We start from the raw sequence: 55592 nt of genomic DNA, 5'->3' as shown, positions 1-55592 counted from the left end.
AGACGATGCACTTCGCCGGATCGTAGGTGAAGTACGGATTCGATTCATCCTTCTTGTCGTTCAGGTGATTCGCGCCGTCGAAACCGTAGCGCACTTCGCGCAGGCCGGTCACGCCCGCCATGTCCTGCAGTTCGCAGTCGCCGTTCGCGGGGCAGGTCAGGCAATCGAGCGGGTGATCGGAGATGTACAGCTCCATCACATTGCGGCGCAGCGATTGCAGACGGTCGGTTTGCGTGCGCACTTTCATGCCGGCTTCGACCGGCGTCGTGCACGAGGCCGGATAACCGCGCTTGCCTTCGATCTCGACGAGACACAAACGGCACGAGCCGAACGGTTCCAGCGAATCGGTTGCGCAAAGCTTCGGCACGTTCACGCCTGCTTCGACGGCGGCGCGCATCACCGATGTGCCGGCCGGCACCGTGACCGCCTGGCCGTCGATTTCAAGCGTCACGTCGACGTCCGCATGACGCGCGGGCGTGCCGAAATCGGTTTCGTCGAAGTACGAGCGCGGGGCTTGCGTTTGAGCCTGCGCTTGCGATTTGCACGCGCAGTTGCCGGATCCGCAGCCGCCCGCCGAGGGGACTTGCTTCGGGGCGCCGGCAGTAGAGTTGAGCATGTCTGACATAGTTGGGCTCCTCGTTCAGGCCGCAGCTTTCGGTGCATCGGCGCCAGCGCCGGCGAGGCCGAAGTCTTCAGGAAAATGGTCGAGCGCAGACATCACCGGATACGGCGTCATGCCGCCCATCGCGCAAAGCGATCCGGACACCATCGTGTCGCACAGATCGCGCAGCAACTGCACTTGCCGCGTCGACGTATCGCCGTTCCGCATGCGCGCGATCACCTCGACGCCGCGTGTCGAACCGATGCGGCACGGCGTGCACTTGCCGCACGATTCGATCGCGCAGAAGTGCATCGCGTATTGCGCGAGTTCGGCGAGATTCGACGTGTCGTCATGCACGACAAGGCCGCCGTGACCGACCACGGCGCCGACCGCCGCATACGCTTCGTAATCCATCGGAATGTCCCACTGGCTTTCCGGCAGATAGGTGCCGAGCGGGCCGCCCACTTGAACGGCGCGCGCCGGCCGGCCGCTTGCCGTGCCGCCGCCATAGTCGTAAATCAGTTCGCGCAGCGTCACGCCGAATGCAAGCTCCACGAGCCCGCCTTGCTTGACGTTGCCCGCGAGCTGAAACGGCAGAGTGCCGCGCGAGCGACCCATGCCGAAGTCTTTGTAGAACGCCGCGCCGCGCGCGAAGATGATCGGCACCGTTGCCAGCGTGATGACGTTGTTGATCACCGTCGGCTGACCGTAGAGGCCGACGAGCGCGGGCACCGGCGGCTTCGCGCGAACAATGCCGCGCTTGCCTTCGAGCGATTCGAGCAGCGCCGTTTCCTCGCCGCACACATACGAGCCCGCGCCTTTTGCGACGAACAGTTCGAAGCGATGCGCGGAGCCGAGCACGCTGTCGCCGAGCCAGCCGGCGGCGCGCGCCTTCGCGATTGCCGCTTCGAGCGTGGCGATCGAATGCGGATATTCGCTGCGCACGTAGATGTAGCCCGCCGTCGCGCCGGTCACGACGCCCGCGATGATCATGCCTTCGATCAGCACATACGGATCGCTTTCCATCACGAGGCGGTCGGAGAAGGTGCCGGAGTCGCCTTCGTCGGCATTGCAGACGATGTACTTCTGCGCGGCCTTCGCGGCGCGCACCGTGCGCCACTTGATGCCGGCCGGGAACGCGGCGCCGCCGCGTCCGCGCAGACCCGATTCGATCAGCGCTTCGCAGGCGGCGTCGCCGTCGGTCTGCAGCGCGTTGCGCAGACCTTCGAGGCCGCCGTGCGCGACGTAGTCGTCGGTGGAAAGCGGGTCGGTGATGCCGATGCGCGCGAACGTCAGGCGCTGCTGCTTCTTCAGATACGGAATCTCGTCGACCACGCCGACGCGGCGCGCATGCTCGCCACCGTCGATAAAGCCTGCGTCGAACAGCGCGGCCACGTCGCTTTCGTCGACGTTCGCGTAACCGATGCGTCCTGCGGCGGTTTGCACTTCGACGAGCGGTTCGAGCCACAACAAGCCGCGCGAGCCGTTGCGAACGAGTTCGATCGTGATGCCGCGGCGTGCCGCCTCGGCTTTGATCGCGTCGGCGAGCGCGTCCGCGCCCAGTGCGAGTGCCGACGAATCGCGGGGAACATAGATACGCGTCATGCCGTCACCTCCACGCATTTGCTGGCAGCCGCGAAAATCGCGTCGAATTTTTGCGGCGTGATTTTCGCGTGCAGCGTGCCGTTCACCATCATCGCGGGCGAAAGCGCGCATTGGCCGAGGCAGTACACCGACTCCAGTTCCACCGCGGCGCCGGCTTTGTGTTCGGCGTCGAAGCGGCAGCCCGTATGCGACTCGATGTGCTGCGCGAGCGCCTCGGTGCCCATGCTGCGGCAGGCTTCCGCGCGGCACAGTTGCACCGTGACGGGCGCGGCGGGCTGCGTGCGGAAATGGTGGTAGTACGTGATGACGCCGTGCACTTCCGCGCGCGACAGGTTCATCGTGCGTGCGAGAGGTGGAACGGCGGCGGGCGGCACGTAGCCGAGTTCGTCCTGAATCGCGTGCAGCACGGCCAGCAGCGACCTGCCAGGTTGTGCGTGGCGCGCTACCAGCTCTTCCGGCGCGATGGCGATGAGATCGTCCAAGTGGGGGCTCCTCCAAAGTCATATATGCACTTGTTATTCATAATGCGTGCACTTATGCTTCGTCTATTCGATATGGGATAGCCGAACGATAGGCGGGCGAAACGGCCGATGCAATAGGAAATACCTGCACATATATGATCAGAATCGAGTGCCACGCTCAACTAGTATTGAAGGGCCCGGATGGCCGGGAGGCAAGCCTGTCGGACGTCGTGCCGCTGCTCGCTCTCGTAGACGAATCCGGCAGCATCGCGCAGGCGGCGACGCTTAAGGGTTTGTCCTACCGTCATGCGTGGGGTTTGTTGCGCGCAATCGAGGAGCGTCTGGGCGGTCCGCTGATCGCGAAGGAGCGCGGCCGCGGCTCCGTGCTGTCCGAACTCGGTCAAGCCGTGCTGCGCGCGCAGCGTCTGTGCGGCGAACGGCTCGACGGCAACATGCAGGCGCTCGCGAGCGAAGTGGCGAGCGATCTGAACCGCTGGCTCGCGCCGCCCGTCGATCACGTGCGCATTCATGCGTCGCATGGTTACGCGGTGGCCGCGCTCGTCACCGCCTTGGTCGCGCAGGAGCTTCCGGTCGACATCAAGTACCGCGATGGCGCAGACGCCGTGAGCGCGCTCGCGCGCGGCGAGTGCGAGCTGGCCGGTTTTCACTTGCCGCTCGGCGAGTTTCGCGCGGCATGTGCGGACACGTACCGGCGCTGGCTCGATCCGCAGCGTCATGTGCTCGTGCATCTGACGCGGCGCAAGCAAGGGCTCTTTCTCGGCAAGGGCAATCCGAAACGGATTCTTGGCCTCTCAGATCTTTCTCGCGACGACATCCGCTTCGTCAATCGGCAGCATGGCTCCGGCACGCGCATGCTGCTCGATCTGGCGCTGCGCAAGCTGGGCATCGACCCGGATGGCGTGAACGGCTATGCGTCGGCGGAACTCACGCATTCGGCGATCGCGGCGTTCGTCGCGAGCGGCATGGCGGACGTGGGCTTCGGCGTGGAACCCGCGGCGCATCATTTCGGGCTCGACTTCATTCCCGCTGTCGACGAAGACTATTATTTCGCGTGTGACCGCGCTCGGCTCGAGCGCGCGCCGCTGTCGGCGGTCATCGAACTGCTGCGAAGCAGCGCGTTTCATGCGAGCGTCGATCGGCTGCAAGGCTACGATCCGCGTGACTGCGGCAAGCTCGTGGATCTCGAAGCGGGATTGAGCGGTGCGGGCGCGTAAGCGGTGGTAAACAACGCGCCGCGCATCTCACGCGCTCGCCGCTGCGGATGGCTTTCGTTTGCGATACTCTCTAAGCTTCCGTTTTTTGCCAACCGCGCGGGTCGCCGCGCTTTGAATCGATATGAAAGTTCTTCTACATGCATGTGCTGCGGCCGCGTCGGCCGGCTTGCTGCTCGCGACCGCCTCGGTCGCTGTCGCGCAGAACTCGCCGGGCGTGCCGGGCGGCATTCTGCAGGAGCAGTTCCGGCTTGCCGAACATCCGCAAATGCCGTTCGCCGCGTCGGCGCCGTCGGACAAGTATCAGTCCGGCAAGAAATCGGCGATGCGCAAGCGCGGCGACCTGGGCGATCCGAACGGCTGCAATCTGCAATGTCCGAAGGAATAGCAGGCTTAGCGGCCTGCTCGAAGTGCACGAATCTCGATGACGACGCCGGCAATTTGCCGGCGTTTTTTTATGGGCTCGCGGGTGTCGACGGTCAGGGCTTCGCGGTGTGCCACACGTCCTTGAACCCGTCTCCTTTGGTGTCGCCCGCCTGCTTGTCGGCCGCGTAGCGATAGAGCGGATGACCTTTGTATGCCCATTGCTGCTTGCCGTCCGCGGACGGGATCAGCGTCCAGTCTCCCGACGGCTTGTCCGACGGACTCGCGACCGCGGCCGGCCAATAGCTCGTGCAGCCGCCGGTGCACGCGCTCACGCCGGGCGTGGTGTCCTTGTCGAAGGTATAGAGCGTCATGCCGTCGGCGCTGACGAAGCGGCCGTCGACTACTTTCGGAGGCTCGGCGAAAGCGCTCTGTTGCAAGGCGAGCAGGGCGAGGCAGAAGAGGGTCTTGCGCATGATGTCGGCTCCTGTTTGTTGTGTGGATTCGCGCGCGACGCGGCGTGCGTCGGCGCGTGAGTATTAACGGATGGGGAGGTGGGTTTATTCCGTGGGTGTTTCGTGGGTGTTTCGTGCGCGCGCGGTGCTGGCCTGAAGGGCAGTTCTGGGCAGCGGGAGGCGGTTGGAGCAGGCAGGCAGCGGGAGGTGGGAGGCGCGGCTTATCCGCCGATGCATCGGCGATGCAAAACAAAAAACCCCGAAAGGCTCACGCCGTCGGGGTTCTAGTTTAAGCGGTGCGCAAAGCAGTGCGCTTTGCTGCAAGGTGTGTGGTGGAGGCGGCGGGAATCGAACCCGCGTCCAGAAGCACTCTACGACCAGTTCTACATGTTTAGTTCTGTCTTTTGATTTAACCGTAGTGACGCGGACGAACACGCTGCACTACGGCGATTCACTAGATTTTCGACCCGGACGTCGTGACTCCGTCAAGGCTTAACTGACGTATATGACCTCTGTCGGTATTGCTACCGGTCTTGCGACACTAGCCCGTCAGTGAACTAGGCAGAGGACGGCGGCCCTTAGGCTGCCAGTGCGAACGTATCGTCGTTTGCAGTTACGTTTTTCCCATTGATTAACGAGGTGACGGGTCCTCGACATGCCCTAGCCGCTTCGCAACCCCTGTCGAAACCAGGTCGCCCCCGCGGTTCGTTGCTCGGAACGTTGAGCCAAAGTAGATTTTACAATAATTTGACGGCCGTGTCTCGGCTTGCTTTCGACACGTTTCTGGGACGTTTCCGTGCGGTTCGAGCCGCGCGTAACGGCCACCCGCGCCGCACATCGATTGGGTTGTTAGCCGATATCGCGCAACAGCCGCTGCAACTCGGCCGGCGACTGCACAACGTGCTGCGCATGCCATTGCGTGGGCGGGATGTCGTCGCCGCAATAGCCGTATGCCGCGGCCACGGTCTTCATGCCGGCGGCAAAGCCCGCCTGCACGTCGCGCAAGTCGTCGCCGACGTAGACGATGCGCTCCGGCGCAATGTCGAGCGCCCTTGCCGCGTACAGCAGCGGCGCGGGGTGGGGCTTCGAGTGAGGCGTCGTGTCGCCGCTCACCACGCAGCCTGCGCGCTCCTCCAGACCGAGTTGTGCGACCAGCGGTTCCGTCAGCCGCGCGACCTTGTTCGTGACGATGCCCCAGCGCACGCCGCGCGCGTCGAGTTCGTCGAGCAATTCGGGAATGCCGGGAAACAGCGTGGTCTCGATGCACAGGTCGGCTTCGTAGTTGGCGAGAAACTCCTCGCGCATCGACGCAAACTCGTGGTCGTCCGGCCCAATGCCGAACCCGCCGCAGATCAGCCCGCGCGCGCCGGCCGACGCCAGCGGACGCAGCTTTTCGAGCGGCACCATTTCCAGTCCGCGATCGTGACGCATCTTGTTGACGGCGGCGGCCAGGTCGGGCGCCGTGTCAGCCAGCGTGCCATCGAGGTCGAACAGCACGGCTTGGCAAAGACCGAGCGAATCTTCGTTGTCTTCGCGCTGGGGCAGGGGCGTGGGATCGCTCATTGATTTTCTTGTCGGCAGTGGGGGATCACGCGTCGCGGCGGCAGGCGAGCATGTAGTTCACGCTCGTGTCGGCGGACAGTGCGAAGTGCTTGCTGAGCGGGTGGTACACGATACCCTTGATGTCCGCCGTACGCAGCCCCGCCGCGCGCACGAAACCGGCGAGCTCCGACGGGCGGATGAACCGCGCGTAGTCGTGCGTGCCCTTGGGCAGCATCCGCGCAATGTATTCGGCGCCGATCACGGCGAACAGGTACGACTTCACGTTGCGATTGAGCGTGGAGAAGAACACCCAGCCGCCCGGTTTGACGAGCGTCTTGCACGCTTCGACGATCGCCGACGGCTGCGGTACGTGCTCGAGCATTTCCATGCAGGTGACGACGTCGTAGGTGCCCGGCTCGCGGGCGGCCAACGCTTCGGCCGCGATTTCCTCGTAACTTACGGTTACACCACTTTCAAGGCTGTGAAGATCCGCGACACCGAGTGCCTCGCTCGACAGGTCAATGCCTTTGACGTGCGCGCCGAGGCCTGCCATGGATTCCGACAGGATGCCCCCGCCGCAGCCGATGTCCAGCACGTGCTTGCCGGCCAGATGCGCGTGGGCGTCGATCCAGTTCAGACGGACGGGGTTGAGTTCGTGCAACGGTTTGAATTCGGCGTTCGGGTCCCACCAACGATGTGCGAGGTCGCTGAATTTCTGCAGTTCGTGGGGATCGGCGTTGGTCATGGCAAAGCTGCCTCGATGAGAGCGGTGAGCGGGCGCTCGAGGATAAACCCGGAGTATATAGGCGACGGACCGGAGCGGCAAAATGCGGCCGGCAATAAAAAAGCCCCGCCGAAGCGGGGCTTTTGGTACTGCGTGTTTTGCAGCTTACTGCTTCGAAGTACCGACAACTTCGACTTCCACGCGACGATCCGGTGCGAGGCAGGCGATCAGTTGCTTGCGGTTCTTCTGGTTGCAGCCGGTCGTGACCGGGTTGCGCTTGCCCTTGCCTTCCGTGTAGATACGGTTGGATTCGATGCCCTTGCTGACCAGGTACGCCTTCACAGCTTGAGCGCGACGCAGCGACAGACGGTCGTTGTACTTGTCCGAACCGATGCGGTCCGTGTAACCCGTTGCCACGACGACTTCGAGGTTCAGGCCTTGAATCTTCGATGCCAGATCGTCCAGCTTTTCCTTGCCAGCCGGCTTCAGGACAGCCTTGTCGAAGTCGAACAGTGCGTCAGCTTGATAGGTGATCTTCTGGCTGGTGATGGCCGGTGCCGGTGCGACCGGAGCCGGCGGCGTCGGAGCCTGGGCAACCAGTGCGCCGTCGCACTTTGCGTTAGCCGTTGCCGGCGTCCAGAATGCATCGCGCCAGCAAAGCTCGTTCGTGCCGTTCATCCACACGTATTCGCCAGTACCATTCACCCAGTTGTCATTGGTAGCTTGTCGCGACGCCGGCACCGACTGTGCCATGGCGGATGCAGCCATAACCGCGGTAGCTGCAATGAACGCGAGCTTTGAAAGTTTATTCATATTTCTCCTCTCGAAATTGAGATTACCGCAGGTTTACTGCGAGCCTGTTGACGAAGACAAGTCATACATTGCTCGAAGTATAACATTGGTGCGGAACAAAAAACGTTGTGTGTAGACTTCGAGCAGCGTCTGACTCTTTGTGCGTTGGCATTTTGCCATATCGTTCCCTTCCGACGATAAAAAAATCCGCCCCCGATCAAATCGCCTTCCAATTGTGGTGCATGCGCAACAGAAGCAATCGCCCGCAGCGTCCCGCCAGTCATGGCTCGGCGGCGAATTGCCCCACGCATGAATCGAGCCTGATCCGCCCAAAAGAAGTGCCGCGCGGAACTTTTTCGGGACGGCTTGCTAATAGGTATACGTCGGGTGACGTGACGTGGTCGGGCGCGGATTCCCGGCATGTTAGAATCGCGTGATGCATTGCGCCTGCAATGCTTACGCGAGGGCGCCGGATTCTCGCCGCCTTCGCACGTAAAAGATACGGATAATGGATCAATTCGCCAAAGAGACTCTGCCAATCTCCCTCGAGGAGGAAATGCGCCGTTCGTATCTCGATTACGCGATGAGCGTGATCGTAGGGCGTGCGCTTCCCGATGTTCGCGATGGCCTGAAGCCGGTGCACCGGCGCGTGCTGTACGCGATGCACGAACTGAACAACGACTGGAACCGCGCGTACAAGAAGTCGGCGCGTATTGTCGGTGACGTCATCGGTAAGTACCACCCGCACGGCGACACGGCTGTTTACGACACCATCGTCCGCATGGCGCAGGACTTTTCGCTGCGCTACATGCTGGTGGACGGCCAGGGCAACTTCGGTTCCGTCGACGGCGACAACGCCGCGGCCATGCGTTACACCGAAATCCGCATGGCGAAGATCGGCCACGAGCTGCTCGCCGACATCGACAAGGAAACGGTCGACTTCACGCCGAACTACGACGGCAGCGAAAACGAGCCGGCCATTCTGCCGGCGCGCATTCCCAATCTGCTGATCAACGGTTCGTCCGGCATCGCGGTCGGCATGGCGACGAATATCCCGCCGCACAACCTCAATGAGGTTGTCGACGCGTGCCAGCACCTGCTCAAGAATCCCGAAGCCACGATCGACGAGTTGATCGAGATCGTTCCGGCACCCGATTTCCCGACCGCCGGCATCATCTACGGCGTGGCGGGTGTGCGCGACGGCTATCGCACCGGCCGCGGCCGCGTGGTGATGCGCGCGCTCACGCACTTCGAGGAAATCGATCGCGGCCAGCGCATGGCGATCATCGTCGACGAATTGCCGTATCAGGTGAACAAGCGCTCGCTGCTCGAGCGTATCGCCGAACTGGTCAACGAGAAGAAGCTCGAAGGCATTTCCGACATCCGCGACGAGTCCGACAAGAGCGGCATGCGCGTCGTGATCGAGCTGAAGCGCGGCGAAGTGCCTGAAGTCGTTCTCAACAATCTGTACAAGGCGACCCAGCTCCAGGACACCTTCGGCATGAACATGGTCGCGCTGGTCGACGGCCAGCCGAAGCTGCTGAACCTGAAGGAGATGTTGTCGTGCTTCCTGTCGCATCGCCGGGAAGTGCTGACGCGGCGCACGGTATACGAACTGCGCAAGGCGCGTGAGCGCGGTCACGTGCTCGAAGGTCTGGCCGTTGCGCTCGCCAATATCGACGAGTTCATCGCGATTATCAAAGCCGCGCCGACCCCGCCCATCGCCAAGCAGGAATTGATGGCGCGTCCGTGGGATTCGTCGCTGGTTCGTGAGATGTTGTCGCGCGCGGAGCAGGAAAACGCGTCGGCGGGTGGCCGCGAAGCCTATCGCCCTGACGGATTGAATCCGTCTTTCGGTATGCAGGCCGACGGCCTTTACCGTTTGTCCGACACCCAGGCTCAGGAAATTCTGCAGATGCGTCTGCAACGCCTGACGGGTCTCGAGCAGGACAAGATCATTGGCGAGTACCGCGACGTGATGGCGCAAATCGCCGACCTGCTGGACATTCTGGCTCGCCCGGAACGCATTACGGCGATCATCGTCGACGAACTGACGTCGATCAAGTCGGAATTCGGCGACGCGCGTCGCTCGAAGATCGAACTGAACGCCACCGAGCTGAACACCGAAGACCTGATTACGCCGCAAGAAATGGTCGTGACCATGTCGCACGCGGGCTACGTGAAATCGCAGCCGTTGTCGGAATATCGTGCGCAGAAGCGCGGCGGTCGCGGCAAACAGGCGACTTCCATGAAGGAAGACGACTGGATCGACACGCTCTTCATCGCGAACACGCACGATCACATCCTGTGCTTCTCGAACCGCGGCCGCGTGTACTGGGTCAAGGTCTACGAAGTGCCGCAGGGCTCGCGCAATTCGCGCGGCCGCCCGATCGTCAACATGTTCCCGCTGCAAGACGGCGAGAAGATCAATGTTGTGCTGCCGGTTAAGGAATTTTCCGCAGACAAGTTCGTCTTTATGGCGACCGCGTTAGGAACAGTAAAGAAGACGCCGCTGGAAGCCTTCAGCCGTCCGTTGCGCAAGGGTATTATTGCGGTCGGTCTGGATGACGGCGACTACCTGATCGGCGCCGCCATCACAGACGGTCAGCACGACGTGATGCTGTTCTCGGATTCGGGCAAGGCGGTTCGCTTCGACGAAAACGACGTGCGGCCGATGGGCCGCGAGGCGCGCGGCGTGCGCGGCATGCAACTCGACGAAGGCCAGAACGTGATTGCGTTGCTGGTGGCGGGCGACGAGCAGCAGTCGGTGCTCACCGCAACGGAAAACGGCTTCGGCAAGCGCACGCCGATCACCGAGTACACCCGTCATGGCCGCGGCACGAAGGGCATGATCGCAATCCAGACGTCCGAGCGTAACGGCAAGGTCGTCGCGGCCACGCTGGTCGACCAGGAAGCGCAGATCATGCTGATCACGACCACGGGCGTTCTGATCCGTACGCGCGTGTCGGAAATTCGAGAAATGGGCCGTGCAACTCAAGGTGTTACACTCATCAGCCTTGACGAAGGCACCAAGCTTTCAGGTCTGCAACAGGTTGCCGAGGCGGAAGCGGAAGGCGATGTCGAAGGTGACGCCGAAGGTCCTGCTGAAGGTGGTAACGGCGGGGAAGACGGCGGCGCGGCTTGATCCCACTTGGATCCGCTGACCGTGCTTTCGCTTCACGCCCGGTGACTGATTGAAAGCTCCGCAGGACATATAGCGTGTCGGGCCGACACGCTTCTTGCGCGGCTGGCAGTTCAAGTTAATTTCTATTAGGGAGTAATGATGCAAAAACGATTCAAACAACTGATGTTGCTGGCTGCCCTCGTGCCGACCTTTGCCATGGCTCAAGCACTGCAGAGCCCGGGTTCGTCGGCTCCGGCTGCTGCGGCAGCACCGGTTGATCCGGCCAAGCAGGCTGCCATCAAGGACCTGCTGGACGCAATCGACGCGCAAAAGCTCGTCGGCGCAATTGGCAACAGCGCGCAAATGCAGGCAAAGCAGCTGGTTCCGGCAATCCTGTCGGACGCGCTGAGCGAAAACAAGACGCTGACGGACAAGCAGAAGCAGGCTTCCGTCCCGACGCTGCAAAAGAATGCAGTGCCGAAGCTGGTTGACGGCGCGGGCCAGGTGTTCGCGACGGACAGCTTCCGCCAGGACGCAATGCAAGCTCAGTACGACGCGTACGCGAAGTACTACAGCACGTCGGAAATCAAGGATCTGACTTCGTTCTACAAGAGCCCGACCGGCCGCAAGTTCATCCAGGTTCAAGACCAGGTTGGCCGCGACGTCGTCAATGGCTTGATGCAGAAGTACATGCCGCAATCGATCAAGGCAACGCGCGACCAGGCTGACAAGGAAGTCGCTTCGGTCAAGCCGGCTAAGTAAGCCCGACGCGAAAGCTGCACTGATACTGCGCTAGCGTGTCGCCCGGCGGTCTGATTCCAGGCCGCCGCGTTTGGCGGGTTAGCGGGGACAATGCGATAATGGCCGTTTGCGCGAGTGCGCAAACGGCCATTACTTTTTTCCGCGGGAAATGTCCACGCTGCAGCGGTCTGCCAGGCTGCAGCGGTCCAGTACCGCGATTCCCGCCGGCCAATAGATGTAGTCACTTTCCGGTAGTTTGTTTTCGCGGCGACCGACTCGCCGGCTCGCCGACCAGCGCCCCGGCTTTTCGTGTTCGCACCGCTTTCAGGATCTCACGATGCGCGTCTTTAATTTCTCCGCCGGCCCCGCGGCCATGCCCGAAGAAGTGCTGCGTCAGGCAGCCGACGAGATGCTCGACTGGCAAGGCAGCGGCATGAGCGTGATGGAAATGAGCCATCGCGGGAAAGAGTTCATGTCGATCCATGAGGAAGCCCTCGTCGATCTGCGCGAATTGCTGGCCGTGCCGGCGAGCCATCGGATTCTGTTCCTGCAAGGCGGCGGTCTCGGCGAAAACGCGATCGTGCCGATGAACCTGCTGGGCTCCAAGCCCCGCGCCGATTTCATCGTCACCGGGTCGTGGTCGCAAAAGTCCTTCAAGGAAGCGCAGAAATACGGCACCGTGCACGTCGCCGCGAGCGGCCAGACGGCGGACGGCTTCACGCGCGCGCCGGCATTTGCCGAGTGGCAATTGTCGGACGACCCGGCTTATGTGCATCTGTGCACGAACGAGACGATCCACGGCGTCGAGACATTCGAGATTCCCGACCTCGGCAACATCCCGCTGGTGGCGGACGCGTCGTCGCACATCCTGTCGCGTCCCATGGACATCGCCAAATACGGCGTGCTGTTCGGCGGCGCGCAGAAGAACATCGGCATGGCCGGCGTCACGGTGGTGATCGTGCGCGAGGACATGCTGGAGCGCGCCATGCCCATCTGCCCGTCGGCGTTCGAATGGAAGACGGTCGCCGAAAACAATTCGATGTACAACACGCCGCCCACCTACGCGATCTACATCGCGGGGCTCGTGTTCAAATGGTTGAAAAAGCAGGGCGGCCTCGCTGCGATGGAAGCGCGCAATGTCGAAAAGTCGAAGCTGTTGTACGACGCAATCGACTCGAGCAGCTTCTATCTGAACAAGGTCGAGCGTGGCTCGCGCTCGCGGATGAACGTACCGTTTTTCCTCGCCGACGAGTCGCGCAACGAAGATTTCCTTGCCGGCGCGAAAGCGCGGGGAATGGTGCAGCTCAAGGGCCACAAGTCCGTCGGCGGCATGCGGGCGTCGATTTATAACGCGGTCCCGCTCGAAGGCGTCAAAGCGCTTGTCGAATACATGAAGGAATTCGAACGCCACAGCGCCTGAGTGCTTCGGCATTCGGCGCGCGTATCCTTTCAGCATGCATTTTTGCAGCAGCTACCGGCAGGACCGTTTTCACGCATGGACGACGAACTCAATAATCGACTCAAGCCGCTTCGCGAACGCATCGACGCGCTCGACGCGCAGTTGATCGCGCTTCTCAATCAGCGCGCCGCGGTGGCGCTGGAAGTGGGCGAGGTCAAGAAGCATTTCAACGCGCCGGTGTTTCGGCCCGAGCGCGAACAGCAGGTGATCGCGCGTCTGCAGGACATGAGCGAAGGGCCGCTCGCGAGCGAGCACATCAGCGCAATCTGGCGCGAGATCATGGCCGCCAGCCGCGCGCTCGAAAAGACCATCAAGGCGGCGTATCTCGGGCCGGTCGGCACGTACAGCGAGCAGGCCATGCACGAGTACTTCGGCCAGTCGATCGAGGGTCTGCCATGCCCGTCCATCGACGAAGTATTCCGCTCCGTCGAGGCGGGCGCTGCCGAATTCGGCGTCGTGCCCGTCGAGAATTCGACCGAAGGCGCGGTGTCGCGCACGCTCGATCTGCTGTTGCAAACGCAACTGACCATCGGCGGCGAACTTGCGTTGCCGATTCATCACAATCTGCTGACGCTGAACGGCGGCCTGACCGGCGTCACGCGCGTTTGCGCGCACGCGCAGGCGCTCGCCCAATGTCAGCGCTGGCTCGCGACGAATGCGCCGCATCTGGAACGCCAGGCGGTGTCGAGCAACGCGGAAGCCGCGCGCATGGCAGCGGAAGATCCGAGCGTCGCGGCCATCGCCGGCGATCGCGCGGCGACTCACTACGGTTTGCAGGTCGCCTACGCGCTGATTCAGGACGATCCGCACAACCGCACGCGCTTCGTCATGATCGGCAAGGAGCGCACCGGCGCGAGCGGCAATGACCAGACGTCGCTGATCGTGTCGGTGCCGAACGAGCCGGGCGCGGTATTCAAGCTGCTGGAGCCGCTCGCGCGCCATAGCGTGTCGATGACGCGCTTCGAATCGCGGCCCGCGCGCGTGGGCACGTGGGAGTACTACTTCTACATCGACGTCGAAGGCCATCGCGACGATCCCGCAGTGGCCGCCGCGCTGACCGAACTCGGTGAGAAGGCAGCATTCCTGAAGATTCTGGGCTCGTATCCGCGCGCCCGCTAACAACACTGCCACGCGGCGGGCAAGCGCGAGTCAGGCAGTATGCCGACGCGCTCGCCGCGACTTTTCCAATAATCGTTCGGAGATTTCATGACAACGTCCTTCGGTCCTTCTTACGTGCGCGCCATAGCGCCTTACATCGCCGGCAAGCCGATTTCGGAAGTCGCGCGCGAGTTCGGGCTGGACGAAGCGAAGATCGTGAAACTGGCGTCGAACGAGAATCCGCTCGGCATGCCCGAGTCGGCTCAACGCGCGATGGCGCAGGCGGCGAGCGAGTTGGGCCGCTATCCCGATGCGAACGCGTTCGAACTGAAGACCGCGTTGAGCGAGCGCTACGGCGTGCCGTCGGACTGGATCACGCTCGGCAACGGCAGCAACGACATTCTCGAAATTGCCGCGCACGCGTTCGTCGAAAAAGGCCAGGCGATTATTTACGCGCAGTACTCGTTCGCGGTCTATGCGCTTGCCACGCAGGGTCTTGGCGCGCGCGCGATCGTCGTGCCGGCCGTCAAGTACGGCCACGATCTGGACGCGATGCTCGCCGCGATCACCGACGACACCCGTTTGATTTTCGTCGCCAATCCGAATAACCCGACCGGCACATTTATCGAAGGTCCGAAGCTCGAAGCGTTTCTCGACAAGGTGCCGCGCCACGTGGCCGTGGTGCTGGACGAGGCGTACACGGAATATCTGCCGGCAGAAAAGCGCTACGACTCGATCGAGTGGGTGCGCCGATATCCGAACCTGCTGGTGTCGCGTACGTTCTCGAAGGCGTTCGGCCTTGCAGGCTTGCGCGTCGGCTTCGCGATCGCCCAGCCCGAGTTGACCGATCTGTTGAACCGTCTGCGCCAGCCGTTCAATGTGAACACGCTCGCGCAAGCTGCGGCGATTGCCGCGCTCAACGACCAGGCGTTCCTCGAAAAGACCGCGGCGCTGAACGCGCAGGGCTATCGTCGTCTGACAGAAGCGTTCGAGAAACTCGGCCTCGAATATGTGCCGTCCGACGGCAACTTCGTGCTGGTGCGCGTCGGCAATGACGACGCGGCGGGCAATCGCGTGAATCTCGAATTGCTGAAGCAGGGCGTGATCGTGCGCCCGGTCGGCAACTACGGCTTGCCGCAGTGGCTGCGTGTGACCATCGGGCTGCCGCAAGAAAACGAAGCGTTCATCGCCGCGCTCGAAAAAACCCTCGCCACCGTCTAGGTGGCGAATTCTGACCCGCGCGCCCGTCTATATGAGCGGCGCGCTTTTTGTGTGACCGACGTGGCCGCGTTTTCTTTTGACAAGCTGGTGATTTTCGGTGTCGGCCTGATCGGCGGATCGCTTGCGCGCGCGCTGCGCGAGCGCGGCGAAGCCCACGGGGCGCGCACGGTGATCGGCGTGGGCCGTTCGGCTGCGTCGAGTGCGCGTGCGCTGGAACTGGGCGTGATCGACGGCGCCGCCGCATTGAACGACGACGCGGCGTTGCGCAACGCGCTCGCGGGCGCCGACTTGGTGCTGCTCGCGGCGCCCGTCGCGCAGACCCAGCCGCTGCTCGAGCGCATCGCGCCGTTCCTCGACGCGAACACCATCGTGACCGATGCCGGCAGCACCAAGTCCGACGTCGTGGCCGCGGCTCGTGCCGCGCTCGGCGCGCGCATCGGGCAGTTCGTGCCGGGGCATCCGATTGCCGGCCGCGAGTCGAGCGGCGTCGAGGCCGCGTTGCCCGACCTGTACGTCGGCCGCAATGTCGTGCTGTGTCCGTTGCCGGAAAATGCACCGCATACCGTCGAGCGTGTGGCGGCGATGTGGCGCGCGACCGGCGCACTCGTGCGCGACATGGCGCCCGGCCAGCACGACCAGGTGTTTGCGTCGGTCAGTCATTTGCCGCATGTGTTGTCGTTCGCGCTCGTCGAGCAGATTCTGAATTCGCCCGATGCCGCGTTGAAGTTTTCTTTCGCCGCGGGCGGTTTTCGCGACTTCACGCGCATTGCGGCGTCGAGTCCCGAAATGTGGCGCGACGTCTGTGTCGCCAACCGCGCCGCACTGCTCGACGAACTCGACGCCTACACGGCGGTGCTCGCGCGGCTGCGCACGGCGATAGAAGCTGGCGACGGCGCCGCGCTCGAAGCCGTATTCGCGCGCTCGCGCGTGGCGCGCACAGAGTGGCAGGAACAACGCGCGGGCGGCGCCGCGCAAGGCGAGGCATCGAAATAGCCGCGTCGAAATAACCGGAAACTGGACTCAATCATGGAATTCCTCGATCTCGGACCATTTTCTCGTGCGTCCGGCACAGTTCGTCTGCCTGGCTCGAAAAGCATTTCGAACCGGGTGCTGCTGCTCGCCGCGCTCGCCGAAGGCGAAACGACGATCACGAACCTGCTCGATTCCGACGACACGCGCGTCATGCTCGACGCGCTCGAGAAACTCGGCGTGCGTCTGAAGCGCGAAGGCGATACGTGCGTCGTGACCGGCACGCGCGGCGCGTTCACCGCGCGCACGGCCGACCTCTTTCTCGGCAATGCCGGCACGGCGGTTCGTCCGCTGACGGCGGCGCTCGCCGTGAATGGCGGCAATTACCGCATCCACGGCGTGCCGCGCATGCATGAGCGGCCGATTGGCGACCTCGTCGACGGGCTGCGGCAGATCGGCGCGAGAATCGACTACGAGGAAAACGAGGGCTATCCGCCGCTGCGCATCCGGCCCGGGCAGATTTCCGCCGAGGCGCCGATCCGCGTGCGGGGCGACGTCTCGAGCCAATTCCTCACGTCGCTTCTGATGACGCTGCCGCTCGTGCGCACCGCAAGCGGCGTGACCACCGTTCAGGTAGACGGCGAACTCATCTCGAAGCCCTATATCGAGATCACGATAAAGCTGATGGCGCGCTTCGGGATCGACGTCGAGCGCAATGGCTGGCATCAGTTCGTCGTGCCGGCAGGACAGCGCTATCAGTCGCCGGGCACGATCATGGTGGAAGGCGATGCGTCGTCGGCGTCTTATCTGCTCGCGGCCGGAGCGCTCGGCGGCGGGCCGGTGAAAGTCGAAGGCGTCGGCCGTTCGAGCATTCAGGGCGACGTCGGCTTCGCGGACGCGCTCATCAGAATGGGCGCGAACCTGCAAATGGGCGACGACTGGATCGAAGTGCGCGGCGTCGGCACCGACCACGGCAAGCTCGACCCGATCGACATGGATTTCAACCTGATTCCGGACGCCGCGATGACCATTGCGGTCGCCGCGCTGTTCGCCGACGGCACGACCACGCTGCGCAACATCGCGAGCTGGCGCGTGAAAGAGACCGACCGGATCGCGGCCATGGCGACGGAACTTCGCAAGGTCGGCGCAAAAGTCGAGGAGGGCGAAGACTTCCTGATGGTCACGCCGCCTGAAAAGCTGATCCCGAACGCGTCGATCGACACGTACGACGATCACCGTATGGCGATGTGTTTTTCGCTCGTGAGCCTGGGCGGCGTGCCGGTGCGGATCAACGACCCGAAGTGCGTCGCCAAGACATTCCCCGATTATTTCGAGCGCTTCACCGCGCTCACTCACCCTTGATTCGCTACGAATCGCCTGACGTGCGACCTTTTCGATGAAACCGATCCGTCCCTTTCACCAGACGCCCGTCATTACAATCGACGGCCCCAGTGCCTCCGGCAAAGGCACCGTGGCCGCGCTGGTCGCCGCGAGCCTCGGCTTTCACCTGCTCGACAGCGGCGCGCTCTACCGGCTCGCGGCGCTCGCGAGCATCCGCTACAACGTCGCGGCAGACGACGTCGACGCGCTTGTCAAGCTGATCGACGACCTGCATATCACCTTTCGCGAGGGTTTGGCGCAACTGGACGGCGTCGACGTCTCGGCGGAAATCCGCGCCGAGGAAGTCGGCAGCCGCGCGTCGGCCATCGCCGTGCACGCGCCGGTGCGGGCCGCGCTGGTGGCGCGTCAACGGGCTTTTCGTAAGGAACCGGGGCTGGTCGCGGACGGTCGCGACATGGGCACCGTGATCTTCCAGGACGCGGTTCTGAAGGTCTTCATGACGGCCAGCGTGGAGGCCCGCGCGGCGCGGCGGCATAAGCAATTGATACAAAAAGGCTTTTCTGCTAATATTGATGACTTGCTCCGGGATTTGCGCGAGCGTGACGAGCGCGACAGTCAGCGCTCAGCCGCGCCGCTTAAGCCCGCAGCGGATGCAAAACTGCTCGACACGTCCGCCTTGTCGGTCGATCAGGCGGTCGAGCAGGTGGTGCAATGGTACGAAGCCCTGGTCCATGCGTGATTGATTGCCTGACGCATGGCTGCCATGAAGCATGGCTCTCGCCGAACAGGCGGCCGCGGTCGTAGTTTCATTGATTGCTGGTGCTTCGCGATGGTCGCGAAGCGTTGTATTAACCCTTTAACCCCGCGTGGCATTCGCATTCTTGCCGTAGTTGCTGACCGTCCGGCCAGCCGGGCAGCGCGAGAACCATGCAAATTTCGATTTTTATGTCCGACCTGCAAACCTCTACCCCGAATACCGAATCTTTTGCGGCTCTGTTCGAAGAGTCGCTGACCAAGCAAGACATGCGCGCCGGCGAAGTGATCTCCGCCGAAGTCGTGCGTGTCGACCACAACTTCGTGGTCGTCAACGCTGGTCTCAAGTCCGAAGCCTACATCCCGCTCGAAGAGTTCCTGAACGACGCGGGCGAGGTAGAAGTGCAGGCGGGCGACTTCGTTTCCGTCGCGATCGACGCGCTGGAAAACGGCTATGGCGACACGATCCTGTCGCGCGACAAGGCGAAGCGTCTGGCTTCGTGGCTGTCGCTGGAAAAGGCTCTCGACAACAACGAACTCGTGACCGGCACGATCACGGGCAAGGTCAAGGGCGGCATGACCGTGATGGTCAACGGCATCCGCGCGTTCCTGCCGGGTTCGCTGGTCGACACGCGTCCGGTCAAGGACACGACCCCGTACGAAGGCAAGACGCTGGAATTCCGCGTCATCAAGCTCGACCGCAAGCGTAACAACGTCGTGCTGTCGCGCCGCGCCGTGATCGAAGCAACCCAAGGTGAAGAGCGCGCGAAGCTGCTCGAAACGCTGAAGGAAGGCGCGATCGTGGAAGGCGTGGTCAAGAACATCACCGACTACGGCGCGTTCGTGGACCTCGGCGGTATCGACGGCCTGCTGCACATCACCGACATCGCATGGCGTCGCGTGCGTCACCCGAGCGAAGTGCTGTCGGTTGGCCAGGAAGTCACCGCGAAGATCCTCAAGTTCGACCAGGAAAAGAACCGCGTTTCGCTCGGTATCAAGCAACTGGGCGACGATCCGTGGGAAGGCATCTCGCGCCGTTACCCGTCGGGCACGCGTCTGTTCGGTAAGGTCACCAACATCACCGACTACGGCGCATTCGTCGAAGTGGAATCGGGCATCGAAGGCCTCGTCCACGTGTCGGAAATGGACTGGACGAACAAGAACGTTGCACCGTCGAAGGTTGTGCAACTGGGCGACGAAGTCGAAGTCATGGTTCTCGAAATCGACGAAGACCGCCGCCGTATCAGCCTCGGCATGAAGCAGTGCAAGCCGAACCCGTGGGACGACTTCAGCCGCAACTTCAAGAAGGGCGACAAGCTGCAAGGCGCAATCAAGTCGATCACCGACTTCGGCGTCTTCATCGGTCTGCCGGGCGGCATCGACGGTCTGGTTCACCTGTCGGACCTGTCGTGGTCGGAAACGGGCGAAGAAGCCGTTCGCAAGTACAAGAAGGGCGACGAAGTGGAAGCGATTGTTCTCGGCATCGACGTCGAGAAGGAACGCATTTCGCTGGGTATCAAGCAGCTCGAAGGCGACCCGTTCAGCAACTTCGTTGCAATGAACGACAAGGGTTCGATCGTCGACGGCGTGGTCAAGACGGTGGACGCGAAGGGTGCAGTGGTTCAGTTGTCGACGGAAGTCGAAGGCTACCTGCGCGCTTCCGAAATCGCACAAGACCGCGTGGAAGATGCTCGCAACGTGCTGAAGGAAGGCGACAAGGTCAACGCGATGATCATCAACATCGATCGCAAGTCGCGTGGCATCAACCTGTCGATCAAGGCGAAGGACTCGGCTGAGCAACAGGAAGCGATCCGCGGCCTGGCTTCGTCGGATTCCAGCGCGGCTGCTACCGGCACGACGAACCTCGGCGCGCTGCTGAAGGCCAAGCTCGACGGCCAGAACCAGTAATTGAGGAACGCCCCCAGCCTGCCGTTCGCGGCAGGTTCCCCAACGGGGAAGTCTTGGGGGTGGCTCGGCGTTTTCTTGAGAGGTCTGCTGCAGTATGACCAAATCGGAATTGGTCGCCCAACTGGCTACGCGTTTTCCGCAACTTGTATTGAAAGATGCGGATTTCGCGGTCAAGACGATGCTCGATGCGATGTCTGAGGCGCTTGCCAAAGGTCACCGCATCGAAATTCGAGGTTTCGGCAGCTTTGGCCTGAACCGCCGTCCTTCCCGCGTCGGGCGCAATCCGAAGTCGGGCGAAAAAGTGCTGGTGCCTGAGAAGTACGTACCGCATTTCAAGCCGGGCAAGGAGTTGCGTGAGCGGGTCGATCGTCGTGCGGGCGAGCCGTTGAAGGCCGAAGAGCCGGATGACGATCTGTAAAAGACCGCTCTGTGCGCGTTATGCACTCTGCAGCGGTCGGCAAAAGACCAGAAAAAGCGCCTTTAGGCGCTTTTTTTTCGCCCAGGCGCTTTGTCGACACGCAGGCATGTACTCCACTAACGGCGCCCCGAGCCGCGCTATCAGTCGCGCTCGAAACCGCGCTTCCGGCGAGCCGCGCTTTTACTCCAGCTTCCTGTCCCGCTCCCAGCCGCATTTCGCATCGCGTTTCGCCGGCACATTCTGTAAGCCCGCGATCCGCCAGTTCCTGCCCAGCCGCGAGGGCTTCAATTACAATACGGGTCACTTCGGCGCGGGCAAACACCGTGGCGCGACGCGTCATCAAGCCGGCGTCACCCCGCAACTGCCGTCAAGAGATCTATTCATGAAATTTATCGTCTGGCTGATCCGTGTACTGGTGTTCGTGCTGCTGCTGGTGCTCGCACTCTCCAATACACAACCCGCTACGCTGAATTTCCTCGCGGGTTACGCCTGGTCGGCACCGCTCATCCTGATCGGCCTCGCGTTTTTCGCGGTCGGGCTTGTCGCCGGCCTCGTTTCGTCGATGCCGGCCGTGGTCCGCCTCCGCATGGAAAACGGCCGCTTGAAGCGCGAGTTGCGGGTGGCTCGCGAGGCGCCGGTGGTTGTCGAACAGCCGCCCATGCCGCCGTTGATCTGATTGTGCCGTTCGCCGCGCGCCCCGTGCGCGGCATCCCGTTCCCGCCTTCCGGCTCATTTGCATTCATCGCATGGATCTAGACTTCTGGTGGCTGCTCGTCATTCCCGTCGCTTTCGCGTTCGGCTGGATGGCTGCGCGCTACGACCTCAAGACGCTGCTGTCAGAAAGCGCCAATCTGCCGCGTTCCTATTTCCGCGGCCTCAATTTCCTGCTCAACGAGCAGCCGGACCAGGCAATCGACGCGTTTATCGAAGTCGTCAAGCTCGATCCCGAAACGGTCGAATTGCATTTCGCGCTCGGCAACCTGTTCCGCCGCCGCGGCGAGACGGATCGCGCGATACGCGTGCATCAGAATCTTCTCAGCCGCGCCGATCTGCCGGTCAGTGAGCGCGATCACGCGCTGTTCGAACTCGGGCAGGACTTCCTGAAGGCCGGTCTGCTGGACCGCGCGGAAGAAACCTTCCGTTCGCTCGAAACCGGCGACTACGCGTTGGGCGCGCAGCGTGCGCTCCTCACCATCTACGAAATCGAGAAGGACTGGATCAAGTCGATCGACACCGCCCGGCATCTCGAAACGATGGGCGCCGAGTCGCTGGACAAGGAAATCGCGCAGTTCCATTGCGAGCTCGCGCAGGAAGCGCTGCAACATCAGAAGCCCGACGAAGCGCGCCGCCAGCTAGGCTTCGCGCTGAAGGCGAACCCCGGCAACGTGCGCGCCACGATTCTGTTCGGCGATGTCGACGCAGCCGGCGGCGCGCAGGAAGCCGCGATCGCGCAATGGCGGCGCGTGGAGGAGCAGAATCCGGCGTATCTGCCGCTCGTCGCCGAAAAGCTGATGAAGGCCTATGAAGCGCTCGGCCGCGCGCAGGAAGGCGCCGATCTGCTCACCACGTGGGTTGACCGCTATCCGAGCAACGATCTGCTCGACGTCGCCTATCAGCACGTCGCGTCGTTGCGCGGGCCGGACGCCGCGCACGCGCTGGCCCGTTCGCAGATGCAGAAGTCGCCGAATCTCGCCGGCATGACGCGCCTGCTCGAGGCGCAGCAGGCTGTCGCGGAAGAGCCGCGGCGCAGCGAGCTCGAGTTGATGCGCACGCTGATCCGCCAGCGCACCAAAAATCTGCCGCGCTATACGTGCCAGAATTGCGGTTTCAGGGCGCGGCTTTTCTACTGGCAGTGTCCCGGCTGCAGCGGTTGGGAAACCTACGCGCCGCGCCGGGTCGAGCCGATCACTGCGTCGAACTGAGGTCGTCCGCGGCTTCGGCAGCGTGTTCATGACCGGGATCATCACCGGAACTTTCAACCGGAAAGCGTATGAAAATCACCATTATCGGCACTGGCTATGTGGGCCTCGTCACGGGCGCATGTCTCGCTGAAATCGGCAACGACGTCTTCTGTCTCGACGTCGATCCGCGCAAGATCGAAATCCTCAACAACGGTGGCGTGCCGATCCACGAGCCGGGCCTGCAGGAAATCATCGCGCGCACGCGCGCGGCCGGGCGCATCACGTTTTCGACGGACATCGAGGCGAGCGTCGCACACGGCGACGTGCAGTTCATCGCGGTAGGCACGCCGCCCGACGAAGACGGCTCGGCGGATCTGCAATACGTGCTCGAAGCGGCGCGCAATATCGGCCGCACAATGAACGGCTTCAAGGTGATCGTCGATAAGTCGACGGTGCCGGTCGGCACCGCGCAGCGCGTGCGCGCGGTCGTCGAAGAAGAGCTCGCGAAGCGCGGGCTCGCGGGCAGCGAAAAGCATCGCTTCTCGGTCGTGTCGAATCCCGAGTTTCTGAAGGAGGGCGCGGCGGTGGACGACTTCATGCGGCCCGACCGCATCGTGCTCGGCAGCGACGAAGACCAGGCCGGCCAGCGCGCGCGCGAACTGATGAAGCGCCTCTACGCGCCGTTTAACCGCAACCACGAACGCACGCTCTACATGGACGTGCGCTCGGCCGAATTCACGAAATACGCGGCCAACGCGATGCTGGCCACGCGCATCTCGTTCATGAACGAAATGTCGAATCTCGCGGACCGCGTCGGCGCCGACATCGAGGCGGTGCGCCGCGGCATCGGCTCCGATCCGCGTATCGGCTATCACTTTCTGTACGCCGGCTGCGGCTACGGCGGCTCGTGCTTCCCGAAAGACGTGCAGGCGTTGATCCGCACCGCGAGCGAAGAGGGCCACAATCTGCGCATTCTCGAAGCCGTCGAGGAAGTGAACGACAAGCAGAAAGACGTGCTCGTGCAGAAGATCACGCACAAGTGGGGCAACGATCTGGCCGGCCGCACGTTCGCCGTCTGGGGCCTCGCGTTCAAGCCGAATACCGACGACATGCGCGAAGCGCCGAGCCGTCGCGTGATCGCCGAGCTTCTCGCGCGCGGCGCGCAGGTGCGCGCGTACGATCCGGTGGCCGTGACCGAAGCCCGCCGCGTCTTCGCGATGGATCTGCACGACGCGCCCGACCAGCTCGCGCGTCTCACGTTCACGAGCACGCAGGACGAAACGCTCACGAACGCCGATGCGCTTGTGGTCGTCACCGAATGGAAGGAGTTCAAGAGCCCGGACTTCGTGCATCTGAAATCGGTGCTGAAGTCGCCGGTCATTTTCGACGGCCGCAATCTGTACGAGCCGGATGCGATGAACGAACTCGGCATCGACTATCACTCGATTGGACGCCCCTATGCCCAACCCACTGAACTTGCGACCGATGTCTGAGGCGCGGCCCGGCTCCATCACACCATCGCCGTCGTTGTCGCCGGCACTGACGGTGGTGCCGCGCGCGCAACTCGCGGCCGCGCGCGTGCTTGTCGTCGGCGACGTGATGCTCGATCGCTATTGGTTCGGCGACGTCAATCGCATCTCGCCGGAAGCACCGGTGCCGGTCGTGCACGTGCAGCGCCAGGAAGACCGCCTCGGCGGCGCGGCCAACGTCGCGCGCAATGCGGCGGCGCTCGGCGCGCAAGCGGGCCTGCTGTGCGTCGTCGGACATGACGAGCCCGGCGAGCGCATCGTGCAGTTGCTCGGCGAGAGCGGCGTGAATCCGCATCTGGAACGCGACCCCGCGCTGCTCACGACGATCAAGCTGCGCGTGCTGTCGCGTCAACAGCAGTTGCTGCGTGTCGATTTCGAGAACTCGCCGGCGCACGAGGTGCTGCTTGCAAGCCTCGCGCGCTTCGACGAATTGCTGCCCGCGCACGACGTGATCCTGATGTCCGATTACGCGAAGGGCGGGCTCACGCACGTCACGCAGATGATCGCGAGAGCGCATGCCGCGGGCAAGCCTGTGCTGGTCGATCCGAAGGGCGACGACTGGGAGCGTTATCGCGGCGCCACGCTCATCACGCCGAATCGCGCGGAGTTGCGCGAGGTGGTCGGCCAGTGGAAGTCGGAAGAAGACCTGATCGAGCGCGTGAACAAACTGCGCGCGGATCTGCAGTTCAAGGCGCTGTTGCTCACGCGTTCGGAAGAAGGCATGACGCTCTTCTCCGACGACGGCATCCTGCATGCATCGGCCGTCGCGCGCGAAGTGTATGATGTTTCGGGCGCGGGCGACACCGTGATCGCGACGCTCGCGGCCATGCTGGGCGCGGGTCTCACGCTGGTCGAAGCAGTCGGTCTAGCCAATCGCGCGGCCGGCATCGTGGTCGGCAAACTGGGCACGGCCACCGTCGACTACGACGAACTCTTTCACTGACGCGGCCCGCCCGATCCTGCACCGCAAGCCGACGGCAGCGCGCAAGAAGGATCGGCGGAACGCCAACCAGACCTGCCGATCGAGGCCGGCGTCTCGTCGTCCGCTTCGATCCTACACAAGGCTCATTACCGCGGGACCATCATGACTCTCATCGTCACCGGCGCGGCCGGCTTTATCGGCAGCAACCTCGTGAAAGCGCTCAACGAGCGCGGCGAACAACGCATCATCGCCGTCGACAATCTGACGCGCGCCGACAAGTTCAAGAATCTGGTCGACTGCGAAATCGACGACTATCTGGATAAGACCGAATTCGTCGAGCGCTTCAAGCGCGGCGACTTCGGCAAAGTGCGCGCGATCTTCCACGAAGGCGCCTGTTCGGACACGATGGAAACCGACGGCCGCTACATGATGGACAACAACTTCCGCTACAGCCGCGACGTGCTCGACGTGTGCCTCGCGCAGAACATCCAGTTCCTGTACGCGTCGTCGGCGGCAACGTATGGCGGCTCGAGCCGTTTCGTCGAAGAACGCGAAGTCGAGCAGCCGCTGAACGTGTACGGTTATTCGAAGTTTCTGTTCGACCAGGTGATCCGCCGCGTGCTGCCCACCGCGAGAAGCCAGATCGCCGGCTTTCGCTATTTCAACGTCTACGGTCCGCGCGAAACGCATAAGGCGCGCATGGCGTCGGTAGCGTTTCACAACTTCAACCAGTTCCGCGCCGAGGGCAAGGTCAAGCTGTTCGGCGAATACAACGGCTATGCCGCGGGCGAGCAGACGCGCGATTTCGTCTCGGTGGAAGACGTGGTCAAGGTGAACCTGTTCTTCTTCGACCACCCGGACAAATCGGGCATCTTCAATCTGGGCAGCGGACGCGCGCAGCCGTTCAACGACATCGCGAGCACGGTCGTTAATACCTTGCGCGCGCTGAACAACGAGCCGCCGCTGTCGCTCGCCGACCAGGTGCAGCGCGGCCTGATCGAATACATTCCGTTCCCCGACGCATTGCGCGGCAAGTATCAGTGCTTCACGCAGGCGGATCAGTCGAAGCTGCGCGCGGCTGGCTACGATGCGCCGTTTCTGAGCGTGCAGGAAGGTGTCGACCGATACGTACGTTGGCTATTCGGCCAGGTGTAAATAGTTCGGATACCTGTTTAAACTGGAATCTCCCGGTTGGTGATGTCGCCGACCGGTTGTACAAGGGAGATTCCATATGTTTCGAAAAATTCTGGTTACCGCGGCCATGCTCGCCGCTTTCGGCCACGCGTATGCGTCGGTTGACGTCAACACGGCTAACGAGGACGCGCTGCGCGGCGTCAAGGGCATCGGTCCTGCCAAAGCGAAAGCCATTCTCGAAGAGCGCGCCGCACATGGTCCGTTCAAGGACCCGACCGACCTCGGCAAGCGCGTCAAGGGCATGGGCGGGCATACCGTCGAGCGCCTGCAGGCGGAGGGTCTCGCTGTCGGTCCGGCTGGCGCGGCTGCTGGCCCGCAGGTTGCGGCGTCTTCACAGAACAAGGGCGCGGCCGTTGCGGCCAATACGCCGAAAGGCGGCGCTACCGTGGCGGTGAAGAAATAGCCTGACAGCCTGACGCGGGATCGCGCGCGGCGTGTGTAGCCGCGCGCGATTCGCCATCGTTGTCCTTCATGGTCGGAGCCGGCAACGCCGCTCCTTAAGCTGTCATTCGCATGACTGGCTCCCGCGGTACTCAGCCGCGGGTTTTTTGCGTGGGCGCTGCGTGCATCCATGCGCGCAGAAGGGCCGCGCGGCAGCGGCGGGCACCGTGGTTTAGAATCGATGGATTGAGACTCCGCGCATCGACAGCACCTGAACCGATATGGCTTACAAAACGATTGAAGACACGATCGGCAATACGCCGCTCGTGCAACTCGTCCGGCTCACCGACGACGAGATCCGCAGCCGCAATAACGTGGTGCTCGCCAAGCTCGAGGGCAACAATCCCGCCGGCTCGGTGAAGGACCGCCCGGCGTTGTCGATGATCAAGAAAGCGGAAGCGCGCGGCCGTATCAAACCGGGCGACACGCTGATCGAATCGACGAGCGGCAACACCGGCATCGCACTCGCGATGGCCGCGGCGATCCGCGGCTACAAGATGGTGCTGATCATGCCGGAAGATCTGTCGGTCGAGCGCCGTCAGAGCATGGCGGCGTATGGCGCGCAAATCATCCTCACGCCGGTCACGGGCGGCATGGAGTACGCGCGCGATCTCGCCGAACAGATGCAGCGCGACGGCAAGGGCATCATCCTCGATCAGTTCGCGAACCCGGACAATCCGGCGTCGCACGTCGAAGGCACGGGCCCCGAAATCTGGCGCGATACCGAAGGGCGCATCACCCACTTCGTTTCGTCGATGGGGACGACCGGCACGATCATGGGCGTGTCCACGTATCTGAAGCAGCAGAACCAGGCAATCGAGATTATCGGCGCGCAGCCGGAGGAAGGTTCGCGCATTCCAGGCATCCGCAAATGGCCGGAAGCGTATCTGCCGAAAATTTTCGACCGCAGCCGCGTGGATCGCGTCGAGAACGTGAGCCAGGCGGCAGCCGAGGCAATGGCCCGGCGTCTTGCATCGGTGGAAGGGATTTTCGCGGGCATCTCGTCGGGCGGCGCGTGCGAAGTCGCGTTGCGCGTCGCGCGGCAAGTCGAGAACGCGACCATCGTGTTTATCGTCTGCGATCGCGGCGACCGTTATTTGTCGACGGGCGTGTTTCCGGCGTAAGGCGGCAATACGGACGCGGCTGTTGGCAGCCTTGCTGCTTGCGGACAAAGAAAAAGCGCCTGCCGGCGCTTTTTTCTTTTCCATCACATCACATGCGAAGCGCTCCGACAGCGCGCCTCGCGTTGCATGGTGTCATTGCGAAGCGTCGCTCGCCGGCGCCGCGTTATCGACGGAATTGCCGTTGGAATTTCCGTTGGCATTGCCGCCGTCGCTCGCTTCCATCTGCGACTTGATGCGCTGCCCCAACTGATAAACCGCGAGCGCATAAAAGAAGCTGCGGTTATAGCGCGTCAGCACATAGAAGTTCCTCAGGCCCAGCATGTATTCCGTGCCGCGTCCCGGCGAGGGCAGGTCGACCACCGTAACCGGCGTTGCCACTTCGGAAGAGATATTCACGTTCGGCTCATTGAGCACGAGCCCGGCGCGCAACAACTGGTCGAGCGGCCAATGCGGTTCCGGCGCGCCGTCGGCGGCCGCTTGCGCGACGCCGAGGCTGCCCGCATCGCTACCGATCTTCCACACGACCGGCCGGCCGTTCTCCCAGCCGTTCTTGCGCAGATAGTTGGCGACGCTGCCGATTGCATCCGCCTGGCTCGTGCGCAGGTCGATGTCCTTGTGGCCATCGTAGCTGACCGCATACTGCACGATGCTGCTCGGCAGAAATTGCGGAATGCCGATCGCGCCGGTGTAGGAGCCGAGCACCGTGCTCGGATCGATCTGCGAATCGCGCGTCCACACCAGGTAGTCTTCGAGATTCTTGCGGAAGGTCGCCTGGCGGTCCGCGCGATTCGACGTGTTCGGGTAATCGAAACTGAGCGTGGTCAATGCGTCGAGCACGCGGAAGTTGCCCATGAAACGCCCGTAAATCGTCTCCACGCCGAGAATGCCGACGATCACTTCCGGCGGCACGCCGAACTCTTCATACGCGCGCTGCAGCGTGGCCCGATTCGCGCGCCAGAAACGGATGCCGGCGTTGATGCGGATCTGATCGAGAAAGCGCGACTGGTACACGCGCCAGTTTTTCACCGCGGCTGACGGCGACGGCGTGACCAGCTTCACCGCGGTCGCCGAATAGCTGACGCCGGCGAACAGCGAATGCAGCGCCGCTTCGTCGAAATCGTAGCGCGCCGCCATGTCGTTGATGAACGCATCGACATTCGCGTTGTTCGCGTAACGCTGCGGAATAATTTCTTCCTCAAACGTTTGCCCTTGCGGAACGGCGGTTTGCGGCTGCGCCTGAGCGACAAGTACGGGCGGTTTTTTGCCGGTGCTCTGCGCGAGAGCCGGAGTGGTTGCCATGAACATGCACGATGCGGTGGAGAGTGCGGCGGCGATGGTTCGGATGCTGAGCCGGTTTCGTGCAGACAGAGCAAGCTTGACGGTCATAGTGAGCTGGGGGCGCAGAGCGAAAGGACAAAGACGGGAGGAAAACGGAACGGGCAGTATACCCGAGGCCTCTTGCGAAACTGTGCCGGACACGTCACAGCGGCGTGATGCCGAACGACGCGTCATCGCTGCGTCGTGTGGTAACTTCATGAATGTTGGCGCGCCGTGGGCGCGCGCCCCTGGACGGAGACACGCCGCGCACGCTGCCAGCGCTGCGCTGCAGAAAAGAATCATGGCAACAGGTTTCTATTCCCACGCCGACTGTCTGCTGCACGATATGGGGCAATGGCATCCCGAATGCCCCGCACGGCTGCAGGCCATCGAAGATCAATTGATCGCGAGCCGCATCGACGCGTTGATCGAACGCGAATCGCCGCCGCTCGCCGACGAAGCGGCGCTGCTGCGCGTGCATACGCAGGCGCACATCGACTACATCCGTAGCTGTTCGCCTGCCGAGGGCCGCGCCGAGATCGACCCCGACACGTCGATGAACCAGCACACCTTGCAGGCAGCGTTACGCGCAGCCGGCGCGGCGGTGGCCGCTACCGACGCGGTCATCGAAGGCCGCTTCGACAACGCTTTTTGCAGCGTGCGCCCGCCGGGCCATCACGCCGAGCCGGCGCGTGCAATGGGCTTCTGCTTCTTCAACAACGTCGCCATCGCCGCGCGTCATGCGCTCGAGGTGCACGGCTTGCAGCGCGTTGCGATCATCGACTTCGACGTGCATCACGGCAACGGCACCGAGGCGGCGTTTTCCGGCGACCCGCGCGTGCTGATGTGCAGCATCTTCCAGCATCCGTTCTATCCGTTCACGGGCGCCGACAATCAGGCGCCCAACATGTGCAATGTGCCGATGCCCGCGCGCTCGAAAGGCATGGCCGTGCGCGAGGCGGTGGACATGCTGTGGCTGCCGCGGCTGAACGACTTCAAGCCGGAGATGCTGTTCATTTCCGCGGGCTTCGACGCGCATCGCGAAGACGACCTCGGCAACATGGGCCTCGTCGAAGACGACTACGTGTGGATTACCGAGCAGATGCGCGACGTCGCGAAACGCTATGCGAACGGACGGATCGTGAGTTGTCTCGAAGGCGGCTACAACCTGTCCGCGCTCGGGCGCAGCGTGGTTGCCCACGTGCGCGCGCTGGCCGAAATCTGAGGAGCAGCAAGCCATGAACGAGGATGCACGCAGCGCTTCGCTAGTGGAGACGGAAGCCGGCGCGTACGGCGTACCCGGCGTCGTGCGTCTGACGATGAACCGGCCCGACGCTTTCAACGCGCTCTCCGAAGGCATGCTCGACGCGTTGCAGGACGCGCTGAACGAAGTCGCGCGATCGGAGGCGCGCGTGGTCGTGATCGCCGGCGCGGGGCGCGCGTTCTGCGCGGGACATGATCTGAAGGAAATGCGCGCGGCGCCGTCGCTCGCGTATTACCAGGCGCTGTTCGCCCGCTGCACGAAACTCATGATGACGATCCAGCGCTTGCCGCAGCCGGTGATCGCGCGAGTGCATGGCATCGCGACGGCGGCGGGCTGCCAGCTCGTCGCGATGTGCGATCTCGCCGTGGCTTCCGATACCGCGCGTTTCGCTGTGTCGGGCGTGAATCTCGGGCTCTTTTGCGCGACGCCGTCGGTGCCGCTGTCGCGCAATCTGTCGCGCAAGGCGGCGCTCGAAATGCTGTTGACCGGCGATTTCATCGACGCCGCCGAGGCGAAGCAGCAGGGCCTCGTCAATCGCGTCGTGCCGCTGGACTCGCTCGACGCGGAAGTGGCGCGGCTTGCCACCAGCATCTGCGCGAAACCGGTCGAGGCGGTCAGCGCCGGCAAGGGTCTCTTCTACCGGCAACTGGAAATGGGCATCGAGGCCGCGTATCAACTCGCGGGCCAGACGATGGCCTGCAACATGATGGACGACTCCGCGCTCGAGGGCGTGCAGGCGTTCATCGACAAACGCCCGCCTGACTGGAAGCGCTAAGTCCTAAGCCTTAATGCGCCCGCTGCGCGCGCTGAAGAACCCACTCGATCAGTTCGCCGATCACGCGATCGCGGTCGAGATCGTTCATCGTCTCGTGATAGCCCGCTTCGTATAGCCGGAGCGTCTTGTCCGGCGAGCCGGCGTGCTCGCCGAACGCGCGGCTGCCTTCGGGCTCCGTGAGTTTATCGGCGGTGCCGTGATAGACGAGAAGCGGCAGACGCAGTCCCGCGCGTCCGCGTTCGATCCGCGCCATCGCGAGCAGCAACTCCGCGCCGGTGCGCGCCGGAATCGCCGCATGATGCACGAGCGGGTCGCTGCGATTGGCGTCCACGACGGATTGCACCCGAGACAGCAGCGCGGCGTCGATTTTCATCGCCGGAAAGCCTGGCCAGACGCGGCTGATAACCTGACTCAGCGCGAGCATCCAGCCCGGCACGTCGCGGCCAGGCGCGAGCGCGGGGCTCGACAGGATCAGACCGCTCAGATTGGCGCGGCTGCCTGTTGCTTGCGAGGCGGCGCTGGCGCGCTCGATTGCGTAGAGCGCGGCGATAGCGCCGCCCATGCTATGGCCCATCAGGAACAGCGGCGTCTCGGTCCGCACAGTGCGCGCCGCGGCGTCGAGCAACGCCTGCGCATCCAGCAGGTAATCGTCGAATCGTTCGACATAGGCGCGCTTGCCCGGCGCGCGGCCGTGACCGCGCAACTCGATCGCCAGCAGTTCGATCCCGGCTGCATTGAGCCGCGCGGCCAGCGCCGAATAGCGGCCCGCATGCTCGGCGAGTCCGTGAATCAGCGCAATGCTCGCGCGCGGCGCTTCGCGGGTTGGCCAACGGTAGAGCGGCAGTTCGAGGCCATCCGACGTGGGGGCGGTCGAGCGCACCGGCTCCGCGCTGTCTGCGCCGGTTTCAACGTGAGTGGCGAACGGCTGTTGCGAGGTCTCCATGGCGCGCGTCCGTGAATTGGGGTTCGCGCGATCATAGACCGTCGCCTCTGGCGTCAGCGGAAATGGGCGGCGGGTCCGTCCTCTAATATCTAACAGTTATGAAAAGATCGTAATTGATTATTAAAGGGAATGCCCCGGGCGCGGTAGAATCGCGGGCTCAAATTCCCAATAAAAGTAACGGCGGCCGCTTGGCCGGGGAGCGCACGACGCTCGTCGGCAAACCCGCCGTTTCGTTTTTCCATGATCGAAATACGCAATATCTCTCAGCGGTTCGCGGGGCCCCGGGGCTGGGTCGAGGCGCTGCACAACGTCAATCTGTCGATTCCGGCGGGCGAGGTGTTCGGCATCATCGGCCGCAGCGGCGCGGGCAAGAGCACGCTGGTCCGCACGATCAACCTGCTGACGCGTCCGACCGAAGGCAACATCGTCGTCGACGGCCGCGATCTGACCACGCTGCCCGCCGCGCAATTGCGCGAAGCGCGCCGCGAGATCGGCATGATCTTCCAGCACTTCAATTTGCTGTCGTCGCGCACGGTGTTCGAGAACGTCGCGTTGCCGCTCGAGCTTGCCGGCATGAAGCGCGACGAGATCGAGGCGAACGTGTTGCCGCTGCTGGAGCTCGTGGGCCTGTCCGCGCAGAAGGACCGCTACCCGGCGCAGATCAGCGGCGGGCAGAAGCAGCGCGTCGGCATCGCGCGCGCGTTGGCAAGCAAGCCGAAGGTGCTGCTTTCCGACGAAGCGACGTCCGCGCTCGATCCCGAAACCACCCGCTCGATTCTCGATCTGCTCAAGCGCATCAACCGCGAACTGAACCTGACCGTCGTGCTGATCACGCATCAGATGGATGTGATCAAGCAGGTGTGCGATCGCGTCGCCGTGCTCGACGCGGGCCGTGTCGTCGAACAGGGCAAGGTGATCGACGTGTTTCTCCAGCCGCATCACGAAGTCACGCGCGCGCTGATCGGCGACGTGATCGCGCAGGAACTGCCGCCCGCGATGAAGGCGCGCGTCGCCGAACGTCTGAAGACGGGCAGTGGTCACTTGCTGCGCCTCGCGTTCACGGGTTCGGGCGTCGATCAGCCGATTCTCTCGGAGACGATTCGCCGCTACGAACTCGACTTCAACATCCTGCACGGCCAGATCGACGAGATTCAGGGGCAGGCGTTCGGCTCGCTCGCGGTGCTCGCGGGCGGCGAACCGGCGAAGGTGGCGCAGGCGCTCGCGTATCTGCGCGAACAGGGTGTGGTGGTGGAGGAGCTCTCGTATGTTGAGTGAAATGTTCGATATGTTCGTCCAGTCGTTCTGGGAAACGCTCGTGATGGTGGGCATTTCCGGACTGGTCGGCGCGTTGGTGGGCTTGCCGCTCGGCGTGCTGCTGTATCTTACGGACCGTCAGGGCGTGTTGCAGAACGTCGCGGTGAATCGCGTCGTCGGCATGGTCGTGAATGCGGTGCGCTCGACGCCGTTCATCATCCTGCTCGTGGCGGTGATTCCGTTCACGCGCCTCGTGGTCGGATCGTCGATCGGCACGGCCGCGGCCGTGGTGCCGCTGACGATTGCCGCGGCGCCGTTCATCGCGCGTCTCGTCGAAACGGCGCTGCGCGAAGTCGATCGCGGGCTGATCGAAGCCGCTCAGGCGATGGGCGCGACCACCAGCCAGATCGTCTTCAAGGTGCTGTTGCCGGAATCGCTGCCGGGCGTCGTGGCCGGCTTGACCATCACGTTTGTCTCGCTGGTCGGTTATTCGGCGATGGCCGGTGCGATCGGCGGCGGCGGTCTTGGCGACCTCGGCATTCGCTACGGGTATCAGCGGTTTCTGCCGGAAGTCATGTTGACGGTCGTCGTGATTCTTATCGTGTTCGTGCAGTTGGTGCAGTCGTTCGGGGATTGGCTCGTGCGTCGTCTGAGCCATAAATAAATCAAAAGGTCCATCATGCAACGTCGTTTCATACTCAAGCTGGTCGCGGCATTCGGTGCCGCGTCGCTGTTCGCCGCGAATGCGGCCCACGCTGAAGACACCATCAAGGTCGGCGTGACCGGCGGTCCGCACGCGCAGATCATGGAAGTCGTGAAGAGCGTCGCGGCAAGGAACGGTCTGAACATCAAGGTCGTCGAGTTCTCCGACTACGTGCAGCCGAACGCGGCGCTCGCGGGCGGCGATCTGGACGCCAACAGCTATCAGCACGATCCGTATTTGCAGGCGCAGGTCAAGGACCGCGGCTACAAGCTGATTCGCGTCGCCGATACGGTCACGTACCCGATGGGCATCTACTCGAAGAAGGTGAAGTCGCTGGCCGAACTGCCGCAAGGCGCGAAGATCGCGGTGCCGAACGATCCGACCAACGGCGGCCGCGCCTTGCTGCTGCTGCAAAAGCAGGGGCTGCTGAAGCTGCGTGCCGAAGCGGGCCTGAAGGCGACGCCGCTCGACATCGTCGAAAATCCGAAGAAGCTGAAGATTGTCGAACTGGACGCTGCGCAGATTCCGCGCTCGCTCAACGACGTGGACGCCGCTGCGATCAACACCAACTTCGCGATGGAAGCCGGCCTCAAGCCGAAGCAGGATGCGATCGCGATCGAAGACCCGAAGGGTCCGTACGTGAACGTCATCGCGATCCGCGAGGCCGACAAGAACAAGCCGTGGGTCGCCAAGCTCGTGGCCGCTTACCATTCGCCGGAAGTGAAGCAGTTTGTCGACAGCAAATTCGGCGGTTCGGTGGTCACGGCCTGGTGATCTGAAGCCGTCAGATACCGCGTGACCAGCCGGCGATATGAAAATTAGAGTCGTAAATCGGAACCCGGGGTTGTCACCCGGGTTTTTTCGCGATTAAAATAGAACGACCGTTCGATATTGCCGTCACGCCGCTGGGGAGCGATATCCTCCTGCTAGAGCGCCCGCGACAAAGCTGCCACGAGGGCAGTCGTTATAATGTTCGTTGGGTTGACGTATTCGTAACTTTGGAGCGTGTGCATGAAAATCCTGGTGCCAGTCAAGAGAGTGGTCGACTACAACGTGAAGGTCCGGGTCAAGTCGGACGGCACGGGCGTCGACATCGCGAACGTGAAGATGTCGATGAATCCGTTCGACGAAATCGCGGTTGAAGAGGCGGTGCGTCTGCGCGAAGCGGGCGTGGCGACCGAGGTGATCGCCGTGTCGGCGGGCGCGACGCAATCGCAGGAAACGCTGCGCACGGCGCTCGCCATCGGCGCGGATCGCGCGATCCTGATCGAGTCGAACGAAGAATTGCAGCCGCTGGCGGTCGCGAAGCTGCTGAAGGCGCTCGTCGACAAAGAACAGCCGCAACTGGTGATTCTCGGCAAGCAGGCTATCGACGATGACTCCAACCAGACCGGCCAGATGCTCGCCGCGCTGGCTGGATTGCCGCAGGCGACGTTTGCGTCGAAGGTTGTCGTCGCTGACGGCAAGGCGACCGTGTCGCGCGAAGTCGACGGCGGCGCGGAAACGCTGTCGCTCACATTGCCCGCTGTCATCACGACCGATCTGCGCCTGAACGAGCCGCGCTACGTGACGCTGCCGAACATCATGAAGGCGAAGAAAAAGCCGCTGGAAGTCGTCAAGCCCGAAGACCTCGGCGTCGATGTCACGCCGCGTCTGAAGACGCTGAAGGTCGTCGAGCCGCCGAAGCGCTCCGCCGGCGTGAAGGTGCCGGACGTGAAGACGCTGGTCGAGAAGCTGAAGACCGAAGCCAAGGTGCTTTAAGGAACGCGGGAGACAGGGCAAATGACGAATCTTGTAATAGCAGAACACGACAACGCATCGATCAAGGCCGCGACGCTGCACACCATTGCAGCCGCGCAAAAGATCGGTGGTGACATTCACGTACTGGTAGCAGGCCAAAACGCGCAGGCCGCAGCGGACGCAGCCGCGAAGATCGCGGGCGTTTCGAAAGTGCTGCTGGCCGACGCGCCGCAACTCGCCGAAGGACTCGCGGAAAACGTCGAGGCGACGGTGCTGAACATCGCGAAGGACTACTCGCATATCCTCGCGCCGGCTACCGCTTACGGCAAGAACATCGCGCCGCGTATCGCCGCCAAGCTCGACGTCGCGCAGATCAGCGACATCACGGCGGTCGATTCCGCTGACACTTTCGAGCGTCCGATTTACGCGGGCAATGCAATTGCGACGGTGCAATCGGCCGATCCGATCAAGGTCATCACGGTCCGCACCACCGGCTTCGACGCAGTGGCGGCTGAAGGCGGCAACGCATCGGTGGAAAAAATCGAAGCGGCGGCAGACGCGGGCATCTCGCAGTTCGTGAGCCGCGAAGTGACGAAGCTCGACCGTCCGGAACTGACGTCGGCGAAGATCATCGTTTCAGGTGGCCGCGGTCTCGGCAACGGCGAGAACTACACGAAGGTGCTCGAGCCGCTCGCCGACAAGCTGAACGCGGCGCTGGGCGCATCGCGCGCGGCGGTCGACGCCGGCTTCGTGCCGAACGACTATCAGGTCGGGCAGACCGGCAAGATCGTCGCGCCGCAACTGTATGTGGCCGTCGGCATTTCCGGCGCGATCCAGCATCTGGCCGGCATGAAGGACAGCAAAGTGATCGTCGCGATCAACAAAGACCCGGAAGCGCCGATTTTCAGCGTCGCCGATTATGGTCTCGTCGGCGATCTGTTCACGCTTGTGCCGGAACTCGTGAGCGAACTCGGCTGAGCGTGTTAGCGCCATATAAAGCCATCTGCAAAGCCGTTTAACGGCGTTTCGCAACGCATTGGCGACACAAGAAGGGCGCTGGACCGAACAAGTCCCGCGCCCTTTTTCCATCAGGCAGGAGGAGAACAGAAAATGAGCTATACGGCGCCCATCAAGGACATGCTGTTCGTGATGAACGAACTGGCGGATCTCGAACAGATCGCGACGCTGCCGGGCTTCGAGGACGCGAACCTCGACACCGCTCAGGCCGTGCTGGAAGAGTCGGCGAAACTGTGCGGCGAGGTGCTGGCTCCGCTGAACGTCGAGGGAGATCGCAATCCGAGCAGTTGGAAAGACGGCGTCGTGACGGCGACGCCCGGTTTCAAGGAAGCGTTCCGTCAGTTCGCCGAGGGCGGCTGGCAAGGCGTGCAGCATCCTGTCGAGTATGAAGGCCAGGGCCTGCCGAAACTCATCGCCACACCTTGCGTTGAGATGTTGAACGCGTCGAATCTGTCGTTCGCGCTGTGCCCGTTGCTGACCGACGGCGCGATCGAGGCGCTGCTGACCGCCGGCACCGACGCGCAAAAACAGACCTATGTGCCGAAGCTCATTTCAGGCGAATGGACCGGCACAATGAACCTCACTGAGCCGCAGGCCGGCTCGGATCTCGCGCTCGTGCGCACGCGCGCCGAGCCGCAAGGCGACGGCTCGTTCAAGCTGTTCGGCACGAAGATTTTCATCACGTGGGGCGAGCACGACATGGCGAAGAACATCGCGCATCTCGTGCTCGCGCGCACGCCGAATGCGCCCGAAGGCGTGAAGGGCATCTCGCTCTTCATCGTGCCGAAGTTTTTGATCAACGAGGACGGTTCGCTCGGCGAGCGCAACGACGTGCATTGCGTGTCGATCGAGCACAAGCTCGGCATCAAGGCGAGCCCGACGGCGGTGCTGCAATTCGGCGACCACGGCGGCGCGATCGGGCATCTGATCGGCGAGGAAAATCGCGGCCTCGAGTACATGTTCATCATGATGAACGCGGCGCGGTTCGCCGTGGGCATGCAAGGCGTCGGCGTATCGGATCGCGCGTATCAGAAGGCGGCGGCCTATGCGAAGGAGCGCGTGCAAAGCCGTCCCGTCGACGGCTCCGCGAAACAGCCGGTGGCGATCATCGAGCATCCCGACGTGCGCCGCATGCTTTCGACGATGCGCGCCCTCACCGAGGCGTCGCGCGCGCTGGCTTATGTCGCGGCCGGGCATTGCGACATTGCGCATCGCCATCCGGACGAAGCCAAGCGCGCCGAACATCAGGCGATTTACGAGTTTCTCGTACCGATCGTGAAGGGCTGGAGCACGGAGTTGTCGATCGACGTAACCAGCCTTGGCGTGCAGGTGCACGGCGGCATGGGTTTCATCGAAGAGACGGGCGCCGCGCAGTATTACCGCGACGCTCGCATTCTGCCGATCTACGAAGGCACGACCGCGATTCAGGCGAATGACCTGATCGGCCGCAAGACGGTGCGTGACGGCGGCAAAGTCGCGAAGTCGCTGCTGGCAAGCGTTGCCGAAACGGTCGGATTGCTTGGCGCGCAACAAGGTCAGGCGTTCCGATCGATGGAAAAGTATCTTGCCGAGGGGCAGCGCTCGTTGGGCGCGGTGGTCGATTTCGTCGTCGCGAACACGAAGGGCGATCCGAATGCCGTGTTTGCCGGCAGCGTGCCGTATCTGAAGCTCGCGGGCATTGTGCTGGGCGGCTGGCAAATGGCGCGTGCGCTGCTCGCGGCCGCTCAGAAGCGCGACGAAGACCAGCAGTTTTACGGCGCGAAGATCGCGACGGCGCAATTCTACGCGGAGCATGTGTTGCCGCTCGCGACCGCGCTGGAGGCGTCGATTGTCAGCGCGAAGGGCGGCGAGGGCGTGCTGGCGTTGTCCGCGGATCAGTTTTGATGCGGCGCGAAGTCTGAGGTCTTGCTGAGTAAACGAAAACGGCGCCTTGCAGCGTTAACTGAAGCGCAGGCAATTGGACATTGATCCAATTTTTGCGGTCAGTTCGCAAGGCGCCGTTTGTCTCTTGGCGAGCCGGCTTGCGCTGTTACAGCCGGCTGGAAACGCGCCGAGCATGACCACGCCCGGCGCTAGAAGCTTCAGGCATAAGCCGGACGATGTGCAGCGCCGGTCTCGCCGAAATAGCGATGCACCGAGAGGTCATCCGCCTTGATCGCCGGCTGCTTGCCGGACATCACATCGGCGAGCAACTGGCCCGAACCGCACGACATTGTCCAGCCGAGCGTGCCGTGCCCCGTGTTGAGAAACAGGTTCGGCACGGGGGTGCGGCCGACGATCGGCGTGCCGTCCGGCGTCATGGGCCGCAGGCCGGTCCAGAAGCTGGCCTTCGACGTGTCGCCGCCGCCCGGGAACAGATCGTTCACGCACAGCTCGAGGGTTTCACGGCGCGCTTGCCGCAACGACTTGTCGAAGCCGACGATCTCAGCCATCCCGCCGACGCGAATCCGGTTGTCGAAGCGCGTAATCGCGATCTTGTACGTTTCGTCGAGCACCGTGGAAACCGGCGCGGCGGCTTCGTTGACGATGGGCGCCGTGATCGAGTAACCCTTCAGCGGATAGACCGGAATCTTCACGAGGCCGGACAGAAATTTCGTCGAGTAAGAACCGAGCGCGACGACGAACGAATCGGCGCGTACCAATTCCTGGCCGCACTGCACGCCGGCGATGCGGTCGCCGGCCATGGCGAGCGCGTCGATCGGCGTGTTGTAGCGGAATTTGACGCCCATCTGCTCGGCCAGCGCGGCGAGACGCGTGGTGAACATCTGGCAATCGCCGGTTTCGTCGCCCGGCAGGCGCAGACCGCCCGTCAGCTTGTGCGAGACCGCGGCGAGCGCCGGTTCGGCCTGAGCCAGTTCCGCCGCCGACAGCAGTTCGAACGGCACGTTGGCCTCGCGCAGCACGGCGATGTCTTTCGCCGCGCCGTCGAATTGCTGCTGCGTGCGGAACACCTGCAGCGTGCCGCCGGTGCGGCCTTCGTAGTGGATGCCGGTTTCGGCGCGCAGCGCTTGCAGACAATCGCGGCTGTATTCGGCGAGGCGGACCATGCGTCCCTTGTTGACCGCGTAGCGCGACGCCGTGCAGTTCTGCAGCATCTGCCACATCCATTGCAACTGGAACTGCGTGCCGTCGAGGCGAATGGCGAGCGGCGCGTGTTTCTGGAACATCCACTTGACGGCTTTCAGCGGCACGCCGGGCGCGGCCCACGGCGACGCATAGCCTGGCGAGATCTGGCCGGCGTTGGCGAAACTTGTTTCGAGCGCCGGGCCTGGCTCACGATCGATCACGGTCACTTCATGACCCGCGCGTGCGAGGTAATACGCGCTCGTTACGCCGACGACGCCACTGCCCAAAACGACGATTCGCATAGCTGCTCCAGATGATTCGCAAGATTTGCGGGCGTTGTGTTGTTCAGTTCGCTTCAATCGTTCGATTAACGACGTGAAACGCGGTTCGCCCAGTGTTAAGCGCTATACTATTGGCGAACTTGCAGGTTTTGTTATTGTATTTCTGCGATTTTCAGAATAAACACTATGCGCACCCAACGTCAGCCGGTCCGAACCCTCGACAAGCTCGATCACAAGATTCTTCGGCTGCTGCAGCAGGACGGCCGGATGGCCATGAAAGACCTCGCGGAACAGGTCGGGCTGTCGGTCACGCCGTGCATCGAGCGTGTGAAGCGCATGGAGCGCGACGGCGTGATCACCGGCTACTATGCGCGCGTGAATCCGGCCGAGCTGGGCGCGGCGCTGCTGGTGTTCGTCGAAATCACGCTCGACCACAAGAGCGGCAACATGTTCGACCAGTTTCGCCGCGAGGTGCAGAAGATCCCCGAAGTGCTCGAGTGCCATCTCGTGTCGGGCGATTTCGATTATCTGATCAAGGCGCGCATCGGCGAGATGGCCGACTACCGTAAGCTTCTCGGCGACATCCTGCTTCAGCTTCCGGGCGCCGTGCAGTCGAAAAGCTATGTGGTGATGGAGGAGATCAAGGAAACGCTGACCATTCCGGTCGGGGATGAAACCACGCGCTAGGCTCGTTGCACGGGGCTCGACAAACGGCGTAAACACTGTATATTTATACAGGTTTTTTGCGCCGTTTTGTTTGCCCTGTTCACTTGTCCAGCCAGCCGTGACCGAGCCCGATTTGCCTTCCGCTGCCGAGTTTCCAATCGCGCCGCCGGTGCCCCGCAAGGGGCGCGGCGCGGTCACGAACGTGCAAGGCCGTTACGAGGTCGACCAGCGGGAAGCGGTGGACGACGGTTGGTTGGCCACGCCGGAAGAAGGTGAAGCGCCGAAGGCGCTGCGCACCCAGGTGTTCGAGGAAAGGGCGAAAAGCATTCTTACTCGCAACGCGTCGCCGGACATTCCGTTTAGCGTGTCGCTGAATCCCTATCGCGGATGCGAGCACGGCTGCATTTATTGTTTTGCGCGGCCCACGCATAGTTATCTCGGCCTCTCGCCGGGGCTCGACTTCGAAAGCCGCATTTATGCGAAGGTGAACGCGCCCGAGCTGCTTGAGCGCGAGCTGTCGAAAAAGTCTTATGAGCCGGAGCCCATTGCGCTCGGCGTCAATACCGACGCGTGGCAGCCTGCAGAACGCGAGTGGCGGCTCACACGGCGCGTCGTCGAGATTCTGAGCGAGCGTAATCATCCTTTTGCGGCGATTACGAAATCGTCGCTGATCGAGCGTGACCTGGATCTGCTTGCGCCCATGGCGGCTCGCGGGCAATTCATGGCGGCCATTACCATCACGACGCTCGACGCCGACATTGCGCGCACGCTCGAACCGCGCGCGGCTACGCCGTCGCGGCGCTTGCGCACGATCCGCACGCTGAGCGAAGCGGGCATTCCGGTCGGGGTGAGCATTGCGCCGGTGATTCCGTTTGTCACGGAGCCGGACATGGAGCGCGTGCTCGAAGCGTGTGCGGAAGCCGGCGCCAGCAACGCGAGCTATATCGTGCTGCGCCTGCCGTGGGAAGTTGCGCCGCTGTTCAAAGACTGGCTCGCCGCGCATTTTCCCGATCGCGCCGAACGGGTCATGGCGCGTGTGCGCGATATGCGGGGCGGCAAGGACTACGACTCGTCTTTCTCCACCCGAATGAAGGGGGAAGGCTTGTGGGCCGATCTGCTCAAGCAGCGATTCCACAAGGCGGTGCGCCGTCTAGGGCTGAATCAGCGCGACCGCGGCATTCTGGATATGTCGCACTTCAAGCGTCATGAGGTGCCGCGGAGGCAGGCCGCGAGTGGCGATAATCCGCAGCTCGATCTTTTTTAGCCGATGGTGCGTGTAGTGCGCGTGGTCCTTCTGCTATTGCGACAGCGCCTTCGCCGCCTGGACTTGGCCTTCGAAGTAGGTCTGGAAGGAAATGGCGAGACCGGTCATCAACAGAAACGCGCCGATCAGCAGCGAAAAGATCACCACGAAGATCACCGTCCACCCGGAGCGGCTTTGTCGCTGTGTGTGCGCGTTGAATTGCCGATCCCACTTTTCGTCCGGACGCAGACCGTAGACGATCGCGGCGAGAAACGCGGCCAGAAGCGAAACGGCGCCGGGGAATGCGAGCACCCAGCCGAGTATCGAAGAGCGTTCGCTCGCTACCAGCAACATCGCGCCGGGAATGCCGATTACGGTGCCGAGCACGTGGGCCCAGCCGTAGACGTCGCGCGGACCGTACAGATAAAAGCGATGCGCGCCGAGGCTGCCCAGAAAAAACGCCAGCGCGGCGGTAATCGTTTTGGATCGGAAGTAAGTCGAGGTCGAAGCAGACGTGGACATGTGGGCGTGGGTAACGTGATGGGCAGCGCGAACTGACGGGCAAAGACGGCAGCGCGGACGGATGGTCGAAAGCTGTGGTGCAAATGAGCGGTGAATTGTTGGCCGCGAACCGTCGCGCATTCTACGCCGCCGGCGCGCGACCGGTCACGTGGCGTAGAGCCTCAGGCGGCGGGGGGGGCTGGCAAGGCGGGGGCGTTGCCGTGTTCTTCGGCGGCGGTTGCAGGTGCGGCATCGCCGAGGGCTTCAGCATTGGCGTCGGCAGCGGCAGCGACCACCGTTGCGGCATCGCCGGCTTCACACCGGCAGCGGCACGCCCGGCCCATGCGTCTTAGCCTGCCCCGGGCACATCCGTCCGCGTGACGTCCCGGACCGCGACCACAAGCCCCGAGCCGCCCGGCGCCAGGGTAGCCGCTCAAGGCACCGAGTACGTGACGCGGTAAATGGCGCCGGCGTAGTCGTCGCTGATCAGCAGCGACCCGTCTGGCAGCGGCAACACGTCGGCGGGGCGGCCCCACACGGTTTCTCCCGGCTGAAGCCATCCCTCGGCGAAAACCTCCTGCCGCACGTGGCTGCCGTCCGGCTCCGTCACGACTCTTACTACGCGGTAGCCGGACTTCTTACTGCGGTTCCAGGAACCGTGCTCGGCAATGAAAATGTTGTGGCGGTAGTCGGCCGGGAACATCGAGCCGCTATAAAAGCGCATGCCGAGCGCGGCGACATGCGCGCCCAATTTGACGACCGGTGGCGTGAATGCGCTGCACGGATGGCCCGCGCCGAATTGCGGGTCGGCTACCGCGTCGGCGTGACAGTACGGAAAGCCGAAATCGAGACCGGCGCGCGGGGCGCGGTTGAGTTCGTCGTCGGGTACGTCGTCGCCTAGCAGATCGCGGCCGTTGTCGGTGAACCAGAGTTCGTGCGTCGCCGGATGCCATGCGAAGCCGACGGAGTCGCGTATGCCGCGCGCGACGACCTCGTAATGGCTGCCGTCGGGGTCCATGCGGCCGATCATCGCGTAGCGGTCGCGATCTTTCAGGCAGACGTTGCAGGGTGCGCCTTGCGGGACGTAAAGCTTGCCGTCCGGGCCGAAAGCAATGAATTTCGCCCCGTGATGAGTCTCGGCGGGCAATTTGTCCGTAACGACCGCCGGCTGCGGCGGCGCGCTCAGGCGCGTGTCGATCGAATCGAAGCGTAAAATTCGCGACACCGCCGAAACGTACAACGCGCCGTCGTGCCAGGCGACGCCGACCGGGGCATCGAGACCCGTGGCCACGATATGTCGGGCGGCGACTCGCGCACCTTGCAGTTCGAGCGCATAGACGTGGCCGTCGAGGCTGCCTATATAGAGAATGCCCTTTGGCGACAAAGCCATCGCGCGCGCGCTCGGTACTGCGTCCGACAAGACTTCGATATGAAAGCCCGGCGGCAGTTTGATGCGCTCCACAGGCGGCGCGGCCAGGGCGCTGCACGCGACGACGGCCAGCAACGCGCCCACCGCGCTGCCAAAACCGCGGAAACCGCGAAAACCGCGCGGACGGCAAACGGATGCAGGCCGGCGGCCGGAAAGGATGCGAAACAGCGCGGTTTGCAGCAGAGATTTCACAGGCATTCCGTCAGGTCCTCCATGTGTTTGCGCCAGCTTGCGCGCCCGCGCTGTCGGGGCGGCGCACCCCGATTGCTCAGTTTATCCGGGTAAGTGTTTGTTATGGCGTCGGTTTCCCGCTATAATCGCGTGTTTCAGTCGTTCCGAACCCCGGTTTTCAAGGATTCTAGTATGGTCATCATCCGCTTGGCTCGTGGCGGCTCCAAGAAGCGCCCGTTCTACAACATCGTCGCAACCGACTCGCGTAACCGTCGTGACGGCCGCTTCATCGAGCGCGTTGGCTTCTACAACCCGGTCGCTACGAAGGGCGAATCGCTGCGTATCGCTCAAGATCGCCTGACGTATTGGCAAGGCGTTGGCGCACAACTGTCGCCGACCGTCGAGCGTCTCGTGAAAGAAGCGCAAAAGGCGCAGCCGGCTGCTTAATGGTAGCTCGCATGCGTATCGTCGTCGGTTTGGCCGGCGGCTCGCGCGACCCGCGTGAGCAGTCCGATGCGCAAAATGTTTTGCCGAAACAGGCGTCGAAGTTCGCAGCAAGGCTCAATCTGAGGTCCCGTCATGTCTGAGCGTGATTCCGGCAGTTCAGGTCGCGTAAAGGCAGCGGAAGCGGCTACACAGGCCGCTAAAGAGGCGAGCCCGCGCGCAAAGACGCCTGCTCAGGCGCCGTTCGGTGCATTCGTCCGCAAGTCGGGCGAGCGGGCCGGCGGCAAGGCGAAAGCCAATGTTGAAAACGCCGGTTCCGAGGCAGCAGCAATGCGCGCGGAAACGGCGGAGAGTTGGCCGGCCGACGCGGTCGAAGTCGGTGCAGTCGTCGACGCTTACGGCCTCAAAGGCTGGGTCAAGGTGGCCGCGCATGCGGACGCCGGGCATGGCGGCGACGCTTTGCTGAGCGCTAAGCGCTGGTGGCTCATGAAAGGCCGCGAGCGCCAGTCGGCGCCGTCGCTGCAAGCCAAAACGCATAGCGACAGTGTCGTGGCCCTTCTGGGCGGCGTCGCTGACCGCGACGCGGCGCTGGCGCTGCGCGGCTCGCGCGTCTACGTGAGCCGCAGCGAATTTCCGGCGCTTGAAGCCGACGAATTCTACTGGGTTGACCTGCTCGGCCTGGACGTGGTGAACCTTGCCGGCGTCAACCTGGGCAAGGTTGCAGACATGATCGACAACGGTGCGCATTCGGTGCTGCGCATCGAATACGCAGCGGCCGACAAAACCGGCAAGCCGGGCACGGCCGAGCGCTTGATCCCGTTCGTCGGCGTGTTTGTCAAAACGGTGGACCAGGCGGCGAAGCAGATCATCGTCGACTGGGAAGCCGATTATTGATAGTTCAGCAAATCGAGTTCGCTACAACGGAGAGAGCGATGCAGTTCGATGTCGTCACGCTCTTTCCCGAAATGTTTCGCGCGCTGACCGACTGGGGCATTACCAGCCGGGCAGCAAAGCAGCAGCGCTATGGGTTGCGTACGTGGAATCCGCGTGATTTCACCACGGACAACTACCGCACAATCGACGATCGCCCGTACGGCGGCGGCCCCGGCATGGTCATGCTGGCCAAGCCGCTGGAAGACGCGATCGGTGCAGCGAAGGCTGCGCAGGCGGAGCAGGGCATCGGCGCCCCGCGTGTCGTGATGATGTCGCCGCAAGGCGCCACGCTGAATCACGAACGTGTGATGAAGTTCGCCTCCCAGCCTGGTTTGATTTTGCTGTGCGGCCGCTACGAGGCGATCGATCAGCGTTTGCTCGACCGGGTTGTCGACGAAGAAATCAGTCTCGGCGACTTCGTGCTGTCGGGCGGCGAGTTGCCCGCCATGGCGTTGATGGATGCAGTCGTGCGCCAGTTGCCCGGCGTGCTCAACGATTCGCAGTCGGCGGTACAGGACAGTTTTGTCGATGTGCTGCTCGATTGTCCGCACTACACGCGGCCTGAGGAATACCACGGCGTGCGTGTGCCCGATGTGCTGCTCGGCGGCCATCATGCGGAGATCGAAGCGTGGCGTCGGCGGGAAGCTTTGCGCAATACGTGGCACAAGCGGCCCGATTTGATCGTCAAGGCCAGAAAGAACAAGATGTTGAGCCGTGCCGACGAGGCATGGCTTGCAAGTCTCGCGAAGGAAGAGCCGAAGGCGTAAAGCCCCGGCCTTTCGAGCGGACACCAGGCGGCGCCGCACATGCGTGTTCGGCGCCTGATGTGAACCCATCCTCTATCGGGGCCGTAGCCGCGCATATCGATGCAAGGCAGGTACGAACGCCGACAAGATGGACTTAGGAGTCAGTGATGAATCTGATTGCAAAACTCGAGCAGGAAGAAATCGCGCGCGCCCTCGGCGAGAAGACCATTCCCGAATTCGCTCCCGGCGATACGGTGATTGTCAGCGTGAACGTGGTTGAAGGTACGCGTAAGCGTGTCCAGGCTTACGAAGGCGTCGTGATCGCCAAGCGTAACCGTGGTCTGAATTCGTCGTTCATCGTCCGCAAGATTTCGTCGGGCGAAGGCGTCGAGCGTACGTTCCAGACGTACTCGCCGCTGCTGGCTAGCATCGTCGTCAAGCGTCGTGGCGATGTGCGTCGTGCAAAGCTGTACTACCTGCGCGAGCGTTCGGGCAAGTCGGCTCGAATCAAGGAAAAGCTGGTCTCGAAAGACCGCGCTGCTTCGCAAGCGTAACTGCTGTAAGAAAAAGCACCCCTCGCGGGTGCTTTTTTGTTTGCCAGGTCAAAATAGCGGCATCGCGTCCATCCGCTCATTCGAGAGATCCGTTGATCCGCCCCGTCTTTGAACCTGAAGCCCTGCCCATCGAGGCAACGGGCGCCCACTTGCCGCCAGTCGCCGCGGAGCGTCTTACGCCCGATGGCCTTCGAGCGCGCTTCAAGCAGCATCTTTCCTGGACACCAGAGCCGATTATCGAGGCGCCGTGGCGCGACATTCACACCGACCCGCGTGTCGCCTCCGTGCTGGTGCCGCTCGTGATCCGCGCGAATGGCCTCACGGTGTTGCTGACGCAGCGCGCCGATCATCTCAACGACCATGCCGGTCAGGTCAGCTTTCCGGGCGGACGTCAGGAGCCTTTCGATGCCGACGCCACCGCGACCGCCTTGCGTGAAGCGCAAGAGGAAGTCGGCCTCGCGCCTTCGCGCGTCGAGGTGCTCGGCGCGTTGCCCGACTATCTGACGGGCACCGGTTTTCGCGTCACGCCCGTGATTGGCCTCGTGCACCCGCCGTTCGCGTTGAAAGCGGACGCGCTCGAGGTCGCGGAGGTCTTCGAAGTGCCGCTCCCATTTCTGATGAACCCGGCGCATCACGAAGAACGCGTCTTCCGCTACGAAGGCGGCGAGCGCCGCTTCTTCGCGATGCCGTACCCGCGCGGCGTATCGCTCGAAGCAGCCGAACAGGGTGTCGGCGGAACGGGCAGTCACTACTTCATCTGGGGTGCGACAGCGGCGATGCTGCGCAATGTCTATCGCTTTCTGGCGGCTTGACGGGTGTTCTTATGTGCGGACGTTGGGTGTTTGGCAACGTCCCGCTCAGTGGCATCCGACCCTGTGCTATCGTTATGAACCAATCGTAAAACTCGAAAAGCACGGCGCATCGCATGACTTTTTTTTCCGTATTGCTGGCTCTGATCATTGAACAGGTGCGCGCACTGTCGCCGAACAATCCGGTATCCGCGCTGCTTCAATACCATGCGGAGTCGGCGGCGCACGGATTCGATGCGGGCAAGCCCAAGCATGGTCTGCTTGCATGGCTCGTCGTCGTGGTGCCGTGGACGCTGGCCGTCGCGCTCGTCTACTACGTTCTGTACAACATTCACTTCGTGCTGGCGTTCCTGTGGAACGTCGCGGTGCTGTACTTCACGCTCGGCTTCCGCCAGTTCAGCCATTACTTTACCGACATCCATCTCGCGCTCAATAACGACGACGTGCCGCGCGCGCGCGAAATTCTCAACGAATGGACCGGCCTCGACACGCTCGACATGCCGGTCAGCGAGATCGTGCGTCATACGCTGATTCACGCGGTGGTCGCGTCGCATCGCCATGTTTTCGGCGTGTTCTTCTGGTTTCTGATTCCGGTTGGGCCGGCCGGCGCTGTGCTGTATCGGATCGCCGAGTATCTGTCGCGCACGTGGGCGCGGCCGGTGGACGATCGTACCGTCGCGTTTTCGAGCTTCGCGCAGCGCGCGTTCTTCGTGATCGACTGGATTCCGGCGCGGCTCACGTCGCTCGGCTTTGCCATTGTCGGCAATTTCGAAGATGCGATTTACGCGTGGCGCAACCACGCGCGGCAGTGGCCGGATGCGAACGACGGCGTGCTGCTCGCGGCGGGTAGCGGTGCCCTCGGCGCGCGTCTGAGCGGGCCGCTTGCCGAGCCGTCGAGTCTTGATGCACTCGCTACTGGCGACGGCGGTCCGATGCAGGTGGGTGACGACTGCACGCCGCGCACGTTGCAATCGGCGGTCGGACTCGTCTGGCGCGCGGTCGTGCTGTGGATGATTCTGTTGCTGATGCTCACCATCGCCGTGTGGCTGGCTTGAAGCAACACACGTGATGTGCGTAAAAAAACGGGCAATCGCCCGTTTTTTTACGACCTCGACCTCGCAGCCCGCGCCAGACCCGTTCACCCATCCAAAGGATCGCGCGCCGTCCCGCACTGCCAGCACACGGTGAACTGCGCTTCGAGCTTTTCGCCGCATTGCCGACATTGCCAGCCGGGCGCACCTGCGGCCGGACCTCGCGACGCCGCATCGATCAGACGTCGCGCCACGGCCTCGTCGCGATCGTCCACGAGCCACAACTCGGGCGCGCACTGATCCGCGGGAATGTCGCCGAGCGCGCCGTTCAGATAGCGGTTGTGCAGCTCGCACGCGATGCCGGCTGCGGCCAGCACATTGATCCAATGCTGTCCGATGATGAGATTCGGCGCGCGCATCAGCTTCATGTCAGCGCACGATCTGGCTGGCTTCATACACGAGTTGCGCGTACAGCGCATGCCGTTCGCGACGGATGCGGCCGTCCGCGACCGCTTCGAGGATCGCGCAGCCGGGCTCGTGCAAGTGATGGCAGTTGTAGAAGCGGCAGTTAGGCAAGAGAGGCCGGAACTCCGGGAACGCGCGCTCGAGCCGGCCCTCGGTCAAATGATGCAGGCCGAATTCCTGGAAGCCAGGCGAGTCGATCAGCGCACCGTTCCCGCCGTTCCCTCCATCACCCGGCAGCGCGCCGGGCAACGGATAAAGCCGCGTAAACGTCGTCGTATGGCGCCCGCTGTTCAACGCGGTCGAAATCTCGCGCGTGGCGACTTCGGCGTTTGGAATCAGCAGGTTCACGAGCGTCGATTTGCCCATCCCCGACTGGCCGAGCAAGAGCGTCGAGTGGCCGTGCAAATGGTCGATCAACGTCGCGCGGGCGTCGTCGGGTTGCGTCTTGATCGACACTTCCAGGACCGTATAGCCGAGTGCACGATAGGGCTCGAGCCGTTTGCGGGCGCCTTCGAGCGAATCGGTCACGTCGATCTTGTTCAGCACGATCAGCGGCTTGAGCTCGTTGGCCTCGGCGGCGACGAGCGCGCGCCCGAGCAGGTCTTCGCTGAAGTGCGGTTCGGTCGCGAGCACGATCAGCAACTGGTCGAGGTTCGCGGCGAAGAGCTTCGACTTGTACTGATCCGAGCGATACAGCAGATTGCGCCGCTCGCCGATTTCGACGATCACGCCCTGGTCCGCGGACGTCGGCTCGTAAATCACGCGATCGCCAACCGCGACCTCGCTGCGCTTGCCGCGCGGGAAGCATTGCAGCAGCGCGCCGCCGTCTTCGGGCGCGACCAGATAGTGGCGGCCATGCGCGGCCACCACGAGGCCGCCTACGCGCGTGCTGGACGTTGCGCGCGGCGCTTTCGGAGAGCGGCCGCTCATGCGTGCCGCAACAGTCGGTCGATCCGCTGCGAAGCCGGCGGATGCGAGTAGTAGAACGCGGTGTAGAGCGGATCGGGCGTCAACGTGGACGCATTGTCTTCGTACAGCTTGACGAGCGCGTTGACGAGGTCTTGCGCATCCGTTTGCGTGGCGGCGAACGCGTCGGCCTCGAACTCGTGTTTGCGAGAAGTCAGGCTGCCAAGCGGCGTGACGAAGAATACGAACACCGGCAGCGCGAGGAAGAACAGCACGAGCGCAAGACCGCTATTGCCGCCGATGAGCGACGGCCTCACGCCCAGTCCTTCATAGAACCAGACCTGCTGCGTGAGCCAGCCGAGCAGCGCGAGCATCGCGAGGCTGATCGCGAACGTGACGAGCATCCGCTTGATCACGTGACGACGCTTGAAATGGCCGAGCTCGTGCGCGAGCACGGCCTCGATCTCGCTGCCCGACAGGCGCGCGAGCAGCGTGTCGAAAAACACGATGCGCTTGGCCGCGCCGAAGCCCGTGAAGTACGCATTGCCGTGCGCCGAGCGGCGGCTGCCGTCCATCACGAAGAGGCCCTTGGCCGCGAAGCCGCAGCGCTTCATCAGCGCTTCGATGCGGCTTTTCAGCGCTTCGTCCTTAAGCGGCTCGAACTTGTTGAAAAGCGGCGCGATAAACGACGGATACAGCACCAGCACGAGCATCTGAAAGACGACCCAGACGATCCACGTCCACAGCCACCAGAAGCTGCCCGCCTGGTTCATCAGCCACAGCACGACAAAGAGCAGCGGCAGGCCGAACGCGGCGCCGAGCAGCACGCCCTTCAAACGGTCGACGACGAAAATCCGCTTGCTCATCCGGTTAAAGCCGAAGCGTTGCTCGATCACGAACTGACGGTAGTAGTCGAATGGCAGATCGATCGCGCTGGTGATCGCGATCACTGCCGCGACGAGTGCAATCTGGCCGACATAGCCGCGGCCGAGCCAGTCGGTGATCGCCAGATCGAGCGCCTGCACGCCGCCGAGCAGCGTGAGGCCGATCAGCACCGCCGCGCCGACGACGATCTCGATCATCGTGAGACGCGTGCGCTCGACGGTGTAGTCGGCGGCGCGCTGGTGCGCGGTGAGCGCGATGGTGCCGGCAAACTGGCTCGGCACCTGCTCGCGATGGCGCGCGACGAAGCGGATTTGCCGCGACGCGAGCCACAGCTTGGTGCCGACCATCGCCACGACGGCGACGACGAACAGGACGGTGAAGTACAGGGTAGGCATCCGTGGATTCCGTGGTATCTATGCGAGAATTATATGTTTCTTCCCGCGTCGCAGCGGGGGCCGGCTTAAACCATCCATAACCATTTCACACGAACGATCGCCGCGGCGTCCGGGCTTTCACCAAGCTCGCGGCCGGGCCGTCAAGGTTGCCTTCATGACTGACATCCTCCAATCCCCTGCACCAGTGCCGCTCGTGCGCAGCGACATGAACCTCGTCTGGCTGGACATGGAAATGACCGGGCTCGATCCGGACTCCGACCGCATCATCGAAATCGCCGTGGTGGTCACGAATTCGACGCTGGACAGAATGGCCGAAGGTCCGGTTCTCGCGATTCATCAGAGCGACGAGACGCTCGCCAAAATGGACCAGTGGAATCAGAACACGCATGGTCGTTCCGGGTTGATCGACCGTGTGAAGGCGTCCACCGTCAGCGAAATCGAGGCCACCGAACAGATCCGCGCATTTCTCGCGCAGTACGTGCCGCCCGGCAAATCGCCGATGTGCGGCAACTCGATCTGCCAGGACCGCCGCTTCATGGCGCGCTGGATGCCCGAGCTCGAGACGTTCTTCCACTACCGCAATCTGGACGTGAGCACGCTGAAGGAACTCTGCCGCCGCTGGCAGCCCGCGATCTACAAGGGTTTCCAGAAGCGCGCGATGCACACGGCGCTGGCCGACATCCACGAGTCGATCGACGAACTGAAGTACTACCGCGAACACTTCCTCATTCCGCCGGCGCCCGACGCCTCGATGAACGCCGAATAACCGGCGAGCGAGCGCGAAATAAGTCAGGCCGGCCTCGGCGCGCGCACCGCGTTCTTCGGCCGGAACGCTTTCACGACCTCGGCGTTGGTCTCGACATACGGCCCGCCGATCAGGTCGATGCAGTACGGCACCGCGGCGAAAATGCCCGGCACCTTCACCGCGCCTTCTGCATCGCGCAAGCCTTCCAGCGTTTCCTTGATCGACTTCGGCTGGCCCGGCAGATTGACGATCAGCGCCGCGTGGTCCGCCGTTTCGCGGATCACCGCGACCTGGCGCGACAGGATCGCGGTCGGCACGAAATTCAGGCTGATCTGCCGCATCTGCTCGCCGAATCCCGGCATTTCCTTGGTAGCGACGGCAAGCGTCGCCTCGGGCGTCACGTCGCGCCGCGACGGGCCGGTGCCGCCGGTGGTCAGCACGAGGTCGCAGCCGACTTCATCGACGAGCTCCGCGAGCGTGGCGGAGATGGTCGGCGCGTCGTCCTGGATCAGGCGCGTGACGACCTGCCACGGCGAACTCAAGGCCGCGCCGAGCCATTCCTGCAGCGCCGGGATGCCCTTGTCCTCGTACACGCCGGTGGACGCGCGGTCGCTGATCGACACTAGGCCAATCAGGATCTCGTCGGGATGATTGCGCACGAGCTTGTGATTGCCTGGCGAGTCAGGCGTCGCGGTCGTCATCGTCGTCTTCCTCGGCGTCAGCGTCTGCGTCTGCGGCATCGGTCGCGGCGGCGGGGCCGTCCGCGTTCTTGATCCACTGGAACAGCTCGCGGAAATAGCGCGGCGGCTTGTTCTGCTGCGCCTCTTTGCGCGCATTGCGAATCAGCGTGCGGCCTTGCTGCGGATCCGCGTTCGGATGCTGGCGGATGAATTCGGTCAGCGCGGCGTCGTCGGCGAGCAGCTTGTCGCGAGTGCGCTCGATCCAGTGCAGCTTGGCCGTTTCCGCCTTGTTGACGCCGTTGTAGGTGTCGAGCGCGGTGCGCAGCGCGGCGGTTTCGTCGTCGAGCAGCGAGCGCATTACGCGGCCGACGTACTGAAGCTGACGGCGCTTGCCTTCGTGGTCGGTGATGCGGCGCGCCTCGCGCACGGCGTCGTCGAGCTTTTCGGGCATCGGCATGCGCTTGAGCGCGTCTTTCGGCAGCGCGATCAGCGCCTCGCCCAGCTCCTGCAGCGCGTGCATTTCGCGCTTCAACTGGGACTTGCTCGGACGGTCGTAGCCGTTCTCGTCGACTTCCGGCTCGGCGGATTCGATGGGTTGAATGCGGGTTTTGCGTGTCATGCCGATATTGTAGCGTGCCGGGCCCCGCAAGCCCGCCGCCGCGCCGTATAGAGCGGCGCGCGCGCTGCGGAAAACCGCGCTGCGAATGCCAGGTGCGCGAGCGCTTAGCTTGCTATGATCGCGGGATGCTTCAACGATGCTCATGCGCCCGTCATGCGCAGATTCGGCGCACGCAATCGCGCGGCACGCGAACACGCATGGGCGAACACCCGGGCCGCTCGGCCCCAAAAGGACGGCAACGACAATGGCAGCAGACATGGACGTCAAGCAGCGCTTTTTTCCGCATACCCAGGATGAACTGAAGGAAATCGCCTCGGACATCCTTCGTCACGCGAAGTCGCTCGGCGGCACCGACGCGGCGACCGAAATTTCCGAAGGCGACGGCCTGTCCGTCTCCGTGCGGCGCGGCGAAGTCGAAACGATCGAGCACAACCGCGACAAGATGGTCGGCGTGACGGTGTTCATCGGCAACAAGCGCGGCAACGCGAGCACTTCCGATTTTTCGTCGCAAGCGCTGAAGGACACGGTCGCGGCGGCGTACAACATCGCGCGCTTCACGGCCGAAGACGATTGCGCGGGCCTCGCCGAAGCCGAGCTGCTCGAAACGGAGCCGCGCGATCTCGATCTCTATCACCCGTGGAATCTGTCCGCCGACGAAGCCGTGGAAATCGCCCGTCGCGCGGAAGACGCCGCGTTCGCGACCGATCCGCAGATCAAGAACTCGGAAGGCGCGAGCGTGTCGGCGCAGCACTCGCAGTTCGTGCTCGCCACGTCGCGCGGCTTTCTTGCGGGCTATCCGTACTCGCGGCATTACATTGCGTGCGCGCCGATTGCCGGCAGCGGCCGCAACATGCAGCGCGACGACTGGTACACGTCCACGCGCAGCGCCGAACAGCTTGCCGATCCGGAAGCGGTTGGCCGTTACGCGGCGCAGCGGGCGCTCGCGCGCATCGGCGCGCGCGGTCTGGATACGCGCAAGGTGCCGGTGCTGTTCGAGGCGCCGCTCGCCGCCGGTCTGCTCGGCGCGTTCGTGCAGGCGACGAGCGGCGGCGCGCTGTACCGCAAGACGACGTTTCTCGTCGACAGTCTCGGCAAACCGGTGTTCGCCCCGCATGTGCAGATCGTCGAAGATCCGCATGTGCCGCGCGCGATGGGCAGCGCGCCGTTCGACGAGGAAGGCGTGCGCACGCGGCAGCGCTCGGTCGTGAAAGACGGCGTCGTCGAAGGCTATTTCCTGTCCACTTACTCCGCGCGCAAGCTCGGCATGCAGACCACCGGCAACGCCGGCGGCTCGCACAACCTGTCGCTGCAGAGTTCGAGCACGCGTCCCGAGGACGACTTCGAGGAGATGCTGCGCAAGCTCGGCACCGGCCTTTTGCTGACTGAACTGATGGGGCAGGGCGTGAACTATGTGACGGGCGACTATTCGCGCGGCGCGTCGGGCTTCTGGGTCGAGAACGGCAAGATCCAGTATCCGGTCGAGGAGATCACCGTCGCGAGCACGCTGCAGGAGATGTTCCGCCATATCGTCGCGATCGGCGCGGATACCATCACGCGAGGCACCAAGCAGACTGGCTCGGTGCTGATCGAGCGGATGACGATCGCGGGGCAGTAAGCGGTTTCACTGTTGCGGCGGCGCTCGCTACGGGCGCCGCAGACGAAAACGCCACGCCTGGCTTGCGTGGCGTTTCGCTTTTGACGGCGCGCTTCATGGCTCGCTTCATGGCGCGAGTCGGTGCTTCATGAGGCCGCGGCCTCAGCGTTTTTTGCGCTTATACGTCACGAACGCATAGTCGAAATCGTTCGGCGCGTGCGCGCGATGCGTTTCGTGCGCGACTTCTTCCCACTCGTCCGGGTCGACGGCGGGGAACGTCGCGTCGCCCTGGAAATCGGCCGAGATCTCGGTGACGATCAGCTTGTCCGCGAGACGCAGCCCTTCCACATACAACTGCGCGCCGCCGATCAGAAACGCTTCCGGCGCCTGGTCTTGCGCCGCGAGCTTCAGCGCTTCGCCGAGCGTGGTCGCGGCGTCGCAGCCCTGGAAGCGCCGCGTGGCGTCGCGTGTCACGACGATGTTGCGGCGTCCCGGCAG

The 55592-nt window shown here is 63.2% G+C and carries 56 protein-coding genes and 1 other RNA gene (2 of these 57 only partly in view); 38 read left to right on the top strand and 19 right to left on the bottom strand.

Annotated features, from left to right (window positions below; genetic code table 11):
- The 3 genes in view from fdhF to CUJ91_RS13520 are tightly spaced (at most 15 nt apart) and all read right to left on the bottom strand, a layout consistent with a single transcriptional unit that may run on beyond the window.
- On the bottom strand, positions 1–625 hold the 5' end (the start) of the coding sequence (gene fdhF / locus CUJ91_RS13530; protein WP_053858598.1) for a formate dehydrogenase subunit alpha. Its footprint begins 2354 nt before the window's first position; only the first 625 of its 2979 coding nucleotides appear in the window; it begins with the start codon at positions 623–625; the stop codon falls past the left edge of the window.
- A gap of 15 nt (positions 626–640) precedes the next feature.
- The gene (locus CUJ91_RS13525) at positions 641–2206 is read right to left on the bottom strand and encodes a formate dehydrogenase beta subunit (protein ID WP_114156366.1); all 1566 of its coding nucleotides are present in this window, start codon (positions 2204–2206) and stop codon (positions 641–643) included.
- Positions 2203–2688 (bottom strand): NAD(P)H-dependent oxidoreductase subunit E, encoded by a 486-nt coding sequence (locus tag CUJ91_RS13520; RefSeq protein WP_006050238.1) that lies wholly within the window; start codon positions 2686–2688, stop codon positions 2203–2205. The genes CUJ91_RS13525 and CUJ91_RS13520 overlap by 4 nt, the downstream gene beginning before the upstream one ends.
- A gap of 134 nt (positions 2689–2822) precedes the next feature.
- Here CUJ91_RS13520 and CUJ91_RS13515 point away from each other — a divergent pair, with 134 nt between their 5' ends.
- Complete coding sequence (locus tag CUJ91_RS13515) at positions 2823–3902, top strand: substrate-binding domain-containing protein (protein WP_006050239.1); 1080 nt, start codon at positions 2823–2825, stop codon at positions 3900–3902.
- Positions 3903–4023: 121 nt separating this feature from the next.
- Positions 4024–4287: a hypothetical protein gene (locus CUJ91_RS13510; RefSeq protein WP_029967912.1), complete on the top strand. Its 264-nt coding sequence runs from the start codon at positions 4024–4026 to the stop codon at positions 4285–4287.
- A 91-nt stretch (positions 4288–4378) separates the two neighbouring features.
- Here CUJ91_RS13510 and CUJ91_RS13505 read toward each other — a convergent pair whose 3' ends face one another.
- The 5 genes from CUJ91_RS13505 to ompA form a co-directional block, all read right to left on the bottom strand.
- Positions 4379–4738 carry a COG4315 family predicted lipoprotein gene (locus tag CUJ91_RS13505; RefSeq protein WP_029967911.1) on the bottom strand — a complete coding sequence of 120 codons (360 nt, stop codon included), beginning with the start codon at positions 4736–4738 and terminating at the stop codon, positions 4379–4381.
- Positions 4739–5047: 309 nt separating this feature from the next.
- Positions 5048–5417: a transfer-messenger RNA gene (gene ssrA, locus CUJ91_RS13500) on the bottom strand.
- A 149-nt stretch (positions 5418–5566) separates the two neighbouring features.
- The gene (locus CUJ91_RS13495) at positions 5567–6280 is read right to left on the bottom strand and encodes an HAD family hydrolase (protein ID WP_029967909.1); all 714 of its coding nucleotides are present in this window, start codon (positions 6278–6280) and stop codon (positions 5567–5569) included.
- Between the two features lie 25 nt (positions 6281–6305).
- Positions 6306–7004, bottom strand: coding sequence for a bifunctional 2-polyprenyl-6-hydroxyphenol methylase/3-demethylubiquinol 3-O-methyltransferase UbiG (gene ubiG / locus CUJ91_RS13490; RefSeq protein WP_006050244.1), 699 nt, complete (start codon positions 7002–7004; stop codon positions 6306–6308).
- Between the two features lie 144 nt (positions 7005–7148).
- Positions 7149–7796 (bottom strand): outer membrane protein OmpA, encoded by a 648-nt coding sequence (ompA, locus tag CUJ91_RS13485; protein WP_006050245.1) that lies wholly within the window; start codon positions 7794–7796, stop codon positions 7149–7151.
- Between the two features lie 487 nt (positions 7797–8283).
- On the opposite strand from ompA, the gene gyrA reads away from it, so the two are divergent.
- The 17 genes from gyrA to cysM all read left to right on the top strand — a co-directional run bounded on the left by gyrA (position 8284) and on the right by cysM (position 27918).
- Complete coding sequence (gyrA, locus tag CUJ91_RS13480) at positions 8284–10920, top strand: DNA gyrase subunit A (protein WP_029967907.1); 2637 nt, start codon at positions 8284–8286, stop codon at positions 10918–10920.
- A gap of 138 nt (positions 10921–11058) precedes the next feature.
- Positions 11059–11661 (top strand): DUF2059 domain-containing protein, encoded by a 603-nt coding sequence (locus CUJ91_RS13475; protein ID WP_006050247.1) that lies wholly within the window; start codon positions 11059–11061, stop codon positions 11659–11661.
- Between the two features lie 316 nt (positions 11662–11977).
- A complete protein-coding gene (serC, locus tag CUJ91_RS13470) occupies positions 11978–13060 on the top strand; it encodes a 3-phosphoserine/phosphohydroxythreonine transaminase (RefSeq protein ID WP_053858596.1) in 1083 nt (360 codons plus the stop codon).
- A 75-nt stretch (positions 13061–13135) separates the two neighbouring features.
- On the top strand, positions 13136–14218 hold the full coding sequence (gene pheA, locus CUJ91_RS13465) for a prephenate dehydratase (protein ID WP_006050249.1): 1083 nt from the start codon (positions 13136–13138) through the stop codon (positions 14216–14218).
- An 87-nt stretch (positions 14219–14305) separates the two neighbouring features.
- Positions 14306–15418 (top strand): histidinol-phosphate transaminase, encoded by a 1113-nt coding sequence (hisC, locus tag CUJ91_RS13460; RefSeq protein WP_114156365.1) that lies wholly within the window; start codon positions 14306–14308, stop codon positions 15416–15418.
- A 51-nt stretch (positions 15419–15469) separates the two neighbouring features.
- Complete coding sequence (locus CUJ91_RS34845) at positions 15470–16411, top strand: prephenate dehydrogenase (protein WP_244230941.1); 942 nt, start codon at positions 15470–15472, stop codon at positions 16409–16411.
- Between the two features lie 33 nt (positions 16412–16444).
- On the top strand, positions 16445–17749 hold the full coding sequence (gene aroA / locus CUJ91_RS34840; RefSeq protein WP_006050252.1) for a 3-phosphoshikimate 1-carboxyvinyltransferase: 1305 nt from the start codon (positions 16445–16447) through the stop codon (positions 17747–17749).
- 34 nt (positions 17750–17783) lie between these two features.
- The gene (cmk, locus tag CUJ91_RS13450; RefSeq protein ID WP_006050253.1) at positions 17784–18467 is read left to right on the top strand and encodes a (d)CMP kinase; all 684 of its coding nucleotides are present in this window, start codon (positions 17784–17786) and stop codon (positions 18465–18467) included.
- 188 nt (positions 18468–18655) lie between these two features.
- Positions 18656–20389, top strand: coding sequence for a 30S ribosomal protein S1 (rpsA, locus tag CUJ91_RS13445; RefSeq protein ID WP_006050254.1), 1734 nt, complete (start codon positions 18656–18658; stop codon positions 20387–20389).
- A gap of 94 nt (positions 20390–20483) precedes the next feature.
- Complete coding sequence (locus tag CUJ91_RS13440) at positions 20484–20807, top strand: integration host factor subunit beta (RefSeq protein WP_006050255.1); 324 nt, start codon at positions 20484–20486, stop codon at positions 20805–20807.
- Between the two features lie 382 nt (positions 20808–21189).
- Positions 21190–21483 carry a LapA family protein gene (locus CUJ91_RS13435; protein ID WP_029967902.1) on the top strand — a complete coding sequence of 98 codons (294 nt, stop codon included), beginning with the start codon at positions 21190–21192 and terminating at the stop codon, positions 21481–21483.
- 70 nt (positions 21484–21553) lie between these two features.
- Entirely contained in the window at positions 21554–22729 is a 1176-nt protein-coding gene (gene lapB / locus CUJ91_RS13430; protein ID WP_006050257.1) for a lipopolysaccharide assembly protein LapB, read from the top strand.
- A gap of 68 nt (positions 22730–22797) precedes the next feature.
- Positions 22798–24201, top strand: coding sequence for a UDP-glucose dehydrogenase family protein (locus CUJ91_RS13425; RefSeq protein ID WP_029967901.1), 1404 nt, complete (start codon positions 22798–22800; stop codon positions 24199–24201).
- Positions 24167–25180: a D-glycero-beta-D-manno-heptose-7-phosphate kinase gene (gene rfaE1 / locus CUJ91_RS13420; RefSeq protein WP_114156364.1), complete on the top strand. Its 1014-nt coding sequence runs from the start codon at positions 24167–24169 to the stop codon at positions 25178–25180. Before CUJ91_RS13425 ends, rfaE1 begins: the two co-directional genes overlap by 35 nt.
- 141 nt (positions 25181–25321) lie before the next feature.
- Positions 25322–26314 (top strand): ADP-glyceromanno-heptose 6-epimerase, encoded by a 993-nt coding sequence (gene rfaD, locus CUJ91_RS13415; RefSeq protein ID WP_114156363.1) that lies wholly within the window; start codon positions 25322–25324, stop codon positions 26312–26314.
- 76 nt (positions 26315–26390) lie between these two features.
- Positions 26391–26756 (top strand): ComEA family DNA-binding protein, encoded by a 366-nt coding sequence (locus tag CUJ91_RS13410; protein WP_029967894.1) that lies wholly within the window; start codon positions 26391–26393, stop codon positions 26754–26756.
- Between the two features lie 259 nt (positions 26757–27015).
- Positions 27016–27918 (top strand): cysteine synthase CysM, encoded by a 903-nt coding sequence (gene cysM, locus CUJ91_RS13405; protein ID WP_006050262.1) that lies wholly within the window; start codon positions 27016–27018, stop codon positions 27916–27918.
- Positions 27919–28050: 132 nt separating this feature from the next.
- Here cysM and mltB read toward each other — a convergent pair whose 3' ends face one another.
- Complete coding sequence (mltB, locus tag CUJ91_RS13400) at positions 28051–29223, bottom strand: lytic murein transglycosylase B (RefSeq protein ID WP_208716128.1); 1173 nt, start codon at positions 29221–29223, stop codon at positions 28051–28053.
- A 313-nt stretch (positions 29224–29536) separates the two neighbouring features.
- Here mltB and CUJ91_RS13395 point away from each other — a divergent pair, with 313 nt between their 5' ends.
- Positions 29537–30460 carry a histone deacetylase family protein gene (locus tag CUJ91_RS13395; RefSeq protein ID WP_114156361.1) on the top strand — a complete coding sequence of 308 codons (924 nt, stop codon included), beginning with the start codon at positions 29537–29539 and terminating at the stop codon, positions 30458–30460.
- A gap of 13 nt (positions 30461–30473) precedes the next feature.
- Positions 30474–31274, top strand: coding sequence for an enoyl-CoA hydratase (locus tag CUJ91_RS13390; protein ID WP_114156360.1), 801 nt, complete (start codon positions 30474–30476; stop codon positions 31272–31274).
- Positions 31275–31284: 10 nt separating this feature from the next.
- Here the strand turns inward: CUJ91_RS13390 and CUJ91_RS13385 are convergent, their stop codons facing one another.
- Entirely contained in the window at positions 31285–32217 is a 933-nt protein-coding gene (locus CUJ91_RS13385) for an alpha/beta hydrolase (protein ID WP_208716126.1), read from the bottom strand.
- Positions 32218–32457: 240 nt separating this feature from the next.
- On the opposite strand from CUJ91_RS13385, the gene CUJ91_RS13380 reads away from it, so the two are divergent.
- From CUJ91_RS13380 to CUJ91_RS13355, 6 genes are all read left to right on the top strand, one after another.
- Entirely contained in the window at positions 32458–33492 is a 1035-nt protein-coding gene (locus tag CUJ91_RS13380; protein WP_006050267.1) for a methionine ABC transporter ATP-binding protein, read from the top strand.
- The gene (locus CUJ91_RS13375; protein ID WP_006050268.1) at positions 33482–34135 is read left to right on the top strand and encodes a methionine ABC transporter permease; all 654 of its coding nucleotides are present in this window, start codon (positions 33482–33484) and stop codon (positions 34133–34135) included. Before CUJ91_RS13380 ends, CUJ91_RS13375 begins: the two co-directional genes overlap by 11 nt.
- A 15-nt stretch (positions 34136–34150) precedes the next feature.
- Positions 34151–34948 (top strand): MetQ/NlpA family ABC transporter substrate-binding protein, encoded by a 798-nt coding sequence (locus CUJ91_RS13370; RefSeq protein ID WP_114156359.1) that lies wholly within the window; start codon positions 34151–34153, stop codon positions 34946–34948.
- 237 nt (positions 34949–35185) lie between these two features.
- The gene (locus CUJ91_RS13365) at positions 35186–35935 is read left to right on the top strand and encodes an electron transfer flavoprotein subunit beta/FixA family protein (RefSeq protein WP_029967885.1); all 750 of its coding nucleotides are present in this window, start codon (positions 35186–35188) and stop codon (positions 35933–35935) included.
- A 21-nt stretch (positions 35936–35956) separates the two neighbouring features.
- Complete coding sequence (locus tag CUJ91_RS13360; protein WP_107706412.1) at positions 35957–36892, top strand: electron transfer flavoprotein subunit alpha/FixB family protein; 936 nt, start codon at positions 35957–35959, stop codon at positions 36890–36892.
- Positions 36893–37024: 132 nt separating this feature from the next.
- Positions 37025–38815 (top strand): acyl-CoA dehydrogenase, encoded by a 1791-nt coding sequence (locus tag CUJ91_RS13355; protein WP_114156358.1) that lies wholly within the window; start codon positions 37025–37027, stop codon positions 38813–38815.
- Between the two features lie 197 nt (positions 38816–39012).
- Here the strand turns inward: CUJ91_RS13355 and CUJ91_RS13350 are convergent, their stop codons facing one another.
- The gene (locus CUJ91_RS13350) at positions 39013–40299 is read right to left on the bottom strand and encodes a D-amino acid dehydrogenase (protein WP_006050273.1); all 1287 of its coding nucleotides are present in this window, start codon (positions 40297–40299) and stop codon (positions 39013–39015) included.
- 165 nt (positions 40300–40464) lie between these two features.
- On the opposite strand from CUJ91_RS13350, the gene CUJ91_RS13345 reads away from it, so the two are divergent.
- Positions 40465–40965 (top strand): Lrp/AsnC ligand binding domain-containing protein, encoded by a 501-nt coding sequence (locus CUJ91_RS13345; RefSeq protein WP_006050274.1) that lies wholly within the window; start codon positions 40465–40467, stop codon positions 40963–40965.
- A gap of 97 nt (positions 40966–41062) precedes the next feature.
- Positions 41063–42208 (top strand): PA0069 family radical SAM protein, encoded by a 1146-nt coding sequence (locus CUJ91_RS13340; RefSeq protein ID WP_244230940.1) that lies wholly within the window; start codon positions 41063–41065, stop codon positions 42206–42208.
- Positions 42209–42241: 33 nt separating this feature from the next.
- On the opposite strand, the gene CUJ91_RS13335 is transcribed toward CUJ91_RS13340, so the two are convergent.
- On the bottom strand, positions 42242–42709 hold the full coding sequence (locus CUJ91_RS13335) for an NINE protein (RefSeq protein WP_006050276.1): 468 nt from the start codon (positions 42707–42709) through the stop codon (positions 42242–42244).
- A gap of 412 nt (positions 42710–43121) precedes the next feature.
- Positions 43122–44309, bottom strand: a complete 1188-nt coding sequence (locus CUJ91_RS13330; protein ID WP_408188889.1) for a PQQ-dependent sugar dehydrogenase — start codon at positions 44307–44309, stop codon at positions 43122–43124.
- Between the two features lie 171 nt (positions 44310–44480).
- Here CUJ91_RS13330 and rpsP point away from each other — a divergent pair, with 171 nt between their 5' ends.
- From rpsP to CUJ91_RS13300, 7 genes are all read left to right on the top strand, one after another.
- Entirely contained in the window at positions 44481–44735 is a 255-nt protein-coding gene (gene rpsP, locus CUJ91_RS13325) for a 30S ribosomal protein S16 (RefSeq protein ID WP_006050280.1), read from the top strand.
- 11 nt (positions 44736–44746) lie between these two features.
- The gene (locus tag CUJ91_RS35115; protein ID WP_258196038.1) at positions 44747–44875 is read left to right on the top strand and encodes a hypothetical protein; all 129 of its coding nucleotides are present in this window, start codon (positions 44747–44749) and stop codon (positions 44873–44875) included.
- Entirely contained in the window at positions 44868–45626 is a 759-nt protein-coding gene (gene rimM, locus CUJ91_RS13320) for a ribosome maturation factor RimM (protein ID WP_114156355.1), read from the top strand. The genes CUJ91_RS35115 and rimM overlap by 8 nt, the downstream gene beginning before the upstream one ends.
- A gap of 38 nt (positions 45627–45664) precedes the next feature.
- Positions 45665–46432 (top strand): tRNA (guanosine(37)-N1)-methyltransferase TrmD, encoded by a 768-nt coding sequence (trmD, locus tag CUJ91_RS13315; protein ID WP_006050282.1) that lies wholly within the window; start codon positions 45665–45667, stop codon positions 46430–46432.
- A gap of 146 nt (positions 46433–46578) precedes the next feature.
- Positions 46579–46965, top strand: a complete 387-nt coding sequence (gene rplS / locus CUJ91_RS13310) for a 50S ribosomal protein L19 (RefSeq protein ID WP_029967865.1) — start codon at positions 46579–46581, stop codon at positions 46963–46965.
- 92 nt (positions 46966–47057) lie between these two features.
- Positions 47058–47777 carry an NUDIX hydrolase gene (locus CUJ91_RS13305; protein ID WP_114156354.1) on the top strand — a complete coding sequence of 240 codons (720 nt, stop codon included), beginning with the start codon at positions 47058–47060 and terminating at the stop codon, positions 47775–47777.
- A gap of 113 nt (positions 47778–47890) precedes the next feature.
- Positions 47891–48829, top strand: a complete 939-nt coding sequence (locus CUJ91_RS13300) for a CobD/CbiB family protein (RefSeq protein ID WP_006052832.1) — start codon at positions 47891–47893, stop codon at positions 48827–48829.
- Between the two features lie 83 nt (positions 48830–48912).
- Here the strand turns inward: CUJ91_RS13300 and CUJ91_RS13295 are convergent, their stop codons facing one another.
- Genes CUJ91_RS13295 through CUJ91_RS13285 form a run of 3 tightly spaced genes read right to left on the bottom strand, consistent with a single transcriptional unit; the run spans position 48913 to position 51456 of the window.
- Complete coding sequence (locus CUJ91_RS13295) at positions 48913–49233, bottom strand: putative signal transducing protein (RefSeq protein ID WP_006052833.1); 321 nt, start codon at positions 49231–49233, stop codon at positions 48913–48915.
- Between the two features lies 1 nt (position 49234).
- Positions 49235–50200: a ribosome small subunit-dependent GTPase A gene (gene rsgA, locus CUJ91_RS13290; protein WP_114156353.1), complete on the bottom strand. Its 966-nt coding sequence runs from the start codon at positions 50198–50200 to the stop codon at positions 49235–49237.
- Positions 50197–51456 (bottom strand): M48 family metallopeptidase, encoded by a 1260-nt coding sequence (locus CUJ91_RS13285; RefSeq protein ID WP_006052835.1) that lies wholly within the window; start codon positions 51454–51456, stop codon positions 50197–50199. Before CUJ91_RS13285 ends, rsgA begins: the two co-directional genes overlap by 4 nt.
- Before the next feature lie 154 nt (positions 51457–51610).
- On the opposite strand from CUJ91_RS13285, the gene orn reads away from it, so the two are divergent.
- Positions 51611–52222, top strand: coding sequence for an oligoribonuclease (orn, locus tag CUJ91_RS13280; RefSeq protein ID WP_029967855.1), 612 nt, complete (start codon positions 51611–51613; stop codon positions 52220–52222).
- A gap of 23 nt (positions 52223–52245) precedes the next feature.
- On the opposite strand, the gene mog is transcribed toward orn, so the two are convergent.
- Both mog and yjgA read right to left on the bottom strand, forming a co-directional pair.
- Positions 52246–52902 (bottom strand): molybdopterin adenylyltransferase, encoded by a 657-nt coding sequence (gene mog, locus CUJ91_RS13275; RefSeq protein ID WP_051153924.1) that lies wholly within the window; start codon positions 52900–52902, stop codon positions 52246–52248.
- Positions 52883–53500 (bottom strand): ribosome biogenesis factor YjgA, encoded by a 618-nt coding sequence (gene yjgA / locus CUJ91_RS13270; protein ID WP_114156731.1) that lies wholly within the window; start codon positions 53498–53500, stop codon positions 52883–52885. Before yjgA ends, mog begins: the two co-directional genes overlap by 20 nt.
- Positions 53501–53744: 244 nt before the next feature.
- On the opposite strand from yjgA, the gene pmbA reads away from it, so the two are divergent.
- On the top strand, positions 53745–55115 hold the full coding sequence (gene pmbA, locus CUJ91_RS13265; protein WP_053858577.1) for a metalloprotease PmbA: 1371 nt from the start codon (positions 53745–53747) through the stop codon (positions 55113–55115).
- Positions 55116–55256: 141 nt separating this feature from the next.
- Here the strand turns inward: pmbA and CUJ91_RS13260 are convergent, their stop codons facing one another.
- Positions 55257–55592: the 3' portion of a dihydrofolate reductase gene (locus CUJ91_RS13260; RefSeq protein ID WP_114156352.1), read on the bottom strand. 165 nt of this gene lie beyond the right edge of the window; the window shows 336 of its 501 coding nt (coding positions 166–501); its start codon lies off the right edge, out of view; its stop codon occupies positions 55257–55259.

Origin of the sequence: Paraburkholderia graminis, from assembly GCF_003330785.1 — a bacterium.
GTDB classification, from domain to species: Bacteria; Pseudomonadota; Gammaproteobacteria; order Burkholderiales; family Burkholderiaceae; genus Paraburkholderia; species Paraburkholderia graminis.
The sequence above is the reverse complement of the archived record's forward strand: the minus strand, read 5'-3'. Positions and strand labels throughout refer to the sequence as shown.

Bases quoted from the DNA above. Each gene is read 5' to 3' on its own strand.
- CUJ91_RS13410 (WP_029967894.1), top strand. From the start codon at position 26,391: ATGTTTCGAAAAATTCTGGTTACCGCGGCCATGCTCGCCGCTTTCGGC.
- CUJ91_RS13375 (WP_006050268.1), top strand. From the start codon at position 33,482: ATGTTGAGTGAAATGTTCGATATGTTCGTCCAGTCGTTCTGGGAAACG.
- CUJ91_RS13360 (WP_107706412.1), top strand. From the start codon at position 35,957: ATGACGAATCTTGTAATAGCAGAACACGACAACGCATCGATCAAGGCC.
- pheA (WP_006050249.1), top strand. From the start codon at position 13,136: ATGGACGACGAACTCAATAATCGACTCAAGCCGCTTCGCGAACGCATC.
- CUJ91_RS13300 (WP_006052832.1), top strand. From the start codon at position 47,891: ATGACTTTTTTTTCCGTATTGCTGGCTCTGATCATTGAACAGGTGCGC.
- rpsA (WP_006050254.1), top strand. From the start codon at position 18,656: ATGCAAATTTCGATTTTTATGTCCGACCTGCAAACCTCTACCCCGAAT.
- gyrA (WP_029967907.1), top strand. From the start codon at position 8,284: ATGGATCAATTCGCCAAAGAGACTCTGCCAATCTCCCTCGAGGAGGAA.
- rsgA (WP_114156353.1), bottom strand. From the start codon at position 50,200: ATGAGCGGCCGCTCTCCGAAAGCGCCGCGCGCAACGTCCAGCACGCGC.
- rpsP (WP_006050280.1), top strand. From the start codon at position 44,481: ATGGTCATCATCCGCTTGGCTCGTGGCGGCTCCAAGAAGCGCCCGTTC.
- CUJ91_RS13385 (WP_208716126.1), bottom strand. From the start codon at position 32,217: ATGGAGACCTCGCAACAGCCGTTCGCCACTCACGTTGAAACCGGCGCA.
- cmk (WP_006050253.1), top strand. From the start codon at position 17,784: ATGAAACCGATCCGTCCCTTTCACCAGACGCCCGTCATTACAATCGAC.
- rimM (WP_114156355.1), top strand. From the start codon at position 44,868: ATGTCTGAGCGTGATTCCGGCAGTTCAGGTCGCGTAAAGGCAGCGGAA.
- CUJ91_RS13370 (WP_114156359.1), top strand. From the start codon at position 34,151: ATGCAACGTCGTTTCATACTCAAGCTGGTCGCGGCATTCGGTGCCGCG.
- CUJ91_RS13345 (WP_006050274.1), top strand. From the start codon at position 40,465: ATGCGCACCCAACGTCAGCCGGTCCGAACCCTCGACAAGCTCGATCAC.
- cysM (WP_006050262.1), top strand. From the start codon at position 27,016: ATGGCTTACAAAACGATTGAAGACACGATCGGCAATACGCCGCTCGTG.
- ubiG (WP_006050244.1), bottom strand. From the start codon at position 7,004: ATGACCAACGCCGATCCCCACGAACTGCAGAAATTCAGCGACCTCGCA.
- orn (WP_029967855.1), top strand. From the start codon at position 51,611: ATGACTGACATCCTCCAATCCCCTGCACCAGTGCCGCTCGTGCGCAGC.
- CUJ91_RS13475 (WP_006050247.1), top strand. From the start codon at position 11,059: ATGCAAAAACGATTCAAACAACTGATGTTGCTGGCTGCCCTCGTGCCG.
- CUJ91_RS13525 (WP_114156366.1), bottom strand. From the start codon at position 2,206: ATGACGCGTATCTATGTTCCCCGCGATTCGTCGGCACTCGCACTGGGC.
- CUJ91_RS13425 (WP_029967901.1), top strand. From the start codon at position 22,798: ATGAAAATCACCATTATCGGCACTGGCTATGTGGGCCTCGTCACGGGC.
- hisC (WP_114156365.1), top strand. From the start codon at position 14,306: ATGACAACGTCCTTCGGTCCTTCTTACGTGCGCGCCATAGCGCCTTAC.
- CUJ91_RS35115 (WP_258196038.1), top strand. From the start codon at position 44,747: ATGCGTATCGTCGTCGGTTTGGCCGGCGGCTCGCGCGACCCGCGTGAG.
- CUJ91_RS13390 (WP_114156360.1), top strand. From the start codon at position 30,474: ATGAACGAGGATGCACGCAGCGCTTCGCTAGTGGAGACGGAAGCCGGC.
- CUJ91_RS13395 (WP_114156361.1), top strand. From the start codon at position 29,537: ATGGCAACAGGTTTCTATTCCCACGCCGACTGTCTGCTGCACGATATG.
- CUJ91_RS13515 (WP_006050239.1), top strand. From the start codon at position 2,823: ATGATCAGAATCGAGTGCCACGCTCAACTAGTATTGAAGGGCCCGGAT.
- rfaE1 (WP_114156364.1), top strand. From the start codon at position 24,167: ATGCCCAACCCACTGAACTTGCGACCGATGTCTGAGGCGCGGCCCGGC.
- CUJ91_RS13355 (WP_114156358.1), top strand. From the start codon at position 37,025: ATGAGCTATACGGCGCCCATCAAGGACATGCTGTTCGTGATGAACGAA.
- CUJ91_RS13295 (WP_006052833.1), bottom strand. From the start codon at position 49,233: ATGAAGCTGATGCGCGCGCCGAATCTCATCATCGGACAGCATTGGATC.
- aroA (WP_006050252.1), top strand. From the start codon at position 16,445: ATGGAATTCCTCGATCTCGGACCATTTTCTCGTGCGTCCGGCACAGTT.
- CUJ91_RS13365 (WP_029967885.1), top strand. From the start codon at position 35,186: ATGAAAATCCTGGTGCCAGTCAAGAGAGTGGTCGACTACAACGTGAAG.
- serC (WP_053858596.1), top strand. From the start codon at position 11,978: ATGCGCGTCTTTAATTTCTCCGCCGGCCCCGCGGCCATGCCCGAAGAA.
- rplS (WP_029967865.1), top strand. From the start codon at position 46,579: ATGAATCTGATTGCAAAACTCGAGCAGGAAGAAATCGCGCGCGCCCTC.
- CUJ91_RS13495 (WP_029967909.1), bottom strand. From the start codon at position 6,280: ATGAGCGATCCCACGCCCCTGCCCCAGCGCGAAGACAACGAAGATTCG.
- CUJ91_RS13285 (WP_006052835.1), bottom strand. From the start codon at position 51,456: ATGCCTACCCTGTACTTCACCGTCCTGTTCGTCGTCGCCGTCGTGGCG.
- CUJ91_RS13335 (WP_006050276.1), bottom strand. From the start codon at position 42,709: ATGTCCACGTCTGCTTCGACCTCGACTTACTTCCGATCCAAAACGATT.
- CUJ91_RS13505 (WP_029967911.1), bottom strand. From the start codon at position 4,738: ATGCGCAAGACCCTCTTCTGCCTCGCCCTGCTCGCCTTGCAACAGAGC.
- mltB (WP_208716128.1), bottom strand. From the start codon at position 29,223: ATGTTCATGGCAACCACTCCGGCTCTCGCGCAGAGCACCGGCAAAAAA.
- CUJ91_RS13510 (WP_029967912.1), top strand. From the start codon at position 4,024: ATGAAAGTTCTTCTACATGCATGTGCTGCGGCCGCGTCGGCCGGCTTG.
- CUJ91_RS13435 (WP_029967902.1), top strand. From the start codon at position 21,190: ATGAAATTTATCGTCTGGCTGATCCGTGTACTGGTGTTCGTGCTGCTG.
- ompA (WP_006050245.1), bottom strand. From the start codon at position 7,796: ATGAATAAACTTTCAAAGCTCGCGTTCATTGCAGCTACCGCGGTTATG.
- pmbA (WP_053858577.1), top strand. From the start codon at position 53,745: ATGGCAGCAGACATGGACGTCAAGCAGCGCTTTTTTCCGCATACCCAG.
- CUJ91_RS13350 (WP_006050273.1), bottom strand. From the start codon at position 40,299: ATGCGAATCGTCGTTTTGGGCAGTGGCGTCGTCGGCGTAACGAGCGCG.
- CUJ91_RS13380 (WP_006050267.1), top strand. From the start codon at position 32,458: ATGATCGAAATACGCAATATCTCTCAGCGGTTCGCGGGGCCCCGGGGC.
- rfaD (WP_114156363.1), top strand. From the start codon at position 25,322: ATGACTCTCATCGTCACCGGCGCGGCCGGCTTTATCGGCAGCAACCTC.
- trmD (WP_006050282.1), top strand. From the start codon at position 45,665: ATGCAGTTCGATGTCGTCACGCTCTTTCCCGAAATGTTTCGCGCGCTG.
- yjgA (WP_114156731.1), bottom strand. From the start codon at position 53,500: ATGACACGCAAAACCCGCATTCAACCCATCGAATCCGCCGAGCCGGAA.
- CUJ91_RS13440 (WP_006050255.1), top strand. From the start codon at position 20,484: ATGACCAAATCGGAATTGGTCGCCCAACTGGCTACGCGTTTTCCGCAA.
- mog (WP_051153924.1), bottom strand. From the start codon at position 52,902: ATGACGACCGCGACGCCTGACTCGCCAGGCAATCACAAGCTCGTGCGC.
- lapB (WP_006050257.1), top strand. From the start codon at position 21,554: ATGGATCTAGACTTCTGGTGGCTGCTCGTCATTCCCGTCGCTTTCGCG.